49 protein-coding genes, 1 tRNA gene and 2 pseudogenes (1 of these 52 running past the window's edge) are annotated in these 57,671 nt (G+C 53.5%); 26 read left to right on the top strand and 26 right to left on the bottom strand.

Annotated elements, in window-relative coordinates:
• A complete protein-coding gene (locus J9253_RS16930; protein ID WP_210222067.1) occupies positions 1-1,149 on the bottom strand; it encodes a hypothetical protein in 1,149 nt (382 codons plus the stop codon).
• Between the two features lie 113 nt (positions 1,150-1,262).
• Between J9253_RS16930 and J9253_RS16925 the strand changes: the two genes are divergently transcribed.
• Both J9253_RS16925 and J9253_RS16920 read left to right on the top strand, forming a co-directional pair.
• A tRNA-Phe gene (locus tag J9253_RS16925) sits at positions 1,263-1,338 on the top strand.
• An 18-nt stretch (positions 1,339-1,356) separates the two neighbouring features.
• Positions 1,357-2,019 (top strand): glutathione S-transferase family protein, encoded by a 663-nt coding sequence (locus J9253_RS16920; protein ID WP_210222066.1) that lies wholly within the window; start codon positions 1,357-1,359, stop codon positions 2,017-2,019.
• On the opposite strand, the gene J9253_RS16915 is transcribed toward J9253_RS16920, so the two are convergent.
• Positions 2,016-2,345 (bottom strand): DUF1840 domain-containing protein, encoded by a 330-nt coding sequence (locus tag J9253_RS16915; protein ID WP_210222065.1) that lies wholly within the window; start codon positions 2,343-2,345, stop codon positions 2,016-2,018. The genes J9253_RS16920 and J9253_RS16915 overlap by 4 nt on opposite strands.
• 511 nt (positions 2,346-2,856) lie before the next feature.
• Between J9253_RS16915 and J9253_RS21360 the strand changes: the two are divergent.
• From J9253_RS21360 to lpdA, 8 genes and pseudogenes are all read left to right on the top strand, one after another.
• Positions 2,857-3,926 (top strand): annotated as a pseudogene (locus J9253_RS21360) (RNA-guided endonuclease InsQ/TnpB family protein); the annotation flags it as partial.
• 673 nt (positions 3,927-4,599) lie between these two features.
• Positions 4,600-4,938 (top strand): hypothetical protein, encoded by a 339-nt coding sequence (locus tag J9253_RS16900; protein ID WP_210222062.1) that lies wholly within the window; start codon positions 4,600-4,602, stop codon positions 4,936-4,938.
• A gap of 18 nt (positions 4,939-4,956) precedes the next feature.
• On the top strand, positions 4,957-5,616 hold the full coding sequence (locus J9253_RS16895) for a hypothetical protein (RefSeq protein ID WP_210222061.1): 660 nt from the start codon (positions 4,957-4,959) through the stop codon (positions 5,614-5,616).
• A 32-nt stretch (positions 5,617-5,648) separates the two neighbouring features.
• A complete protein-coding gene (locus tag J9253_RS16890; RefSeq protein WP_210222060.1) occupies positions 5,649-6,848 on the top strand; it encodes a HAMP domain-containing protein in 1,200 nt (399 codons plus the stop codon).
• A gap of 11 nt (positions 6,849-6,859) precedes the next feature.
• On the top strand, positions 6,860-7,378 hold the full coding sequence (locus J9253_RS16885) for a LysM peptidoglycan-binding domain-containing protein (RefSeq protein WP_210222059.1): 519 nt from the start codon (positions 6,860-6,862) through the stop codon (positions 7,376-7,378).
• A 519-nt stretch (positions 7,379-7,897) separates the two neighbouring features.
• Positions 7,898-10,597 carry a pyruvate dehydrogenase (acetyl-transferring), homodimeric type gene (aceE, locus tag J9253_RS16880; RefSeq protein WP_210222058.1) on the top strand — a complete coding sequence of 900 codons (2,700 nt, stop codon included), beginning with the start codon at positions 7,898-7,900 and terminating at the stop codon, positions 10,595-10,597.
• A 15-nt stretch (positions 10,598-10,612) separates the two neighbouring features.
• Positions 10,613-12,214, top strand: coding sequence for a dihydrolipoyllysine-residue acetyltransferase (locus tag J9253_RS16875; RefSeq protein WP_210222057.1), 1,602 nt, complete (start codon positions 10,613-10,615; stop codon positions 12,212-12,214).
• Positions 12,215-12,228: 14 nt separating this feature from the next.
• Complete coding sequence (gene lpdA / locus J9253_RS16870) at positions 12,229-13,665, top strand: dihydrolipoyl dehydrogenase (RefSeq protein ID WP_210222056.1); 1,437 nt, start codon at positions 12,229-12,231, stop codon at positions 13,663-13,665.
• Between the two features lie 249 nt (positions 13,666-13,914).
• Here the strand turns inward: lpdA and J9253_RS16865 are convergent, their stop codons facing one another.
• From J9253_RS16865 to J9253_RS16855, 3 genes are all read right to left on the bottom strand, one after another.
• The gene (locus J9253_RS16865; RefSeq protein ID WP_210222055.1) at positions 13,915-15,066 is read right to left on the bottom strand and encodes an RNA-guided endonuclease InsQ/TnpB family protein; all 1,152 of its coding nucleotides are present in this window, start codon (positions 15,064-15,066) and stop codon (positions 13,915-13,917) included.
• A 158-nt stretch (positions 15,067-15,224) separates the two neighbouring features.
• Positions 15,225-16,436, bottom strand: coding sequence for a transposase (locus J9253_RS16860; protein ID WP_210222054.1), 1,212 nt, complete (start codon positions 16,434-16,436; stop codon positions 15,225-15,227).
• Positions 16,437-16,623: 187 nt separating this feature from the next.
• Positions 16,624-20,085 (bottom strand): hypothetical protein, encoded by a 3,462-nt coding sequence (locus J9253_RS16855; RefSeq protein WP_210222053.1) that lies wholly within the window; start codon positions 20,083-20,085, stop codon positions 16,624-16,626.
• Positions 20,086-20,313: 228 nt separating this feature from the next.
• Between J9253_RS16855 and J9253_RS16850 the strand changes: the two genes are divergently transcribed.
• Positions 20,314-21,432 carry a transporter substrate-binding domain-containing protein gene (locus J9253_RS16850; protein WP_210222052.1) on the top strand — a complete coding sequence of 373 codons (1,119 nt, stop codon included), beginning with the start codon at positions 20,314-20,316 and terminating at the stop codon, positions 21,430-21,432.
• Between the two features lie 20 nt (positions 21,433-21,452).
• Here the strand turns inward: J9253_RS16850 and J9253_RS16845 are convergent, their stop codons facing one another.
• Both J9253_RS16845 and J9253_RS16840 read right to left on the bottom strand, forming a co-directional pair.
• On the bottom strand, positions 21,453-23,606 hold the full coding sequence (locus J9253_RS16845) for a RelA/SpoT family protein (protein WP_210222051.1): 2,154 nt from the start codon (positions 23,604-23,606) through the stop codon (positions 21,453-21,455).
• 39 nt (positions 23,607-23,645) lie between these two features.
• The gene (locus tag J9253_RS16840) at positions 23,646-24,329 is read right to left on the bottom strand and encodes an HAD family hydrolase (RefSeq protein ID WP_210222050.1); all 684 of its coding nucleotides are present in this window, start codon (positions 24,327-24,329) and stop codon (positions 23,646-23,648) included.
• An 83-nt stretch (positions 24,330-24,412) separates the two neighbouring features.
• Here J9253_RS16840 and J9253_RS16835 point away from each other — a divergent pair, with 83 nt between their 5' ends.
• The 4 genes from J9253_RS16835 (at position 24,413) to J9253_RS16820 (ending at position 31,391) form a co-directional block, all read left to right on the top strand.
• Positions 24,413-25,219: an esterase/lipase family protein gene (locus J9253_RS16835; RefSeq protein ID WP_210222049.1), complete on the top strand. Its 807-nt coding sequence runs from the start codon at positions 24,413-24,415 to the stop codon at positions 25,217-25,219.
• 100 nt (positions 25,220-25,319) lie between these two features.
• On the top strand, positions 25,320-26,438 hold the full coding sequence (locus J9253_RS16830) for a glycosyltransferase family 4 protein (RefSeq protein ID WP_210222048.1): 1,119 nt from the start codon (positions 25,320-25,322) through the stop codon (positions 26,436-26,438).
• Positions 26,431-27,939 (top strand): lipopolysaccharide biosynthesis protein, encoded by a 1,509-nt coding sequence (locus J9253_RS16825; protein ID WP_210222047.1) that lies wholly within the window; start codon positions 26,431-26,433, stop codon positions 27,937-27,939. Before J9253_RS16830 ends, J9253_RS16825 begins: the two co-directional genes overlap by 8 nt.
• Before the next feature lie 50 nt (positions 27,940-27,989).
• Positions 27,990-31,391 (top strand): polysaccharide biosynthesis tyrosine autokinase, encoded by a 3,402-nt coding sequence (locus tag J9253_RS16820; RefSeq protein WP_210222046.1) that lies wholly within the window; start codon positions 27,990-27,992, stop codon positions 31,389-31,391.
• 14 nt (positions 31,392-31,405) lie between these two features.
• On the opposite strand, the gene J9253_RS16815 is transcribed toward J9253_RS16820, so the two are convergent.
• The 7 genes from J9253_RS16815 to mog form a co-directional block, all read right to left on the bottom strand.
• Complete coding sequence (locus J9253_RS16815) at positions 31,406-32,659, bottom strand: O-antigen ligase family protein (protein ID WP_210222045.1); 1,254 nt, start codon at positions 32,657-32,659, stop codon at positions 31,406-31,408.
• A gap of 3 nt (positions 32,660-32,662) precedes the next feature.
• Positions 32,663-33,976 (bottom strand): hypothetical protein, encoded by a 1,314-nt coding sequence (locus tag J9253_RS16810; protein WP_210222044.1) that lies wholly within the window; start codon positions 33,974-33,976, stop codon positions 32,663-32,665.
• Positions 33,977-34,082: 106 nt separating this feature from the next.
• Positions 34,083-34,259: a hypothetical protein gene (locus J9253_RS16805; protein ID WP_210222043.1), complete on the bottom strand. Its 177-nt coding sequence runs from the start codon at positions 34,257-34,259 to the stop codon at positions 34,083-34,085.
• A complete protein-coding gene (locus J9253_RS16800; protein ID WP_210222042.1) occupies positions 34,237-35,190 on the bottom strand; it encodes a hypothetical protein in 954 nt (317 codons plus the stop codon). The genes J9253_RS16805 and J9253_RS16800 overlap by 23 nt, the downstream gene beginning before the upstream one ends.
• 12 nt (positions 35,191-35,202) lie before the next feature.
• Positions 35,203-36,405: an RtcB family protein gene (locus J9253_RS16795; RefSeq protein ID WP_028488550.1), complete on the bottom strand. Its 1,203-nt coding sequence runs from the start codon at positions 36,403-36,405 to the stop codon at positions 35,203-35,205.
• 237 nt (positions 36,406-36,642) lie between these two features.
• A complete protein-coding gene (locus J9253_RS16790; RefSeq protein ID WP_210222041.1) occupies positions 36,643-36,993 on the bottom strand; it encodes a NifB/NifX family molybdenum-iron cluster-binding protein in 351 nt (116 codons plus the stop codon).
• A gap of 68 nt (positions 36,994-37,061) precedes the next feature.
• Positions 37,062-37,610: a molybdopterin adenylyltransferase gene (gene mog, locus J9253_RS16785; protein ID WP_210222040.1), complete on the bottom strand. Its 549-nt coding sequence runs from the start codon at positions 37,608-37,610 to the stop codon at positions 37,062-37,064.
• A gap of 71 nt (positions 37,611-37,681) precedes the next feature.
• Between mog and J9253_RS16780 the strand changes: the two genes are divergently transcribed.
• On the top strand, positions 37,682-37,999 hold the full coding sequence (locus J9253_RS16780; RefSeq protein WP_210222039.1) for a DUF302 domain-containing protein: 318 nt from the start codon (positions 37,682-37,684) through the stop codon (positions 37,997-37,999).
• On the opposite strand, the gene tnpA is transcribed toward J9253_RS16780, so the two are convergent.
• Complete coding sequence (gene tnpA / locus J9253_RS16775) at positions 37,996-38,412, bottom strand: IS200/IS605 family transposase (protein ID WP_210222038.1); 417 nt, start codon at positions 38,410-38,412, stop codon at positions 37,996-37,998. The genes J9253_RS16780 and tnpA overlap by 4 nt on opposite strands.
• A gap of 21 nt (positions 38,413-38,433) precedes the next feature.
• Between tnpA and J9253_RS16770 the strand changes: the two genes are divergently transcribed.
• The 7 genes and pseudogenes from J9253_RS16770 to J9253_RS16740 all read left to right on the top strand — a co-directional run bounded on the left by J9253_RS16770 (position 38,434) and on the right by J9253_RS16740 (position 42,418).
• Positions 38,434-39,234, top strand: a complete 801-nt coding sequence (locus J9253_RS16770; RefSeq protein WP_210222037.1) for an RNA-guided endonuclease InsQ/TnpB family protein — start codon at positions 38,434-38,436, stop codon at positions 39,232-39,234.
• Between the two features lie 12 nt (positions 39,235-39,246).
• A pseudogene (locus J9253_RS16765) lies at positions 39,247-39,537 on the top strand (zinc ribbon domain-containing protein); the annotation flags it as partial.
• Positions 39,538-39,571: 34 nt separating this feature from the next.
• Entirely contained in the window at positions 39,572-39,742 is a 171-nt protein-coding gene (locus tag J9253_RS16760; protein ID WP_210222035.1) for a hypothetical protein, read from the top strand.
• A gap of 115 nt (positions 39,743-39,857) precedes the next feature.
• The gene (gene bufA1 / locus J9253_RS16755) at positions 39,858-40,163 is read left to right on the top strand and encodes a BufA1 family periplasmic bufferin-type metallophore (protein ID WP_210222034.1); all 306 of its coding nucleotides are present in this window, start codon (positions 39,858-39,860) and stop codon (positions 40,161-40,163) included.
• Between the two features lie 93 nt (positions 40,164-40,256).
• A complete protein-coding gene (locus J9253_RS16750) occupies positions 40,257-40,730 on the top strand; it encodes a DoxX family protein (RefSeq protein WP_210222033.1) in 474 nt (157 codons plus the stop codon).
• Positions 40,731-40,818: 88 nt separating this feature from the next.
• Positions 40,819-41,658 (top strand): MNIO family bufferin maturase, encoded by an 840-nt coding sequence (gene bufB / locus J9253_RS16745; RefSeq protein WP_210222032.1) that lies wholly within the window; start codon positions 40,819-40,821, stop codon positions 41,656-41,658.
• Positions 41,645-42,418 carry an HvfC/BufC family peptide modification chaperone gene (locus J9253_RS16740; RefSeq protein WP_210222031.1) on the top strand — a complete coding sequence of 258 codons (774 nt, stop codon included), beginning with the start codon at positions 41,645-41,647 and terminating at the stop codon, positions 42,416-42,418. Before bufB ends, J9253_RS16740 begins: the two co-directional genes overlap by 14 nt.
• Positions 42,419-42,508: 90 nt before the next feature.
• On the opposite strand, the gene J9253_RS16735 is transcribed toward J9253_RS16740, so the two are convergent.
• From J9253_RS16735 to J9253_RS16700, 8 genes are all read right to left on the bottom strand, one after another.
• Positions 42,509-43,225: an anti-sigma factor gene (locus J9253_RS16735; RefSeq protein ID WP_210222030.1), complete on the bottom strand. Its 717-nt coding sequence runs from the start codon at positions 43,223-43,225 to the stop codon at positions 42,509-42,511.
• A complete protein-coding gene (locus J9253_RS16730; protein ID WP_210222029.1) occupies positions 43,222-43,770 on the bottom strand; it encodes a sigma-70 family RNA polymerase sigma factor in 549 nt (182 codons plus the stop codon). Before J9253_RS16730 ends, J9253_RS16735 begins: the two co-directional genes overlap by 4 nt.
• 84 nt (positions 43,771-43,854) lie before the next feature.
• Positions 43,855-45,078, bottom strand: a complete 1,224-nt coding sequence (locus J9253_RS16725) for an RNA-guided endonuclease InsQ/TnpB family protein (RefSeq protein WP_210222028.1) — start codon at positions 45,076-45,078, stop codon at positions 43,855-43,857.
• Positions 45,075-45,698, bottom strand: coding sequence for an IS607 family transposase (locus tag J9253_RS16720; protein WP_210222027.1), 624 nt, complete (start codon positions 45,696-45,698; stop codon positions 45,075-45,077). The genes J9253_RS16725 and J9253_RS16720 overlap by 4 nt, the downstream gene beginning before the upstream one ends.
• A 104-nt stretch (positions 45,699-45,802) precedes the next feature.
• Positions 45,803-46,729: a LysR family transcriptional regulator gene (locus J9253_RS16715; protein WP_210222026.1), complete on the bottom strand. Its 927-nt coding sequence runs from the start codon at positions 46,727-46,729 to the stop codon at positions 45,803-45,805.
• Positions 46,730-46,837: 108 nt separating this feature from the next.
• A complete protein-coding gene (locus J9253_RS16710) occupies positions 46,838-47,377 on the bottom strand; it encodes a hypothetical protein (protein WP_210222025.1) in 540 nt (179 codons plus the stop codon).
• Complete coding sequence (locus tag J9253_RS16705; protein ID WP_210222024.1) at positions 47,365-48,552, bottom strand: class I SAM-dependent rRNA methyltransferase; 1,188 nt, start codon at positions 48,550-48,552, stop codon at positions 47,365-47,367. Before J9253_RS16705 ends, J9253_RS16710 begins: the two co-directional genes overlap by 13 nt.
• Positions 48,546-49,244, bottom strand: a complete 699-nt coding sequence (locus J9253_RS16700; protein ID WP_210222023.1) for an SDR family oxidoreductase — start codon at positions 49,242-49,244, stop codon at positions 48,546-48,548. Before J9253_RS16700 ends, J9253_RS16705 begins: the two co-directional genes overlap by 7 nt.
• A gap of 169 nt (positions 49,245-49,413) precedes the next feature.
• Here J9253_RS16700 and J9253_RS16695 point away from each other — a divergent pair, with 169 nt between their 5' ends.
• Entirely contained in the window at positions 49,414-50,625 is a 1,212-nt protein-coding gene (locus tag J9253_RS16695; RefSeq protein WP_210222022.1) for a YncE family protein, read from the top strand.
• A gap of 41 nt (positions 50,626-50,666) precedes the next feature.
• Positions 50,667-52,976 (top strand): PKD domain-containing protein, encoded by a 2,310-nt coding sequence (locus J9253_RS16690; RefSeq protein WP_210222021.1) that lies wholly within the window; start codon positions 50,667-50,669, stop codon positions 52,974-52,976.
• 76 nt (positions 52,977-53,052) lie between these two features.
• Here the strand turns inward: J9253_RS16690 and fusA are convergent, their stop codons facing one another.
• Positions 53,053-55,149: an elongation factor G gene (fusA, locus tag J9253_RS16685; RefSeq protein ID WP_210222020.1), complete on the bottom strand. Its 2,097-nt coding sequence runs from the start codon at positions 55,147-55,149 to the stop codon at positions 53,053-53,055.
• A 407-nt stretch (positions 55,150-55,556) separates the two neighbouring features.
• On the opposite strand from fusA, the gene J9253_RS16680 reads away from it, so the two are divergent.
• Positions 55,557-56,258: a response regulator transcription factor gene (locus J9253_RS16680; protein WP_210222019.1), complete on the top strand. Its 702-nt coding sequence runs from the start codon at positions 55,557-55,559 to the stop codon at positions 56,256-56,258.
• A gap of 2 nt (positions 56,259-56,260) precedes the next feature.
• On the opposite strand, the gene gspC is transcribed toward J9253_RS16680, so the two are convergent.
• Both gspC and J9253_RS16670 read right to left on the bottom strand, forming a co-directional pair.
• On the bottom strand, positions 56,261-57,256 hold the full coding sequence (gene gspC, locus J9253_RS16675) for a type II secretion system protein GspC (RefSeq protein WP_210222018.1): 996 nt from the start codon (positions 57,254-57,256) through the stop codon (positions 56,261-56,263).
• A 20-nt stretch (positions 57,257-57,276) separates the two neighbouring features.
• On the bottom strand, positions 57,277-57,671 hold the end of the coding sequence (locus J9253_RS16670) for an NAD-dependent epimerase (RefSeq protein ID WP_210222017.1). It continues 622 nt past the right edge of the window; the window shows 395 of its 1,017 coding nt (coding positions 623-1,017); its start codon lies off the right edge, out of view; the stop codon is at positions 57,277-57,279.

Genomic DNA, 57,671 nt, shown 5'->3' with positions numbered 1-57,671 from the left:
CTATGGCTTGCGGTATTTGCTATCAATGGCGGGGTTGTAGCTGAAAGCAGCTACATTGCGCTCTTCTACTGCCTGCGCCAGAATACTGGGGGAAAGTTCCCGCAACTCCTTGAGTAGCCAAGCGTAATCGCGGTTGGCGGGTGCTTCCCCCAGCAACAGGGTGGTTTCCAGCGCTTCAGTCGCAAACAGGATGCGGTACTGGGCGTACTGGTTATAGATCAGCGCCTGATTCCAGGCCAGGATCAAGCTATAGGTTTCTTCCTGCAAGTCGGTGTTGATCTGTTGGTATTGCTGCATGTAAGCCAGTTTGTCGTAGACACGCTTTTCTTCTTGCTGGAGCTGCTTCAAGTTAACGAGGATGCTGTTTTCCTGTTTGCGGGTGAGAAGTTCAATGAGTGTCTGGCGGTTCTGGTCGCTATAGGGGCGGAAAATGGTGTTGATGGATTGCCCCTTTTGGGGCGTGGGAAGCTTGGCGGCTTTGAGTAAATCATCGGCTGCACGCAGGTGCTTGCTGATGGCCTCTGCTTCCGCTAACTGGAATTCTCGGCTGTCGCCCAGCCCATCCTGAATACGTTTTTGCAGGCGCACGGCCTCCTCCGCAAACATTTTGCGGACATAGTGGTCTTCGCCAGTGTGGTAATGCAGCCAGAAGGCGCGGCGGCTACGGTCGATAGCCTGATAGGCTTGTTGTAATTGCTTGCGGCGTTCCCAGCGGATGTCGATGATGTCCTGGAGGAAACGGCGTTGGGCGGGTAGCCGTTCTGCAAGGTCGTTGATCTGCGCGAAAAACGTGTTGAGGTCTTGCAGTTGCTTGATCATTTCCTGACGTAGCCCGTACAGGTCCGGGTAGGTGGTACTTTCGTAAGTATCCAGATTGATTTCGGTTTGGGGTTGTTGTGCGTCTGCGGTGCTGTCTGGTGCAGTGCTGCTGTTTGTGGTGGGTGGCGTGGGCTGTTTGACCTCCTGTTTCCATAGGAAATTCAGGGCGGCAACCAGCATGACCCCGCTGAAAGCGATCAGGATCAGCAAACGGGTATCGTTTGGCAGGTTGAACTTGATGAGGAAACGGCTTAACCAGCGCACAAACAGGAACAAGCCTGTCGCCGTCGCTAACCAGAGAAGAAATAAAACTAGACCGTAGGAATCCATGTATTCAGGGGCGCTTGGGGTTGTTGTAAAGGGTTCGCTGGATTGTAGCAGAAAAAACCGAAACATTAGTTCTTGACAAAATAAAGGCAAAACGCTTTAATAGCGCCCTCTGTGGCCGGATAGCTCAGTTGGTAGAGCAGGGGATTGAAAATCCCCGTGTCGGCGGTTCGATTCCGTCTCCGGCCACCACTTCCTTGGTAATTTCCCATGTCCAAATCCCCAAAGCTGGAACTCGTCAGTTTCAAAATTTGCCCGTTTGTGCAGCGTTCAATCATTGCATTGAATCAGAAAGGCATCGCTTACACCCTTACACACATCAACCCACAAGAAACCCCGGACTGGTTCAAAGCCATGTCCCCGCTGGGCAAAGTGCCGGTATTGGTCGTGGATGGCACGCCTGTGTTTGAGTCGGCGGTGATTCTGGAATATCTGGATGAAGTTTATCCACCTGCCTTACACCCGGCTGACCCGCTGGAAAAGGCACGGCAACGGGCATGGGTAGAATTCTGCTCGGAATTGCTAGGGCGTCAGCACCGTATGTTGACGGCGCAAGATGAGGCCGGGTTTAACGAAGCACGCGAATCATTACAGCAAGGTTTGCAACGTCTGGATACGGTATTAGCCGAGCAAGCCCCCTATTTTGCCGGTGAGCAGTTCCATCTGGTCGACTGTGTGTATGCACCGCTGTTCATGCGTCTGGCCTTGCTGAAGCAAAGCTACGCGCTGGAGATAGCCTTGAGTACGCGAATGCAGGCATGGAGCGACGCGCTGTTGGCGCTGGATGCGGTGAAAACCTCCGTGGTGGAGGAATTCCCGATGGTATTCGCCAATTTCCTCAAGGCGCAGGATGGTTACATCCTCAAACGCTAGAAAAACGCGCTGTCTTTTTCCCACATGACGTTTTTCTGCTTGGCTGACGCGGCTTTCAGTAACTCGATCAGCGGGTAAGCGCGGACGTTGATACTGACCGCTTTTTCTTCTGCGTCTTGCCCTTGCGGTTTGTCTGGCTGGGCTTCCTGAGGTTTCTCTTCTGTGGTCTGCAAGGCCGCTTCCAGTTGCTGCAGAGCGGTGGCTACATCTTCGGCGCGGATAGCGCTGGGGATAGTGCCACTGTGTCCCATCATGCGGATGAGCGCTTTCGCATCCTTCTCAAACATTGAGACGCTGGCTCCGGCGGGGCTGGTAAATCGGATCATGGAGTTCTCCTTTCAGATTCGGTTGATGCTCATCATATACCGATTTCCCCAAACTGGCATGTTTGTCAGGTGCAATGACAGCCCTGTCATTTTCTGACAGGTTTGCGGGGCTATACACAATCATTCCACTCAAGTGAAAATTTTATTATCTTAATTTTATCAATGACTTAAAAATAATGTTCTTGGTTGGCACAGCCATTGCAAAATTGTTCTCAGTCAGAACAAGCGAAACGACAAAAAGTATTTATCAGCAAGCCCCAAGAGGTAGCGAGCAGGCATAAGCATCAATAACAATAAAGCGCCTGACCATACCTCGACTCTTCTAACCCCGCCCACAAAGCGGGGGTTTTTATCCGTCTTTCGCGTAAAACCTCGTCCTTCAGAGCGAGGATGCAGAGCGAGGGCAGCATCGCTGCGCCTCTTCCGTTTGTCGGCTGAAACCCGCATTTACGGTGGATTCAGGCGCACAAGGCAGAGATTTTAACCTATCCTTCATCTCATGCAACGACGCCAAGCCTTTAAATACGAACTGAAGCCCACCGGCGAGCAACAGCGCAACCTACGCCGCTACGCGGGATCGTGCCGTTTTGTTTACAACAAGGCGTTAGCGTTGCAACAAGCCAACCATGCAGCGGGTGAAAAGTTCATCGGTTACGTGGCCATGGCAGCCAAGCTGCCCGTTTGGAAACGCGAAGCGGGGCAGGCGTGGCTAAAAGATTCCCCCTCACAGGCGTTGCAGCACGCCCTGAAGGACTTGGACAAGGCCTACCAAAACTTCTTTGCCAAACGTGCCGATTTTCCTCGCTTCAAGCGCAAAGGCAGCGGCGACCGTTTCCGCTATCCCGACCCCAAACAAATCAAACTCGATCAGCGTAACAATCGCCTTTTCCTGCCCAAACTGGGCTGGATACGCTACCGTAACAGTCGCGAGGTGTTGGGTGAATTACGCAATGTCACCGTGTCCGGCAAGGGCGGTAAATGGTTTGTCAGCATCCAAACCCAACGGGAAGTGGAGCAGCCAACCCCCACCGCCACCACGAGCATCGGCATCGACTTGGGCATCGCCCGTTTTGCCACGTTCTCGGATGGCACATGGCTCGCCCCGCTCAACAGCTTCATTTCTTACACAAAGCGACGACCACGCTCAGCCAAAACCACGCGGTGGTGTTCGTCGAAGATTTGCAGGTAGGCAATATGTCAAAATCAGCGGCAGGCACGGCAGAAAACCCCGGCAAGAACGTAGCGGCAAAGTCGGGCTTAAACAAAGCCATCCTTGACCAAGGTTGGAGGGAATTCCGGCCGCAGTTAGATTACAAGACGGCATGGAAGGGCGGGATGCTGTTTGCGGTGCCGCCGCAGTACACCAGCCAAACCTGCCCCGGTTGCGGGCATGTGTCGGCGGATAACCGCCAGAGCCAAGCGGTGTTTGCGTGTGTGGAATGTGGCTACGAAAATAACGCCGATGTGGTCGGCGCGATCAATGTCAAAGAGCGGGGACACCGCTTGTTAGCCTGTGGAGATGGGGCATTACGCCTCTCGATGAAGCAGGAACTCGCCGAAGTCAGTCAGCTATCTAGCTGAATGCAGTAGGAATCCCCTTCCTTCAGGAAGGGGAGGATGTCAATGTATGCCCCGTTGAAGCAATTAATGCCGACCAGATAATGGCTGGCATCCAGTGCTTCGGCAAAGTCGTTTTTGCTGGGTTTGTAATGGCAAGGGCAGTAAGACTATTCCGCATAGCATGAGGTGCATTTTCATCGGCTTGTTCTCGGTGGCTGGTATTGCCTGAGTCTAGCACGCTGCCTGTGCTATTCGCGCTGTCACTTGTGTCACCCTTTGCCGCCATCTCTGTCGTTTTTTGACAACATTGCCGCTGTTACGGTTTGGCAGCTTGCCGATGAAAAACAACAAATTCTATATATTCAATGGCTTGAAATTATTCTCGGGTTTGGCACAGCCATTGCAATACTGTTCTCAGTCAGAACAAGCGAAACAACAACAAGTATTTATCAGCAAGCCCCAAGAGGCAGAGAGCAGGCTTAAACATTAATAACAATAAAATGCCTGACCATGCTTCGACTCCTCTAACCCCCGCCGTCAAAAGCGGGGGTATTTATTTTTCAAGGCATATCGTTGAAGGATGCCAACGACAAGCCTATAGTTTTTCCTGTGAAATTTTCAAACTTACGCTATATATAAGGACAATAACGATAATAAAGAAAACGCTTAGCTAAATACTTAACAAGGAAAAGCCATGAGTGTCACCATTCCAGAGGAAGAGACGTTAACCGGTGTCCTTAATATTCCCGGTGTGAACGGATTCACCCTGACCAATAAACTGGGTGAAGTCTTGCATTCCAGCATTGACGAGGAGGAAGTCAATGAATTTATTGCCTTTCTGACCGGAATGCTGCCCGCCATTGGTGAATCAGCACAGCTTGGCATCATTCAAGGCGCCATCTGCAAAAGCCCACAAACGGGCAATATCCTGATGATTTCCAAAGATAATTTATCGCTAGGCATAACCACCGAATCGCGTTCGCGTATGCATGAAATCAACCAGCAAGTCGATGCCCTATTACACTGGAATTAACCGAGGGATCTGATCCACATGATAGACAAGACGCTAGCAAACATCTGTGAACTGCAAGGCGTATACAACGGCTGTATTTACCATCAGCAAACCATCATGGCATCCACGTTTCCTAAGGATTCATCCGGCAGCTTATTGTCTGCCTTGCAAATGATTGAACAAGTATTTGATGTCGCGCATTCCATCAATAAAAACTATGAAGAAATTTACCTGTTGCAAGATGGCAGCATGTTAGCGGCTTATCGTATTAAGGAAGCGCATATTGTTTTATTACTGACCGATATAAAACTCAATCTGCCACTGACCCACTTGCGGGTTAAACTGCTGATCAGCAAATGGCTGGAAACCATTGATAGCCGCGCAACCTCAGTACTAACCGCCACGCCTGTTGCACCCTCTTTACTCGTCACAACTCCCGCCCCCGCTCCGCTGCTAGGAGATGAGCCGATAAACGCAGCGACGCAGCAAAAACTGGAGGCGTTGCAAAAACTGCTGATCCACCACCTAGGGCCTGCCGCCAACTGGTTATTTAGCGATGCACTCGCGACATGGAAACAGCAATATGCCCAAACCCAGACAAACTTGCCCCATTTGCTGGATGCCTTCCTGCCAGAGTTTGATGTGGATACAGATCGGCAACAATTTCAGCAACAGGCAAACCAGATCATCAACCCCTAACGCCACTCACCACCCAGGATAAGGATTCCGCCATGTCGTTACGTCTCAATAACATCCGTACCCAGATACTATTAGCCCTGTTGCTGGTTAGCCTGTTGCCTTTGCTGCTGATCGGCGGGTATGCCCTGCAATCCAGCACCAGTATGCTACACCAGCACGCTATCGAAAAAGGCGGCAGCAAGCTCTCGCTGGTGAACGAACAAATACAGATGTTCTTTCAAGGCGTGCAGGGGGATATGTTCTATTTGCGCGATTCCAACGATGTCGGACTGTATCTGGCCGCCCTGAAACAAGGTGATGAAGCCACCCGCAAACTCATGCTGGCCAATTTGAGCAACAGTTTTCGCCAGTTTTCCCAAAACCGACACATCTACGATCAGGTACGCTTGATCGACAACGACGGCATGGAAATCGTGCGCATCAGTCTCAACGGCGACACTGCCGCGATTATCCCCGAAGATAAATTGTTGAATAAAAAGAACCGCTATTTCGTCACCGAAAGCCTCAAGCAACCCAACGGCGGCGTGTATATTTCCCCACTGGATCTCAAGGAAAAATCACCCGGCGTGCTGGAAGACCCGCCACGTCCCAGTATCCGTTACGGCACATCCCTGTTCGATACCGACAAGAAACAGCAAGGCATGATCCTGCTGAACACACTGGGGACTGATGTGGTGGAGCTGGTGAAAAATGCCCAAAGTGCAAGCCAAACCTTGCTGTTTGTTTCCCCTGAAGGTTTTTACTTCTATCACCCCGATGCCACCAAAGCTTGGGGCGGCCCCACTGACCTCAAAACCGGCGCGAACCTGTTTACCGATTACCCGGAACTCAAAGACCGTTTGGGTGATGGCAGCAAGCCCAGTGAATTCCAGCTAGGCGAACGTTTCATCAGCACTTTCCCGGTCAAACTGAATAATGGCCAGCACACGATCGGCACCTTGATCAGCATCGCTGACAACGCTGTTGTGTTTGCGCCGGTTTGGTCTGCCTTCTGGAAATACTTGGGCATGGGTGCGCTGATTCTGCTGCTTTCTGGTTTGGTCGCTGTCCGACTCTCCCGGCATATCACCCGCCCGCTGGATGAGCTGACCGAGGTGGTCGAACGCCTTAGTCTGGGCGAAACCGATACGCCCGTGAACGTGCCCGCCTATGACAAAACTCAGGCGCTCAGTGCAGCGGTGGAACGTTTGCGCAAATCGCTCAATATACTCACCCGCCGCATCAGCAAGTAGGAGGAATACGCATGGAAATGCCACACACCGTCGCTGGCCTGCTAAGCGCTATGCTATTGCTCAGTGGGCAGGTTTACGCCGATAACAAACTGGATCAGGCAGCTTTACTGGAAGCCGCACAGGAGTTGATGGCTCCATCAGGGAACGATAAAGCGGCACAGGATACGCTGCTGGAAGCCACCAAAGTCCTGTTGGGTGGTGCGCCAGCCCCCACCCCGACCCCCACGCCGCCGAAAGCGGTTGTGGAAAACATCCCCAAAGCGCCTGCTCCAAAAGAACAGCCAGCAGTAGAACCACAGAAAACCCACGGTACACTCATTACCAAAAAAGCCGCCGATGGCACAACCACCACGTATTTCAAAGTAGCGGAAGGCTCTTCACTCTCGGCCATTGCCATCCAGATTTACGGGGATGCGCAGAAATATCACCAGATTTACGATGTCAATCAGGAAAAAATCGTCTCGCCTAACCAGATCCCGGCGGGAATTACCCTGTTGATCCCGGATACCCCACCGCTTGACGGTCACTAATAGCCTGCGGGAATCGCATCCACTTCCCGTGATAAACCATCTGTGCACATCAGCGAGTCAATCGGTTGCGCCTGCATCATTACAAACTGTTCTATTCAAACCAAAATATTGAATGTTAAAATTCAAGTCATTGAAAATAAAACAATAATTATTCAAGACATTGGTTTTCTGTGAGTCACCGCTCCTCCTCGCAAAAATGAAGCAAAGTCTGCTTTTCCATCCCGAATTATCCTGAATTCTTACCTAAAAATAGCGTAAATATCGTTGTTAAATTAATCAATTATGCTAAGGCTAAAACTAAAAATAAATTTGTTAATCACAAATAATTGATAATTAAGTTTATTTTTTTAAATCATGATCATTGAATAATTTAAACATAAAATTAACGCCTTTCTTTGCGAATCTATAGTAGTATCTCGCCCGAAAGGGATAGGCAGGGGGTGTGACATATCCCTTTCGGGTAGGCATAACACAAAAAATCTCACTGTAACTGCTAATACAATCGCTAGGAGAACACTAATGAGTACGGATTATCACGATCTTGACCCGCAAGAAACGGCGGAATGGCAAGAGGCCATCGATGTGGTGGTGGAACGCCTTGGTGCGGAACGCGCTCGCCACTTGTTACAAAAAACCATTGAGAAGGCCTTCGAGTCTGGCATTGAGCCACCCGACATGCAAACGCCTTACGTCAATACCATTCCAGTTGGCCAACAGCCTGTTTATCCAGGAAATTTAGAGCTGGAACGCCATATTTTGCGGGCATTGCGCTGGAATGCCACCGCGATGGTGGTACGCGCCAACCGTAAACCCGCCTCCCCCGGCGGTCACATTGCCTCCTTCCAATCTTCAGCGATTATGTATGAAGTGGGTTATAACCACTTCTGGAAAGGCCATGACCATCCGAATGGCAGCGATATGCTGTTTATTCAAGGACATACTGCCCCAGGTACGTATGCCCGCGCTTTTCTGGAAGGGCGTATTGGCGAAGATCAGTTGGAAAACTTCCGTATTGAAGCGGGCGGCAAGGGGATTTCTTCCTATCCGCACCCGTATTTGATGCCGAATTTCTGGCAGTTTTCCACCGTCTCGATGGGCTTAGGCCCAATCATGGCCATTTACCAAGCGCGTTTTTTAAAGTATTTAGAAAACAGAGAGTTGACGAAGAAAGCTGAAAATCATGCGGAAGGCCGTAAGGTTTGGGCGTTTCTGGGCGACGGTGAAATGGATGAGCCGCAGTCCCAAGGCGCGATTGCACTGGCTTCCCGTGAAAAACTCGACAATCTGGTGTTCGTGGTTAACTGCAACCTGCAACGCTTGGATGGCCCGGTACGCGGCAACAGCAAAATCGTGCAAGAACTGGAAGGCAACTTCCGGGGCGCGGGCTGGAATGTGATCAAGGTATTGTGGGGTTCAGGCTGGGATCGTTTGCTGGCTGATCCGCAATACGGTCAGTTGCTGCGCAAGTTGATGATGGAATGCATCGACGGCGAATACCAGAACTTCAAAAACAAAGGCGGCGCGTACATCCGCGAACGCTTCTTCGGCAAATACCCTGAGCTGAAATCGATGGTTGCCGACATGAGCGACGACCAGATTTACTACGACTTGATTCGCGGCGGTCACGATCAGGATAAAGTCTACGCGGCTTATCACAATGCGGTGCATTCTGTCGGTCGCCCTACTGTTATCCTCATGCATACCGTGAAAGGTTACGGCATGGGCGAAGCGGGCGAAGGCATGAATATCAGCCATCAGCAGAAAAAACTGAGTTCCGACCAGTTATTGAAACTGCGCGACCGTTTCAACATTCCGGTTTCCGAGCAACAAATCGAAAGTGCGGAATTCTACAAACCAGCAGCAGACTCGCCCGAAATGCAGTATCTGCACGAACGTCGCCAAGCCTTGGGGGGTTACTTACCCAACCGTCCGCATAATTTTGAGACGCTGGCCATTCCTGAGCTGTCGATGTTCGATGCACTCTTGAAAGACACCGGCGAACGCACCCTTTCCACCACGATGGCAATGGTTCGCGTCATGGTAGCCATTGCGCGTCACAAGGAATTGGGGCCGCGTTTGGTGCCAATCGTGCCGGACGAAGCGCGTACTTTCGGGATGGAAGGCATGTTCCGCCAAGTGGGTATTTACTCACCGGAAGGCCAGAAATACGAGCCGGAAGATGCCAACGACATTATGCCGTACAAGGAAACCCAAAAGGGTCAGTTGTTGGAAGAAGGCATTAACGAAGACGGCGCGATGTCGTCATGGATTGCGGCTTCTACCTCTTATGCCAACAACCATAAGATGATGATTCCGTTTTATATTTTCTACTCCATGTTCGGTTTCCAGCGCATTGGTGACTTGGCGTGGGCAGCGGGCGATATGTTGGCACGCGGCTTCTTGGTCGGCGGGACTTCAGGGCGTACCACGCTGAATGGCGAAGGCTTGCAGCATCAAGACGGGCACAGCCAATTGTTCGCGGGCTTTATTCCGAACTGCAAATCGTATGACCCGACCTTCGCGTATGAAGTGGCGGTGATTGCGCACGACGGCATGAAGCGCATGTATCAGGACGGTGAAAACGTGTTCTATTACATCACCACCCTGAACGAAAACTACACCATGCCCGCGCTACCGGAAGGTTCGGAAGCAGGCATTATCAAGGGCATGTACCCGTTCCGCACTGCCACAGGCAAAGCGGCGAACCGCGTGCAATTGCTGGGTTGTGGTTCAATCTTGCGGGAAGTGATTGCGGCGGCTGACTTGTTGCAAGCTGATTGGGGCGTAGACGCTGACATTTGGGCAACCCCAAGCCTCAACGAATTGGCACGGGATGGCGCGGCGTGTGCACGGTGGAATTTGCTGCATCCTGATCAGGAAGCACGCAAACCGTGGGTCACGCAATGCCTGGAAGGTCAGCAAGGGCCAGTGATTGCCTCGACCGATTACATCCGCACCTTTGCGGAACAAATCCGCGCGTATGTGCCGGGGGATTTCCATGTACTGGGAACAGACGGTTTCGGGCGTTCCGACAGCCGGGAGGCGTTGCGGGCGCATTTTGAAGTTGACCGTCATTACGTCACCGTCGCTGCCTTGAAAGCGCTGGCCGATCAGCAAAAATCCAGTAAAGCCAAAGGCAACATCACGCCGCAGACGGTGCTGGACGCGCTGGCAAAATACGGCATCGACCCTGAAAAACCCAACCCGCTGTACGCTTGATTTGGAGTGACCCTGATGAGTATCGAAATTCACGTTCCCGACATTGGCAATTTTTCCAACGTCGAAGTTATTGAAATCCTGGTCAACGTCGGCGATACCGTGGCGATTGACGATTCCTTGATTACGCTCGAATCCGACAAGGCGGCGATGGAAATCCCCGCGCCACGCGGTGGGGTGGTCAAAGCCATCAATATCGCGATAGGCGACAAGGTGTCCGAAGGCACGCTGATCCTCTTGCTGGAAGACGCGGGTGAAGCCAGCGTCAATGTCGCTTCCGCCCCGGCACAGCCGAAAGTGTCCGGCGGTGCAGCAGCTTCAGTACCCGTTACTGTTGTGACCCCCACGGGTCTGGAAGAAATCTGCGTGCCAGACATTGGCAACTTCCATGACGTGGATGTTATTGAGGTGTTGGTGCGCGAAGGCGATGTGGTCGACGCGGAAACCTCGTTGATTACCCTCGAATCTGACAAAGCCGCGATGGAAATTCCTTCTCCAAAAGCGGGCGTGGTCAAACAACTGAAAATTGCCGTGGGCGATAAAGTCTCCGAAGGCAGTTTGATTCTGGTTTTGGAAGTGGCAGGTGCATCCCCAGAGGCGGCTCCGGTAAATGCCGTAGCACCTGTTGCTTCCGCTTCACTTACCCCAGCGGCCAGCGCCCCGGCAGTGGATGCGGAAAGTTTCCGCCGCGCTCATGCCAGTCCATCGGTGCGGCGCATTGCGCGTGAATTAGGCATTGATCTGGTGAAAGTCGCCGGTACAGGCGCACACGGGCGTATTACCGAAGCCGATGTGCGCAATTTCGGCAAAGGTGGCCATGCAGCCGTGGCACAAGCGCCAGCGGCCGCCAAAGCTGCACCAGCCGCAGCACCTGCAAACAGCATGGGTATTCCGCTGATTACCCAGCCGGACTGGACGCAATTCGGCGCGGTCGAAACCATTCCAATGTCACGCATTGGCAAGCTTTCCGCCAAGCATTTACACCGTGCATGGCTGAACGTGCCGCAAGTCACCCATTTCGACGAAGCCGACATTACCGAACTGGAAGCGTACCGCAACAGTTTGAAAGACAAGGCAAAGTCGATGGGTTTCAACTTCACCCCGCTGGTCTTCATGCTGAAAGCGGTGGTGGCAGGTTTGAAGGAATACCCGAAATTCAACTCGGCGCTGGCGGATGATGGCGAAAACCTCATCCAACGCAAGTTCTACAACGTCGGCATTGCGGTCGATACGCCGGATGGCTTGGTTGTCCCGGTGATCAAAGACGTGGATCGTAAAGGCTTGTTTGAATTGGCGCGTGAATTGGGCGAAGTCTCCAAAAAAGCGCGTGAAGGCAAGCTCAAAGCGGCGGACATGCAGGGCGGTTGCTTCACCATTTCCAGCCTCGGCGGGATTGGCGGCACCAACTTCACCCCGATTGTCAATGCGCCGGAAGTCGGCATCCTCGGCTTAACCCGTGCGCAAGATCGCCTCAAGCGCGTGAATGGTGAAATCGTCGATCGGCTGATCCAACCACTGGCGGTGTCTTACGACCACCGCGTGATTGATGGCGCGTATGCGGCACGTTTCGTTAGCCATATCGCGTTTGTCTTGTCCGACGTGCGTAACCTCATTCTGTGAGCGGGAGTGGAATCATGAGTAACTTAAAAGCAGATCTTTCCTGCCAACTGTTGGTATTGGGTGCAGGCCCCGGCGGTTACACCGCTGCGTTTCGTGCAGCCGATTTGGGGTTGCAAACCGTGCTGGTGGAACGTTGGAGCACACTCGGGGGGGTGTGTTTGAACGTTGGCTGCATTCCGTCCAAAGCCTTGCTGCACGCGGCAAAAGTGCTGGACGAAGCGCACGATGTCGCGGATTGCGGCATTGAATTCGCCCCGCCAAAAGTCGATATCGACAAACTGCGCGGCTGGAAAGAAAAGATCGTCAACCGCTTAACTGGCGGTCTGTCGGGCTTGGCAAAACAGCGCAAAGTGCAAGTGGTCAACGGTGTCGGCACCTTCCTCGACCCTAACCACGTCGAAGTCATCGGCAACGACGGCAAGAAAACCGTGGTGCGCTTTGAAAAAGCCGTGATTGCAGCGGGTTCAGAAGCGGTGAAACTGCCCTTCATTCCCGACGATCCACGCGTGATCGACTCCACGGGGGCGCTGGAATTGGCGAGCGTACCGGAACACATGCTGGTCATCGGTGGCGGCATTATCGGGCTGGAAATGGCCACGGTTTACGCCGCATTAGGTTCAAAAATCACCGTGGTCGAAATGCTGCCAAACCTGATTACTGGCGCGGACAAAGACGTGGTGAAACCGTATTTCACCCGCATTAAAAAGCGTTACGACAACATCTGGTTAGAAACCCGCGTGACCAAAGTCGAAGCCACGGCGGCGGGCATGAAAGTCACCTTTGAAGGCAAGCAAGCCCCCGCCGAACCGCAACTGTATGACCGTGTATTGGTCGCGGTCGGGCGCACGCCGAATGGTAAGCGCATCGGTGCGGAAAAAGCCGGTGTGGCGGTGGATGAGCGTGGTTTTGTGCAAGTGGTGGATACGCAAATGCGTACTACCCAGCCGCACATTTTCGCGATTGGCGACATCATTGGGCAACCGATGCTGGCGCACAAAGCGGTTCACGAAGGCAAAACCGCTGCCGAAGTCGCGGCGGGTTTACCTAGCCACTTCGATGCACGGGTGATTCCATCCGTTGCCTACACTGACCCCGAAATTGCGTGGGTCGGTGTGACCGAAGAAGAAGCTAAAGCCAAAGGCATCAACTATGGCAAAGGCGTCTTCCCGTGGGCAGCCAGCGGACGAGCGCTATCCATCGGACGGGACGAAGGCATGACTAAGCTGATTTTCGATGCGGAAACCGAGCGTGTGATTGGCGCGGGCATCGTCGGCACGAACGCCGGTGATCTCATTGCCGAAGTCGCGCACGCGATTGAAATGGGGTCGAATGCCACGGATATTGGGCTGACGGTGCATCCGCATCCGACGCTTTCCGAAACGGTCGCCATGGCAGCGGAAATGTTTGAAGGCACGATTACCGATTTGATTGCGCCGAAGAAAAAACACTAAACTGAGATTGGTTTAGGTAAAGAAAAGGGCGAGGAAACTCGCCTTTTTCTATTTTGAGTCCGTATGATCTAGCATCGCTTTCACTTCACTGATGCTATATGCGGGGCTACGCATGTGCAAAACTGCATGGCAGTTTGGGCAGACTGGTCGTAAATCTTTGATAGGATTGACACCATACTGAGCTTTGATTTCTGAAAGGGGGCGTAAATGTTGACTTCCTCCCCTCCCTAAAGGAAGGGGATTCCTAATTCATCGAGAACAGGACAACGACACCGAAATGCCATCACCGCTAACATTCTCTCCAAAGGCTAACACCGCCAGTCCGGCGGCTAAAATGTTACGTGCTGCATTCACGTCACGGTCGTGGGTTGCGCCACATTCCGGGCATTCCCAAGACCGCACGTCCAGCGGCATGTTTGCTTTCACGAACCCGCAGCCGTTACAGCGTTTGCTGGAAGGGAAGAACCTGTCGATTTCGACATACGTCCTACCTGCCCAGTGGGCTTTGTACACCAGTTGGCGGGTAAATTCCCCCCAACTTGCATCGGCAATGTGCTTGGCTAATGTTGGGTGTTTAATCATGTTCTTCACAGCGAGGTTTTCAGCGCAAACGACTTGGTTCTCGTTAATCAGTTTGCGGGACAGCTTGTGCAAGTTGTCCGACCGGCAATCGGAGAGCTTCGCGTGAACACGGGCAACGTTGCGTTTGGCTTTCAGCCGATTCTTGCTGCCGAATTTCTTCTTGGCAAGACGGCGTTGATACTTCGCCAGTTTAGCCGCGTGTTGGGCAGTGTGGCGGGGATTGCCGGACTTGAAGCCATCGCTAGTGACGAACAAATCCTTGATGCCCACGTCAATGCCCACCTTTTTATCGGTGACGGGCAGCAGCATGGGGTCAAATTCACACAGGCAAGACACAAAGTAGCGTCCGGCCTGATCTTTAGAAAGGGTAATGGTGGTGGGATCAGAGGGAAGTGGTCGACTCCACTTAATGTTCAGCGGTGTAGCACACTTCGCCAGTTTCAGTTCACCATCACGGTAGCTGAAAGCGCGGTAAGTGAATTCAGCCGATTGGCGGTGTTTTTTGGATTTAAAGACAGGGTATTTCGCACGGCCTTCAAAGAAATTCTTAAACCCCGCTTGTTGGTTGCGCAAGCATTGTTGCAGCGGGACACTGGAAACGTCGTTCAGGAAAAGCAGGTCGGGCAGTTTTTTGATAGCGGTAAGCCGCGCATTGGCATCCAAGTAACTGACCTTTTCATTGGCCTGATAGTAAGCATCGGTACGGTAACGCAAGATGCTGTTGTACACGTAGCGCACACAACCAAACGTCTGAGCCAGCAACGTTTCTTGTTGTGGGTCTGGGTAGAATCGGAATTGGTAGGCGCGTTTTGCTAGCATAACTCACAGTATAGTTCATACCGTGTGATTTCTATGTGTTTAATCAAGCTCAACAGTGATGACTTCTCCCGCCAAAACCAAGCATGGGGTTAGGCAGCAGCCTTCCTGAACGTCTGCTTTAACGCCTTGATTGTAGGTGTTTTCCCGCTGTTAGCGGTTCATGTTTGCCCTTCATCGTCCTCATCGCCGTTGACGGCCTCCCTAATTCGCCACCAGAAGGCTTTTGGGGGAGAACGCAGTAATTGCCGTGCCAGTAGTGGTGCTAAAATCTGTCGCACGGTGTTCTCGGAAGGCAATTCACGGGAACGGGTGCGCAAGTACAAGACCTGCTGCTTCCAAAGCCCCTCGCGGTACTGGAAGGAAAACAGTTGCAGCAACCCCGTGGCAATGGAGGCACACAGCACAAAGGTTTCCATCGCCTGCCAGCAGGCTGCCACGGTGGGGAGGTGCTGTGCTTGGGGGGCTTTGAGATGCCGGTTGGCGGTAGGCCGCCGGGAATGGCGCGGCAGGTAACGGCTCCAGAAGTGGAAACGGAATGCCCCCAGAGTATTTTTCAAGGTGTCAAACAGGGTTTCAATCCGGGTACGTCGGCAGTACAGGGTGAGGATGGTTTCCGCGTCTAGTGCCAAATCCGAACACATCAGCAGGATCGGCCCACGGGCGGGGAAGTAAGCCACGTAGTTCTTTTTGGCACGGGTGATGACCTGCACCAGCGGCTGTTGCAGCGCCACCGACCAAACCGAGCGTGCCAGCCGGAACACCGGGGCGGTTGCAAAAAACGCATCCAGCACCAGCCACACCGGGCGGTCATTCATTTGGGCGAATGACAATGCCATCTGCACCACCCGCGTCCCCAGCTTGAGTGCCGGGTCATTGGCATCTTCCTCCCCCAAATGCCGGAAGCCCTGAGGGATCTGCAAACTCAGCGGCAGGCAGAAACAGGCAGACAAGGTTCCCACCAGTAAACCCACCGCACCCCAACACTGCCCCCGGAAATAGTCCGGTTTGCTTTGCGTCTCCGAGGTTTCCCGCAAAGAAACCACTCCCGGCATCCGTCCGCCATCCTTGACTACGTAGGTATGGGCGCCCAGCACCACCGAACGCCCCGCCACTTCCACCAGCGGCGCATGGGACAACACCCACCGGTGCCAGCTCGCCCGTAACCGCTCAGGATGGTAAGACCCCGCACGAAAAAAATGGGGCAACCGATGGTAGCCCCGTTCATCCGATAGCCAGTAGCGGCACATCGACGTGACCCCGCCCATCTCGGTGGCGGCCAGAAAGCTCAGGATGATGGCACAAAACAGCAGCCATGCTCGCTGGCGCGAGAATTCGCTTTTAAAGTGGTGAAGGCTCTGGGATAGATGCAACTAGCATGATGTCCCTTGGATAATAGGTCGCTGGTAACGCCTACTCTAAGGGATTTCGTGCTGCTGGGGGGAATGGGGAGACCTTACGACTGTTGAGCCATCACAGTACATACCATTGGCGGGGTGTCGTTAAGACGCTCCCACCAATTGTACGGCATTTCGCAAATCTTGCACTGTGCGTGTGGCGTTAGCCAGAATATGCCCCCAGCAAATCCGCCCCTATCGTGCCACGCAAGCTTTCCAGATACGCACCCGTGCGAATATGCGCCAGCTTCGTTTCGGCGTGCGCTAACCTTCCGGCAATATCCATGCGTTCCGCCACATCGCAGTGGGTTTCCTTGGCGAGGAAGGCTTGCAGGTAGGCGCAATGGCGTTCCCACAAGGCGGTATCACGCTGCTGCTTGGTTTCCAGACGCTGCTGATACCAGCTTGAGGCCAGCAAGGCTTCGCGGGTAAACAGGGCGCGAATTTCAGGATGATGCGCATCCTTACCCTCGTATTTGCCGGTTGCCATGATGTGCAGCAAGGCTTTGAGCGGCGGGCAAGCGTCTTCAATGCTGCCGTCATTCAGGTAGTTTTGTGCCACGCTTTGCTGCGCTTCGACGATATTGTTGATGCCATCCACGAACACGTCCATGCCTTGCGTTTCCGGCTTGAGGATGTCTTCGCCGAACACCACCGCCGGGTTGTCGAAGATTTTACCCATAAAGGTCGCCACAAAGCGGTCGGTAATCCGATACCCCAAACGGCTGGCGTGTACCCATTGCCCGTGATGCTCGAAATCTTCCAGCGGTTCCAGAAAACCGTTTTCGATCATGTATGTCGGGTCACGCTCGTGTTCGCGCAAGCGTGACCAGATTTCAGGGATCAGCAAACTGATGTCGTGATCGACCCGCAAATTCGCGCCGATATAACCTGCCGCGCTGGAAAACCCTGCATAACCGCTGATCATGAATGACACCAGCGCATTGTTCAGATCCGCCGTGGTGCGCAAGGCGTTAAAGGGGCCTTTGGTCAAAGCGCCTTCGCTGCCCGCACCTGTCGTCGATGGCGATTTGCCGGTCACGCTACAGATGAAATCCATGAACAGTTCCGGCAATTCCTGATAATGGATCGGGTTAAACACCGCCAGCGGGCGGATGCCCTTGCCCGGCGGATTGTTGCGTCGCCCGGTCAGCACTGCATCCACCGGCGTCATCAGCGGCTGTTCCAGCGGCACGCGCCGCAGGAAACGCGCCCCCATTTCCCCGATGTATTTACGCATGGGCTGCTGCAAATCAGGGCGGATTTGCAGGTAACGCGGGTTTTCGCTGGGTTTGCCATTCACCAGACGCGGGTTGGCGGAAGACACCACGTATTCGCCGGACTCGTGCGCCGCTTGCAGCAAATCGGCCATCGGCGCGGTGTATTTCTGGAACTCGACCACATCCTCAACGATGTCAGTGAGGTTATCGCCTTGCAATGGCTCGAAATTGGCAATGAAGTTGCCCGGTTGCGCCATGTCAAACTCGGTTTGCTTGTCGAAACCGCGATGAATCGCCTCATCCGGGCGCTGGAACAAGCGGTATTCGCAGTTTTTCACCAATTTGACGCTGGGGTTGGACGATTTCGGCGAACGGTTCGGCAACCTATCGGCACTCACCACCACCGAAGCACTGATGTCGTCTTCCATCTGCACCTTTTCGGTGGCGATGAAATCCTGACGGACCTTGTAAGTGCGCCAGTTACCGCCCTTGCCCAAGCCGACCCGCAGGTACGAGGCCACCAGTTCGCGCCCGTTGTGCTTGAGCGCATTGCCCGGCATCCCGTTGATCACGTCTACCGAGAAACGGTCGCGCCAAGCGTTGCCCCATTCCGGCTTGTACATGCGTTTGATGATGAAGGCTTGCGAAAAAATCCGCGCCGGAATCCGCGCCAGCCACGCATTGTAAGCCTCGGTATGGCTGGGCGAGGGCGTCAACAGCTTGATCACCGAGCCGAGGCTGCGCTCTTCGCTAAGGGGCTGACGGCTCGGGTCACGGTCTTCATCGGCAAATTCCGGCAGGAAACGGTTGCTGTAGTCATAGCCAAAAATCGCCGCGACCTGATCCATATCGGTCTCGAAATCCTGCACGAATACCGGGCCGTAAATCACCGCATCATTCAGCGATTTGGAAATTTCAGACTTGCCGCCGCCCGACACGGTACACGGTTTATGGCAGAACGTGCCTTCCGCATCCGTGCCGATAATGCGCCAACTCGGGGCAGAAGGGTGTTTCTGCATCTCGGTCTTGTAGCCGTTGGGCTGCATGTAAACCTTGCCGGGGCGCAATTTCAGGCTTTGCTCACCCTTGTCATTTTTCCAGCGAATGCTTTGGGTGCGCAAATCCATGCGGATGTCGAGCGGCAGGTAAATCAGGTCAGGGTATTGCTGGTCGATGGCGTAGCCTTCCGGCTGCACATTCATGCACGCGCCATAGGTTTCCACCATATTGTCGAAGGTGTAAATATCCGGGCGTTTGCGGGTGCGGCTGTCCGTACCGTATTCCTCACCGTGGTTGCGGCGCTGGAACGCGAGTGCGCCACCGGCGTGTTCTTCTTCGGCCAAGCCAAACAGGTTGGCGGAATAGCTGATCTGGGTTTTGACTTCTTTCTTGCAATAACCGTAATAGTTGTCGGCGAGGATGGTGACAATCACCCCACGGGTATCGCGGGCAGTGACCTTGAACGCGCTGCCGTCATTGTACAGTTCGCCTTCTTCCTTCCAGCTCATGCCGTCTTGACGTTGGCGTTCGGTGGCTTGGTCATAGTGCGGCAAACCCAGCGCTTTTTTGGTCAAGCGGGTCAGGTGCGGGGCAAGGATCACGCAGCCGGTGTGGCCTGTCCAGTGTTCCACATCCAGCGCGGCGTCGTGTTTGGGCAGGTTGGGGTTGCCTGCATTGCCGAAAATGCTTTCGACGAAATCGAGGTTGCTGACCAGATTGCCGGGCGCGAAAAAGCGGATTTCCATGCTCTTTTCAGCTTCAACACCGGGAATAGCCGGGCATACGGTCGGGCGCAGCAGCAGGGACACGAACAGGCGGGCTTTTTGTGCTTCGTTCGCGGTGAACGGTAGCGCCAGCAATTCATCCGGCGGGTTTAGTGCGTGCGCCAACATCCGCGCATAGGCGAGTTTCGGCACGGCTTTTTTGTCACCGGGAACCGGCAAGCCGCCTTCAGCAATGTGGAACGAGCCTTTGGTGGTGCGGCGGTCATTCGCCGGGTTGTGCAAAATGCCCTGCTTCAGGCGGTAGCTGGACACGATGTCGGATTTGAAAACGTCGCCGTCAGATGGCAAGGAAAGTTCCCGCGCCACGCCGTAACGGTCGAGCACAATGCTGTTGCAAGGCAGGCGTACCTTGCCATCATCGCCGCACTCTTGCAGATAACTGTCGAGGAAAGCCTGAATGCGTTGGTCAATCGGGCATTGGTAATTCATCAACAGGCGATTTTTTTCGCGGTAACTGGCAAGCAGGTCAGCGGCAATGGAAAGGAATTCGTCATCACCAGAATGGGCGGCAGGTTGCCCGGTGGAAGACAGTTTGAGGTTAATGTAAAGCTGGAGGCGGCTGCGTTCAGCCTCGGTGTCAAGGCGTGACTTGCCCAGACCCAGGGATTGTTCCATGTTCATGTGGGGCGATTCTCTTTGGTGTGCTAACGGTGGTTATCAGGCGCAGATTACCGACAAGCGGCGGGAAATGCCATATCCCCCGGATAGAGTGAATATTAGCAAGTGATTATTAAGCAAGGGATTTGGCGCTGTATGCGCGTGGACGAATGGTGTGAATCTATAGGGAGCAAGTGTTATACTTCGCACCCCTAACAGCTTGCCCCTAAACACTCAAACGATCATTCAACTATGCCAAAAATTCCACAGCAATACCTTGTCGTTCTCTTATCGATTGTATTCGTGTTTTTACCGTTACGGTCTAGTGCTGAGGAAACCTTACAAGTCGGTATTAAGCTATCTGAACCATGGGTCATGTACGATAATGATGTGCCTCTTGGCGAACGCCGCCCCACAGGTTTTAGTATTGATTTATGGCAGGCTCTCGCCAAAAAACTCGATGTAAAAACGGAGTGGGTCTATTTTGATACGACTAAAGCCTTGGTAGATGCTGCCGCTAACGATCAGGTCGATGCAGCTATTTCAGCTATTACGGTCACTGCTCAGCGTGAAACAGAGGTGGATTTCTCAAACTCCATGTATGAACTCGGTTTGCAAATCATGGTGTCACCTGAGCTTCAACGGTCAAACCCTTTTACGGTTATGTTACGTGAAATGGGTAAGTTATTTTCTTGGCAATCGACGCTGTTTTTTTTGCTGATGCTCTTGGTAACGGCGAACCTGCGTTTATGGACGGACCGTTACCAAACAACACAGCCTTGTTTTCCTGCTGGCTATCTGGCGGGTATCCGGGAAACACTGTGGTGGAGCGTGACCATGCTGTTGACGTGGGAAACACCGCACAGCCGTGGTTTGGCGCGTATCATTGACCTGATGTGGCATTTTATTGGATTGATTTTACTGAGTATTTTGACAGCAGTAGTGACCAGTGCACTGACCGCTCAAGCCGTGAGTGGCACTATTCGCTCAGTCAAAGACTTGCCAGGCAAACGGGTGGTCGCGGTAGCGACAGATTCCCCCCGTATATGGTTAGAACAAAACGGTATTAATGTTAAACCCGTAGACAGTATTGAAGCAGGTATTAAGCAAGTACAGGCAGGAGAAGCCGATGCATTAGTGCATGATGGTCCGCGTTTAAAATACTTGGCTAATCAAATTAACCAAAAAACGGGGCGTAAAGCACTCGCTGTCGTACCTGCTTCCTTTAATCCACAAAATTATGGCATCGCGTTTCCTAATGGTAGCGAGTTACGTGAATCGGTCAATCGCGCACTGTTAACGTTACGTGAGTCACAAGAAGGGAACATGAGTTTCCATGAGGAGCTGCGGGCGAAATGGATTAAGGATTAATGGCGGCGTCATCTCAACCCTCACACCTTACGCTGCGCATCAATCACTGACGACAACTGCAACAGCTTTTCCAGCACATCGCCGAGTTGCTCCACATCGCGGATTTCCAGGGTGAAGTCCATCACTGCGAAACACGGGTCGTTGGTTTCACGGGTATGCAGGCTGTGGATATTGACCTTTTCCTTCGCCAACAAACTGGCAATGTCGCCTAATACCCCGGACTTGTTGTAGGTGGAAACCGTGATGTCGGCTACATAGGCAGACGTATGCGAACCCCAGTCCACGTCGATAATGCGCTCTTCGCGTTCCTTACGCAGGTTGGCGAGGTCGGGGCAGTTCGCCCGGTGCACAATGACGCCGCGCCCTTGTGACAGGTAGCCAACAATCGGATCGCCGTTCATCGGGTGGCAACACGTCGCTATCTGGCTGTAGATCTTGCTGACACCGCGCACTTCAATTTCGCCATTCAATACTTCGGTGTTGCGGGTCTTGCGCAGCTTGAATTCAGGCTCATGGGTGTTTAACAGGAAGTTGCGCACTTGTGCCGAGGAAATGTCATCGCGCCCAATCGCAATCAGCAAATCACGTTCACTGGTACGGCCGAACTGTTTGGCAAGTTCAGCGTAATCCAGCTTGTCAAGATTCAGCAGGTGACGCTCTTTCTGGAGAATGCGTTCGCCATCCTTGATATTTTGCTCGTGGTTTTGCTGGCTGAACCATTGGCGCACTTTCTGCCGGGTGCTGAGAGCTTTGATGAAACCCAGCTCTGGCTTCATCCAGTCCTGACGCGGGTGCTCTTTATTGCTGGTCAGTACTTCCACCTGATCGCCATTATTGAGCACGTAGTTAAGCGGCACGATGCTGCCGTTGACTTTGGCTCCCCGGCAACGATGCCCGACGCTGGTATGCACATGGTAGGCAAAATCCACTGGCGTTGAGCCTTTCGGCATGTCAATAATCTTACCCTTGGGGGTCACCACGAATACCCGGTCACTGAATACTTCGGTGCGGAAGTCTTCCAGCAAGTCACTGTCGCTGTCGTGGGAATCCAGCAGACTGCGCATCGAGTTGATCGCCTCACCCATCGCCTGATCTTGCTTGCCACCTTCCTTGTAATGCCAGTGGGCAGCCACCCCCAACTCGGCAAAACGGTGCATCTCGCGGGTACGAATTTGCACTTCGACGTATTTACCGCCGGGGCCAACGATTACCGTGTGGATCGACTGATAACCGTTCGGCTTTTTGTTGACAATGTAATTGTCGTATTCATCGGGGTGCCACCACCATTCCTCGTGCACGACACCCAGCGTGTGGTAACAGGTGTTGGTATCGTCCACGATGATGCGCACTGCCCGCAAATCGTAGAGTTCATCCACTTCGACATTCTTGCGGCTTTTCTTTTTCCAGATGCTGTAAAGGTGTTTGGGGCGTCCGTAGACTTCGCCCTTGATGCCATGCTTATCCAGCAACTCCTTGAGGACATGGATGAAATCAGCAATGTATTGCTCACGCTCAATACGCTTGCCCTCCAACGATTTGGCAATGTCTTTGTAGGCTTCAGGTTGCAGGAAGCGGAAAGACAGGTCTTCCAGTTCCCACTTGATCTGGCTGATCCCCAGACGGCTCGCCAATGGTGCATACAAATCCATGCTCTGGCGTGCCACACAGCGATGCAGGTCGGAAATCTCTTCACGCGCCAGCAGGCGCAGGTATTGCAAGCTCCACGCCAGCTTGATCAATACGGCACGGATGTCCTTGATCATCGCCATCAACATGCGCCGCAACTGTTCGCCCTGTTCCTTGCGTGAGGCACTTGGGTCAGTATTTTCCACACAATCACGGAAACGTTGCAGGTTGCGGATGTCTTCGCACAACAAACGGGTAGGCTCACCGTACTGGTATTCCACCTCCTCCAGTGTCAGCGTTTGCTGGAAACGGCTGTCACACAACAACGCCGCCATGATGGTGGTTTGATCAACATCCAAATGACGCAGGATCTCAGCCACATCCAGACTACAGGGCTGTAAGTGATCAGTAGGCGGGGGCATCAGAAAAAGACTGTCAATAATCTGCCCTAACAGGTAGAAATCCCGCTCGTTATCGGATACCCAAAAACGGTCAATCCATGCTTGACGGGTACGCGACTCGGTGTCGCTGGTTCGGCTATGTCGCATGTTAGTAATGCATCCTCTTTGCCAAATAATAGTTATTATTTATAGTTTTGTAATGACAGTCTCCAATTGCGCAAGATTCTCAATCACCGCATCCGGTTCCTGTCCGCCTGGCCAAGCCTGACCTTCGGGATTAAACCACACGGTGCGCAAGCCTGCACTGGCTGCCCCTTGAATGTCCCTCACCGGGTCGTCGCCTACATAGACGGCCTGATGCGGTGCAATGCCCACCTGTGCCAGTGCCTGATGAAAAATCGCCGGGTGTGGTTTCGCGACCCCTGCTTCCGCAGCACTGTGAACAAACTGGAACAAATGCCCCACCCCGATGTGGTGGACACTGGCATTACCATTGCTGATAACCCCTAGCGAAAAGCGTGCCGATAGTGCCTCCAACACTGCCAGCGCACCTTCAAAAAATGTCACTTCATTACGCGCCAGCCAGAATACTGCAAAGCCCTGTTCCACTAATGCGGGTGGATAATCGTGCTCTGCGGCCAGCAAGGCCAACCAATCCTGACGTAACCGGGTAAGATTATAGTGCAATTCAGGGTATTGCTGCATGTAGTTCATACGTTTTTTCACCAGTTGCTCTGGAGAGTACCTCTGAGTGATACGCGGATAATGGGCTTGCAGCCACGCATAGAAACGCTGTTCGGCACGTTCAATCACAGGCTTGCACGCCCACAGGGTGTCGTCTAGGTCAAAAGCAATACAACGTATAGTCATGAGAAAACTCTAGTCTTGCGGTAGAATTGAGGGATAATATTAGAATCAGCTAACACACGATAACGATTAAGCGGGAGGGTTACATGAAAATCCGTCATTGGATAGTACTGGCAGCAGGCCTGTTGTTATTCCCAACAGCTTTGTGGGCGCAAACAGTCGTACTGGTACACGGCTTCCAGTCCAGCGGTATGGATTGGCGCAAGCAAGGCGTCACCCCGGTGCTGCAACAGTATGGCTGGGTCGATGGTGGCAATGTCGTGCTCACCTCACAAGGCGTTTACAACCCCACCAACCCCAAGGAACGGTCAGAACGCATTTTCTATACGGTGGAATTGCCACGCCGCACCCCCATCAGGCTACAAGCCGAATGGCTGGAACGCGACCTGCAATACATTTACGCCCAACGTCAGGAACCTTTGACGCTGGTAGGGCATTCGGCAGGTGGGTTGGTCGCCCGCGACTGGCTGGTGAGTGCCAACAGCGTACCCGTGGATACCTTGATCACGATTGCCACCCCGCATGTGGGCACACCCAGCGCTACGATTGCCAGCCTTGCCACTGATACCCCAATGGGCTTTTTTGCCGAAATGATGGGCATGGGCAAGTGGAGTGCTGACGCAGAAAATTTGTACGATGACATGCGCCCGGAAAAACCGGGGCGCTTCCTGTATTGGCTGAATCACCAGCCACACCCGGCGATCCGCTACGTCTCGGTGATACGCGACAACCAGCTACGCCCAGACAAGTTTGATTTTGTAGTGCCGACTTACAGTCAGGACATGAACAATACCTTCGCCCTGCACGGCAAGTCTGAGCGTTGGACGGATAAAGGTTCGCACTTCCTCGGCATCCCGGATGGGTACGTGCTGGCAAGGATTTTAGCACGCTAAAGCCGGTCTTCCCGCGTCTGCTACCACTGTTCGTACCGGCTATCAACAGGACAGCGATGGGGTGATAGCGTGCACTTATGTTAAGCCTTGAGTCTGTTGCATGAGTGCCACCACTATCCTGTCCGCCTATTACCGGCATAAGCAAGGCGGCTTTACCACCCGCCTTTACCGCGCTTACCGCGCTCTCGATGCAGCCGGTTATCGGGTCATTTACGTCGCCACCGAAAAGCTGCCGGTTGAGGGTGAACACATCCAGCCGGTCATTTTACCGATGCGCTCCAAGCCCTCCTCGCTGTGGTATTGGCCGGAATTCTACCTGCGAGCCATGCGCGAATTACGCCGCCTGACCCGTGAACATCAGGTGCAACAGCATGTGATGTTTTCGTTTTTCTACGCCACCCTGTCGATCCTTGCCAGTTGGGGGCTGGGTGTAAAAACCCTGACCTTCGTGCGCGGCGATGACATTTTCGATGCAGCCAAAAAGCGTTTTGCCCGCCCGCGCATCTGGGCACACAGCCTGCTGGAAAAACTGGGGATGCGCTATTCGCATCAGGTGATTACCACCAGCGACACCATGAAAGCCAGCATTAACCAGCGCTCCGGCGGTCAGGAAAAAACCGCCAGTCTGCCCAACAATATTGTGACCCAGCCGCTCGACATTCACCTGCCGAATATCCGCGCTGACACGGTGCGCATCGCCACGGTATCAGTGCTGAACCCGCGTAAAAACCTGATGCTGGTGTTACGGGCGCTCAGCCAATTACCCCCCGACCAACGCTGGGAATACTTACTGATTGGCAGCGACAACAGCGGCAAACACTATCTGGAAGAACTACAAGCTTTTACCGCTGAAGCCGGGCTAAGCGACCGAGTACATTTCCTCGGCTGGCGCGATGATGTCGCCACCCTCCTGCAAAGCTGCCACCTGCTGGTGCTACCCACCTTGCACGAAGGCTCCCCGAATGCCCTGCTGGAAGCGATGGGTTACGGCCTGCCTTGCCTTGCCAGCCATATCCCGGAAATCCGCGAAATCTTGCCTGACCGCGAACTGCTGTTCGACCCGCACCACCCAGCGGAACTGACCCACAAACTGGAACGTTTCCTCCAGCTACCGGGCTATGCCGGGGTAATCAAGGTGAAAACGGCACAATGCAAGGCACGTTACACCTTCGATTGGGATCAGCGCATGGTGGCCTTGGTCGACGCAGCCAATGGCTAAGGCAATCACCAAGGGGTATGCCAGTTCCACCGTGATCCGCTTGCTGGCGATTGGCCTCAATGCGGTGGGGGCACTGCTGCTGTTGCCATTTGTGCTCAAGGCACTGGGGGCAAACGATTTTGGTATCTGGGCGATGGCGACCTCCATCACCGGCTACCTATTGCTGCTGGATTTTGGCATTGCACTGGCCTGCACCCGTTACCTGTCGGTGAATGCTGAAGATCAGGCGGGCTGGCGACGCACGTTCAGCAGTTCATTCGCGCTATCACTAGGCTTGGCAGCCCTGTTGTTACTGGTAGCCGGGCTGGTACAAGTGGGCGTTTACAGCGGGCTATTGCCTGCATCCTACCAGCCCATGCCGAATGTCATCAGCCTGTTGCTGGTGGAAGTCGCGCTATCCATCCCCTTGCGCCTCTACCAAAGCATTTTGCGGGCGGAAGTGCGTTATGTAGAAATCGGCCTGTTTGAAATTGTGCGCATCGTACTGCGCTTGCTCGGTATCCCGCTGATCTTGTGGGCAGGCGGCGGGCTAATGAGTATTTTGGTGTATGCCTCCGCCGTCAATGTGCTGTTTTTTGCACTCATGCTGATCAATGTTTACCGGCGTGACCGCACCCTGTACATCGACTGGCAAACGGTGGACTGGGCGCATGTGCGCGAACTGTTTAACTTCAGCAAATACGCCGCTGTCACGCAGGTCGCAGAATTTTTCAAATACCGCACCGATAATGTGTTGGTGGGAATACTGTTAGGGGTCAGCGCGGTTGCCCCTTATGCCATTATGGTGGTGGTCGTCGATATGCTCACCCAAATCCTGATGCGTTTCCAGAGTTACTGGGACACTATCATCATGCGCCATGCCGGGGAACGCCGCCTCGCCAGTGCCTTGGATACCACCCTGAAATCACTGAAAATCGGCGTGTCGCTGGCCTTGCTGGCCACCTTTGATACTTGGTTGCTAGGAACGCATTTCCTGAGCCTGTGGGTCGGTGAAACCTACGCCCATCTGGCGCTACCGCTAACCCTGTTTACCCTGATTTTGCCCGGTCTGGCAGTGCAGTTGGCAACCTCACCTTACTTCAATGCACTGGGAAAACAACGCAGTAATGCGGGGCTGGCCTTGCTGGAAATCCTGATCAAACTGGTCTTGCTATTACCGCTCACCAAGCTGTTTGCAGCGGATGGCGTCATCTACGCCAGTGTATTAGCAGCATTTGGTGCTGCCGTGCTGCGCTTACGCGTCATGGCAGGTATCGTGCAGTGCCCGCCCTTGCATCTGGCACGCATCGTCACTTGCAAATTAGTGCCGGTGCTGGCGTTGCTGGGCGTATTGTGGAGCCTCACCCTGTTGCTGGAATTGGCAGGTATGCCGCCACTGTTCACCGCAGCACTGATTTTAGCATTGCAGCTCATCTGTTTATTATTTTCTATCAAAAAACCTGCTTATACGCATCATCCAGCACTTCGCGCCATTTGTCCAAGCCCGCGTAGCACTAGCTGACAGCATTCCCTATTGTCAAGGCTACCGAAATCATCAGAAACGAGCATACCTTGAAAATCGCATTCATTGCCATCAAAGGGATTGACCGCATTGGCGGTGTCGAAACCTATACGGTAGAGCTGGGAAAAAGGCTGGTGGACGCAGGGCATCAGGTCATTGTGTACACGGCGAAAACCCCGGCACACCCTGTCCCGTTTTACTATCAGGGGATGCGGGTTATTCCGTTATCCACCATTCACCATAAATATTTTGAAAAAATGGTGCTGGTTATCCATGCTAGCCTGCACCAGTTCTCGGTAAAGGGTATTGACGTGGTGCACTACCATGCCGTCGGCCCCAGCCTGTTTTCGTTCCTGCCGCGCCTAATCGGGCGTTACACCGTTTTCCAGAGCCACGGGCATGAATGGGAACGCAGTTCGTGGAACGGGCTGGCACGGCTGTTTTTCCATGTGTCGGAAAAGCTCACCTTCTGGTTTGCCAATGACGCTACGGCGGTTTCCCGTACTCTCCAGCAGTATTACCAGCAAAAGTATGGCAAAAACGTTACCTACATCCCGACTGGCATTACGCCGCGCTTACACCCGGCGGTACTCAACAAAATTGCCCGTTACGGCGTCACCCCTGGCAGTTACATCCTCTACGTCGGGCGCTTGTCGCTAGAAAAGCGGGTACATGACCTGATTCAGGCATACCAGCAACTGCAACAGCCGCGTGTCAAACTGGTCATCGTCGGTAGCGCCCGCGCCCAAGACCCTTACGCCGCCGAACTGAAAGCACTGGCATCCGGCAATCCCGACATTCTGTTCACGGGCGCGGTGTATGGCGAGGAACTGGCGGAGTGGTACGACAACGCTTACGTGTACGTGCTGCCCTCGCAGATGGAAGGTTTGCCCATCACCCTGCTGGAAGCCATGAGCCTGGGGCGTTGCTGCATTGCCAGCGATATTGACGCCAATACGGAAGCACTGGACGGCAAAGGCATCCTGTTCCCAACAGGCGATACCGCCGCATTACGCGACCGTCTGCAAGAGGCGCTTGATGACCCGGCACGGGTGCAACAGATCGGCACAACCCTGTATCAGCACGTCCTCAACCATTACACCTGGACACTGGTCACTGACCAGTTCATCCGGTTTTACCAAAAAGCACTTCCCGCAGCAGTTAATAAAGGCACTGTCACCATCATGAAAGGCAACGGCACATCCATCCCCCATTACCCTGCCAACACCGTTGAATCAGCCCGTAATGCCCCACATTTGGTACTGGCAGACCCAGCACCGGGACGTGATTACACCGCGTATGCGACGCCACCCAAAATCCCGCTGTCACATTATTGGAGCACCTTGCGCCAGAATACCGGGCCGATCCTGCTGACAACCGCGCTGATCAGTGCCCTGATGCTGGGGTTGGCATGGCTGACCAACCCGACCTACACCGCCAAAAGCAGTGTCAAGATCGAAACCACCTCGCCCAAACTGTTGGAATACGATGTGGATACGGCTCGCCCGCCGTCCTACATTGACGAAAACATTTTCTATAACACCCAGTACAAAATGCTGCGTAGCCGCGATCTGGCCACCGAAGTCATCGACAAGCTGGGCATCCGCGACACCCTGCTGCAAGAACGCGGCTTCAAAGACCCCGCTTACTGGCTGATTGACCCTGTAAAAGCCATCGTAGCAGACATCCGCAAACTATTACCCGGCAGTGAACGAGCCGCTTGGGATACCCCGGAAATAACCGCTGAGGAACTTTTTCTGGAACACCTAACCATCAACCCGGTCAGGAATTCACGCATCATTGACATCCATTTCACCTCAACCAACCCGATCATGGCGCGAAATGTCGTACAAGGTATGACCGATACTTTCGTGGACTTGCAACAACGTGGCAAGCAGGCAGCAGCGGAGCAAGCCACCCAATTCCTTGACAAGCAAATCAATGAAGCACGCGACAAACTGCAAACCAGTGAAGCCGCCCTGATCCGTTACGCCCGTAATAAAAACATCGTCGACACCAACTCAGATGAACCCATCATTGCCAAAAATCTGGAGGCACTCAGCAGCGCTCACATGGCAGCCAAGGAAAAGCGCATTCAAACCCAAAGTTTGTACCACAGCAAAGGTAAAGTGGCAGGCTCCTTGAATGTGGACGATAGCCCACTGATTCAGGAACACAAAAAGGAACTGGGTAAACTACAAAGCACCTATTTGGCGAACCTTGAGCTATTCAAACCCAATTACCCAGCCATGCTCTCCCTGCAAGAACAAATTAACAGCCGTGAAGCCCTGATTGCCAAGGAAAGCACCCATATCCGTTCAGACACAGCCATCAACCTCAAAGCCTCCTATGAAGCCGCGATGTCAGAAGAGCGCAAGCTGGACGGCGAGATCAAACTACTGGAAAAACAATTGCTGCAATTCCGCGATGACAGCATCGGCTATGCCAACCTCAAGCGCGACGTGGAAACCGGGCGCAGCCTCTACGACGGTTTGTTACAACGCGTTAAAGAAATCAATGTCGTGGAAACAGCCCAAACCGGCAGCATTTCTGTCGTCGACAAAGCCATTTTACCCTCACGCAAAGATGGCCCCAGCTACGCCAAATACCTGTTACTTGGTTTGCTGTCCGGCCTGTTCCTCAGCGCATTGGCCGTCATGCTACGCGAAACTTTACAACCCAAAATACGCCTGACCGAAGACTTGCAGGAAATCGGCGGCAAATACCAAGTGCTGCACTCCCTGCCTTACAGCAAAGCACTCTTGAACCGCAGTCAAGCCGAATTGCTCAAGCAACAGCCCGACCAGATTTGGGTAGATGCACTGCGCTACCTGAAAACCTCGCTGGTACTCGCCAACAACGGACGCTTCCCGCAAATCCTGCACATCACCAGCCCCCTGCCGGGTGAAGGCAAAAGCACCACCGCCGTCAATCTGGCGCTGATGCTCGCCAACACCGGCAACAAGGTCTTACTGATTGATGCGGATTTGCGTAAACCTACCATCCATAAGCACCTAGAACTCGATAACAGCTACGGCCTGACCCATTACCTGACCGGCACTGCCCGCGAAAGCCCGCTGACACGGGTCAAAGGTTCACGCCTACTGTTTGTCATTTGTGCAGGCCCTGCCGTACCCGATCCGGTAGAAGCGCTGTCAGGAGCGCACATGCAAACCTTGCTGGATAAATCGCGGGAAGTGTTTGACTACGTGATTGTGGATGCCCCACCGATCCTCGGTATGGCCGACTCCCTGCTGCTCGCCAACCGCTCAGATGGAACCCTGCTGATTGTGGCCAACAACCGCTCCAGTAAACAGGACGTGCGCACCGCCATTGACTGTCTGGAAAAGAGCCATGGTAAAATATTGGGACTGGTACAAAACATGGTTCCCAACAAAGCTAACAGCACCAGCAACTACTCTGACGGGCGCAGCATGATCGTTCACGCCTAACCCAGAGCTGCCTTTTACCTCGCAGACACTGCTGTCCCAGAAGCAGCGGTGTTTTGCCGGTACAGCTCATACAACATCACCGCAATCACCATATCCATGAACAGGTCGTTACTCAGAATCCCCGCATTATGAAAAAGGGAGTTCACAAAAGCGCCCAGTATAAACACCGCCCGATACCAACTGCCCGCGATCAACCGATACACGTAGTAGACCAGCAAAAACACCCCGGCAAACCCGAAGGTATGCACCAGATTGAGAATGGAATTGTGTACCGGCACGATAAAGTGCGCTTTCTCACTGGGATCATAATTGAACAGGTTCTGATCATTCACGAAATATTGCACCGCGTACTCAACCGTATCGAAATTAAAACCATAGCCAAACGGCTGGCGCAAGAACAGTTCAGTGCCGTATTTATACAAGGTACTACGCCCGGCTGCCGAAGCATCATCCAGACTGATCATCCGGGAATCGATCCCCGCCTTGTCCGCCAGCAACACAAAGGCAAGCCCACCCAACAACACCAACAAACCCGTCGCCGGAATCACCCGCGCCGGAAATAGAAACAGGTAAATCAACGCAGGCATCAGCAAAGCCGCCCCCATTGCCGAACGGGTTTCCGACGCAAAAATCCCCCCCGCCAGAATCAACCCCACCACCACAGCCACCATCTGGAAACGCGGGTTATAACGGTTCTGAAGCACCAGATACAGGTTAAGCATTAACGCCCCCAGCAGCATATAAGTTTGTGGAATCGCATACAAACTCAAACCGGGCGGACGCAGCAAGGCTTCGGTAATCTGCGACTGGATTTCATCGCTGAGCTCCTTGTTCTGAATACCCGCCAAAGCACCTTGCACTTGCCACGCAAACTGCACATCCAACGCCTGCATAATCCCCACCAGCGCCGAAGGCAACGCAATCCCTACCACCAGATACCCCAGCGTGCGGAAACCGAATTGCTCCACCACAAAAAAGCTCACCAAAATCATCAAATACGACTGCAACAGCTTCAGCTCGCCATTGGCAATATTACCGGGGGTAACGTTATTCGCGAGTGACACCACCAAGCCCAGCATCGCCAGCAACAGATAGACCTTGCTGGCCAACCCTATCCGAAACAGCGTCGTATAATCACGCATCACCACCAGCCCACCCGCCAATAGAATCAGGAACGACCTAACCGGCAAGCCCGCCACATACACATTGTTCAGGTAGGCCAAAAAAATGAAATGCAGGGCAAACACCCCCAAAATAACAGTACGCATCGCTTATGGCTCTTGTTCTAGGTCAATCAGGTTAAGGTAGGCCGTGCCCGGTTCGGGTTCCGGGTCGTAGCTGGCATGGGCATGGTAATCCGACACGAAAAACACATAACGCCCGGAAGGGGAGCTAGCAGCACGGGCTTCGCGCTTGTAGGTGGTCACTTCACCGTCGCGGGTAACACCCCAGCGGCGGGCAGTTTGCTTGCTATCGGCGTGGCGAGGGCCGCGCCCTTGCCGGGAATTGCCGACATAACGGGCAGGCGTTTTGCCATCGAGAGAAACCTGATACAAGCGGCCATCCTGATGGCGTGACATCAACACCCAACCCGGCTTGCCCGCGATACGCGCCACATGCCCGGAAGCACTGGCACGGGCATCCGGTTCCGCTTCTTCCTTGGTATCAGGCCAAATGCGCTGGCTGTGGGCATCGGCCAGTTTCACCTTGAACAAACCACGCCAGTTGCCGTAGACCAGCCAAGGGATGCCTTCACGGTCGAGGGCAATGTCGCTGTGTTTCACATCATCCAGCAATACCCGTGGGCTGGCTGTCGCGGTTTCAGCAAACGGAACCACCAGCATGGTTTCTTGCGGCGCGTGTTGTGCAAACAGCACGTATTCGCCGGTAGGGTCAACACTTGCCCAATCAAAGCTATCATCCCCCACGCTAGCGGCAACCTTGCGCCACGGCAAAGCGCGTTTATCTGCTACTTCATAGGGCTGGATATACATCCCGGAACCGTCCTGTGCCGCGCCTGCCAGCACCAGACGTTTGCCATCGTCGGAAAAATTCCCCTCACCCATCCCAAAGGTAATCCACGCAAAGTCCGGGAAATGCGCCCATTCCTGCACACGGGTTTTATAGGTGCTGAAGTCAATGCTGGCACGCATCAGACGATTGCCATCGGTAAACCAGTACACATTGTCGGCTTGCCTATCCCACAACAATTGGCGTTGCTGAAGGTCGGCCTCCTGTTCGGCAGTCGGTACCCAGCCAACCAAACGCTTGTCGGACAAGCGCCACAAAGCGGCATAAGGGTGGTTTTGTCCCGCCGACCCCAAAGCATGGGTTTCGGTGCGGTTCGCGGGGGAAGTGCGGCTGTAAAAGTGTTGGGCGTGTAACAGGGTAATATTGTCTTCGCCATCAGGGTGAGGGCATTGCTGCTGCATTTCCGCAGCACTGCCACCCAGCCGCCACACGTTGAAATCGGTATCAGGGTCTAGCGTAAAACCCGCCAAGGGAGGTGCAGCCGCATTCCCGGCAGAACACAGGAGCAGATTAACAAGCAGCAGGAACACCAACAGGCCAGAAAACTTTATCATGGAAGGATTTTTCTTGATTTTTCACGCCTGTATAACGCAGCCCACCCGTATTCGCTATTTTTTTTCGACCAAACGCTAACACTTTACGATAGCCGGATTTGATTCGCTAAGCCGCCAACGCATCGGGGCCGGAAAATCCGACCCCTGCTTTATTCACCAGCTTGCGTAATTGACGTTTGTCTTCCTGCCGCTTGGCAGAATGGCTTTTTTCGTGGACACCCCCCCGATGGATAAACAAGTGGTGCGCGACGGGATTGCGGCTACGCCGCTGCTTTTTTGCCATGAGGTTTCTCCTGTGTTGGCAGTTTGAACCATTGCGCCTTACCGTGCCGTTGCAGGTAATGCAGATAGCGGACAGGTTTGAGGAAGTCCGGCGCTTCGCTGGTTTTGACGAAGCAAAATTTTTTCGGTAAATCGGTGTACAAATAACGCGGCGGCTTGCCGTATTCGTAATAGCGCTCAATGCCCTTGAGGCGATTGCCAGTGTCGTAGCTGTGGTAAAACACTTCACGAATCCCCAGTTCACGCCGGATAAAACACAGTGCTGCGGTCAAAATCGCCTCATCCCATACCTTGGAGTAAGGGCGTAACACTTCACGGTATTGCTGCATCTTGTCAGCACCGTACTGCCAATCCTGATCACTATTTGCCGCATTCTTTACCCAATCGGACTGGATTTCCTCGATCAACGCCTGATTGCTGGCAAAATCAAGGTCGATCCGCGCCCATGCCAGTGTTTCCAAACGGCCATCCTTACGTACTGGATGACCGTGGTAAGAAAACGGGGCAACACCTCCATCCGTATGGATCAGCGTTTTGAAAGGTTGCTGGTGGTCATTGGCAAAATTGAGTTGCAGCACCAAGTCGTAACCGGGGCGGCAAATCTGTTTCCAGTGACGGTCGTCCTTGTCATCAGTACCCCATTCGTCCAGCGTCAGGATGAAATTCAGTGGCTTGTGGGTACGGTATTCCGCAGCAACGGCTTCCAGATGCCAGGGTTCCAGCACGCCGTTGCCTGCCAATGCCAAAGCTTCCGCGACAATGGGTTTGGTCAACAGTTTGGCGTAAGGGGAGCGACGCAATGCGCCAATCCCCATGCCGTTGCCGATGTAGTCCTTAAGCAATTGCAGGGCGTAGCTTTCCGGCGCGTAGTGGAACACCGTGCGGCTGCCGCTTAAGCATTCGCGAATCATGTCAACTTGGGTTTTTTCCATGATGCACCGCCTTTAACCTTTCACGCAAATGACTTGACGCAGTGTATGTACGACCTCGACCAGATCGCTTTGGTTCTGCATCACCACGTCGATGTCTTTGTACGCGCCGGGAATTTCATCGACCACGCCTTTGTCCTTGCGGCATTCGATACCCTTGGTCTGCGCTTCCAGATCGAGGGTGTTGAAACGCCGTTTAGCCTCGGTGCGGCTCATGCGTCGCCCCGCACCGTGCGAGCACGAGCAGAACGATTGCGCATTACCCAAGCCGCGCACGATGTAGGATTTCGCGCCCATGCTGCCGGGAATAATGCCGAGCTGCCCCAGTTGTGCACTGATGGCACCCTTGCGAGTCAGGTAGACTTCCGCACCGAAGTGCTCTTCCTTTTGCACGTAGTTGTGGTGGCAGTTGATCGCTTCGCGGGTGGTAGTGAATGCGGGCAAAGCTTTGCTACGTTGCAAGGCATCCAGCACCAAGCGCATCATTTCGCGGCGGTTGACCGTGGCGTAATCCTGCGCCCAGCCGACCGCTTCCACGTAATCGTCGAAATGCTGCGTGCCTTCGGTGAAGTAGGCTAAATCCTTGTCAGGGAGTTGACCCAATTCGCGACCCACATCCTTTTTGGCCTTTTCGATGAAATAGCGCCCGATGGCGTTACCTACCCCGCGACTGCCAGAATGCAGCATGACCCACACGTCGTCGCTTTCGTCGAGGCACAGCTCAATGAAATGGTTGCCGCCGCCGAGTGTGCCGAGTTGCTTACCCCATTGGCGGTGAAAGTTTTTCAACATTTTCACCAGACCGGGGTGCTTGTCGGTAATCACATCCAGATGCTTCCCCATGTTATTGAGGGTAGAACCGTTGAGGGTGGGGCGCACGTGTTCATCAAAACCCGTGGGTACGCGCTGTTCAATCGCGCTGCGGATGTTGTACAAGTTATCGGGCAAGTCGTGGGCTTTGAGTGACAAACGCACCGCATTCATCCCACAACCAATATCGACCCCCACCGCCGCCGGAATAATCGCGCCGCGTGTGGGAATCACTGAACCCACGGTCGCACCAATGCCGTGATGCACGTCTGGCATCGCCGCAATGTGGCTGTGGATGAAGGGCAGTTGCGACAAATTCCCCAATTGTGTCAGCGAGCCGCTGTCCACATCGTCGGTGAAAATCTTGACCGGAACTTTGCCCTTGTTGAGCATAAAACTGATAGGCATAAAAAAACCCCGTTGGTTTTTACGCCATCCGGGGTTTTCGACATGCTGTACACAAAGCACCGCATTCCCATACCGGATGACTGACATCAGTCCCCCGGCACAAGTGCGGGAGACACTAAATGATTAAATTCCTTTGTGTATATCCGTTCAGCATGGGTGTCTCCGTAGTTAAGGTTGATAATGGTTGGAAAGTGTAGCGGTAATAGCGTCAATGTCAATAGACAATTTGACGAACGTTTATAAACCCGTCGGTGCAGGCTTGCTCGCCCAAGGCGTCACCGTCGCCAATAACTGCTGTACTGCCACCAAGGGGTCTGTTTCATCAGTGGTTTTTACCCGCACGCCGTATTGCTTCATCTGATTGATGAAACTTTTTCCGCAAGGTCCGGTGATCAAATAATCCAGCACCAACAGCGGGTGATCACCGCGTTTGTCCCAGGCGTGGATCGACATATCCATCGACAACTCAATCGGCTCGACCGCTTGGAGGGGTTCCCCGCCAACCGATTCATACACCAAAAAACTCCGCGCTTTGCTGGCGTGCCCGGTAATGGTACGCAAATTCTGACTGGTAACGCCGATTTTCATGCTAGGACTCTCTTAATAATGCAGGGGATTTGTACAATGGTACACGGATGTTACCCGCACAGACCAGCTTAACGCGGTTTCGCATGAGCCGGGCGGAACGCCTTGCATTGCGACGGGTCAGCTTCCAGATACGCCGCTTCAATCAAATCAAGGCAATACGGAATTGCTGGGAATACCGCTTGCAAGCAGTCATCAATTGCGGAAGGCTTGCCCGGTAAATTAACAATCAAACTGCGTCCCCGGATGCCAGCGGTCTGGCGCGACAGGATAGCCGTCGGCACAAACTTCAGCGAAGCCGTGCGCATCAACTCGCCAAACCCAGGCATCAGCTTGCTGCATACCGCTTCGGTTGCTTCCGGCGTCACATCACGCAAGGCGGGGCCTGTGCCGCCTGTCGTGACAATCAGGCTGCAACCTTGCACATCACTCAGTTCACGCAACGCAGCCTCAATACCGGGCTGTTCATCGGGAATCACACGGGCAACCGCTTCCCACGGGCTGGTCAGCACCCGGTTGAACCATTCGCTGATGGCGGGGCCACCCTTGTCTTCGTATTCGCCCCGGCTGGCGCGGTCGGAAATCGTCAAAATGCCAATGCGTGCAACAGCCTGTGTCATGTCGTCAATCCTTTATCAATCTTTGAAAAACACCCTATTGTAAGGCAAATCGTCTCCACAACCGAAGCGGAATGGCTAATCCAAGGGGCGCTTGCATCCAAACGAGTGCAAGCAGCGTATATCCCATACTGGCGACTGATTGGCAGGAGCTGGTGAAAGAGCGTGGTTTGAACGTCTTCGCCCGCATTGACCATGCTGCGGGGGCTGCCAAAATCGGCAAAACCCTCCGCCCCACCGAACTGCTGACTTTTGGCAATCCGCAAGGCGGCACACCCTTCATGGAATGTGCGCAAACGGTTGCCATTGATCAGGTTGCGCGGCAAACCCCGTCCTTCAGGTCGGGGAGGATAGCGCGGGTGGCGAAGCCGCCCTATGTTCGGAGTGTTTAGTGTGGTGTCTGCTGCTGCTCAATGTATTGGCGAATGAGAGAAATAGGGGCACCGCCACAGCTACCCGCAAAATAACTGGGCGACCATAAAGCACCGCGCCAGAGTTTCTTATGGAGGTTAGGGTAATTTTTCTTGCGTATCACTCGGCTAGAAACCCCCTTTAAACTATTGACCAAAGCCGAGACTGCCACTTTTGGCGGATAGTTTACCAGTAGGTGAACATGGTCATCCTCGCCATCGAATTCCAGCAATTCCGCTTCAAAGTCGGTACACACGCTGGAAAAAATACCACGCAAGTCATCCAGTATGGCTTTGGTAAATACATCTCTGCGGTATTTTGTCACAAATACCAAGTGAACATGTATTCTAAAAACACAATGTCTTCCATGCCTAATGTCGTTGTCATTACTCATAGACCAAACTATAATATGAGGATGCAACGACTACAAGCCTTCAAATACGAACTCATGCCCAATAGTGAAACACAGCGTCAACTACGCCGTTTTGCTGGGTCATGCCGCTTCGTGTACAACAAGGCATTAGCGTTGCAGCAAGCCAATCATGAAGCGGGTGAAAAATTCATCGGTTACGTGGCAATGGCAAAACACCTTGATTTCCCCCGCTTCAAGCGTAAAGGCAGCGGTGACAGTTTCCGTTACCCCGACCCCAAACAAATCAAGCTCGACCCAGACAATAGCCGAATTTTTCTGCCAAAACTCGGCTGGATACGCTACCGCAATAGCCGCGATGTGTTGGGAGAACTACGCAATGTCACGGTTTCCAGCAAAGGCGGCAAATGGTTTGTCAGCATCCAAACCCAGCGCGAAGTGGAATTGCCAGCCACACCCGCAACCACTGCTATCGGTATTGACCTTGGGATAGCGCATTTTGCGACGCTCTCCGACGGCCAGTACATCGAACCACGCAACAGCTTCAAGAACAAACAAGCGAAACTCGCCAAATACCAACGGCGCATGGCGCACAAACAAAAGTTCAGCAGCAACTGGAAAAAAGCCAAAGCCAACGTTCAAAAAATTCACACGCAAATCGCCAACGCCCGCCGCGATTTCCTGCACAAGGCGACGACCACGCTCAGCCAAAACCACGCGTTCGTGTTCATCGAAGATTTGCAGGTACGGAATATGTCGAAGTCAGCGGCTGGTACAGTAGAAAACCCCGGCAAGAAGGTTTCCCAGAAATCCGGCTTAAACAAAGCCATTCTCGACCAAGGCTAGGGTGAATTTCGACGGCAACTCGACTACAAAATGGCATGGAAGGGCGGCATGTTGTTCGCTGTACCGCCGCATTATACCAGTCAAGAGTGCCCAGAATGTCATCATGTAGCGGCGGATAATCGTCAGACGCAAGCACGGTTTGTGTGCGTGCAATGCCACTATGAAAATCATGCCGATCATGTCGGCGCGATCAATATCAAAGAGCGGGGATACCGCTTGTTAGCCTGTGGAGATGCGGCCTTAAGCCGCTCTGTGAAGCAGGAACCCACCGAAGTCAGTCAGCTATCTAGCGGAATGCAGTAGGAATCCCCTTCCTTCAGGGAGGGGAGGATGTCAATTGCCCCTCAAAGCACTGGTTTGGGAAGACGCCGACTCACAAGTCTGGCTGGGTTACAACGACCCCACTTTCATCGCCGAACGGCATGAGGTGACGGATTGCCCAGTGGTTGAAAAATTGGCGAAAACACTGACTGGCCTTGCCAATGAGGTGATTGACAAAAAACCGTAAGAAATCGTTATTGGTTTGCATCCAAACCAACACAAGCCCCGTATAAGCACTACCTGTCACAAAACGGACAGGCAATCTAAAAAATCTGTTTTAAACGTATTGAAGGAGTTATCCCATGAATATCAACAAACCAGTAATGGCTGCGGCACTGATGGCTTTAGGCATGGCTGCAACGTCCGGCACACTGTTCGCTGCTGACATGGCGGCTGACGGAGCCAAAGCGGCGGATGCCAAAGTCGAAATGGAACATTGCGGTGGCCTGGTTAAGGCTGGCATGAATGATTGCGGCGCAAATGGACATGCGTGCGCGGGTCAGGCCAAAGCTGATAGCGATCCGAAAGAGTTCATCGCACTGCCTAAAGGAACGTGTGAAAAAATTGCAGGCGGCATTGTGTTGTCAGAAGACAAAAAAGCCATGTAAGTAACCTTTCCCCCCTCCATAACGCAGCCCCTCCCTTCGGGGAGGCGGCCTGTCAGCCCCCTTAACGGCAATCGCCAACATAAGGAATTTCTGATGAAAAACCCAATAACACTGCCTAGTTTCCTAATGGGTGAATGCTGGCCTTTGGACAGTTTTCTGAAACCCTTGACCCTGTTGGGTTTTCGCCTGTATGTGGCATGGGCATTTTTTGCCTCCGGCCTGACCAAGATCCAGAGTTGGTCGAGTACGCTTTACCTGTTTCAGGATGAATACCACGTCCCGCTGTTGTCACCTGAACTGGCTGCCTATCTGGGGACAGCGGCGGAACTGGTCTTGCCGGTACTGCTAATCGTGGGTTTACTATCACGCCCGGCAGCGTTGGCACTCTTCGTATTCAACATCGTGGCGGTCGTCTCCTATCCTTACCTGTGGACGATAGATGGCGCAGGTGGCTTCTGGCAGCATGTCGTGTGGGGTGCAATGATCTGGATCGTGTTTGTATTCGGGCCGGGTAAGTTGTCGCTGGATTACCCTCTGAGCCAATATTTGCGGCAGCGGTACGGCTAGAGTTGCCCGCTTCTGACCGGTATGCATCCAAACCCGGACAAGCTCCGTATAAGCACTATCTGTTTCAGCGTAGGGAAAATCTTAGCCCATGAACCTAAACACAACGATCAACCACCCCGTCAGCGGCTGCGGGGTGGGCTTGCGCCCCCAGCACATTGACCAGATTACGGATACCAAGCCCGCCATTCCTTGGCTGGAAATTCTCACCGACAATTACCTGTTACCCGGCAGTGTGCAGCAGGATTACCTGTTTGAAATCGCCGAACATTACCCGCTGACCTTTCACGGTGTTGGCATGTCGCTAGGCTCAACTGACCCGCTGAATAGCGAATACTTTAAGCGCGTCAAAGCCTTGGTTGAGCGCGTGAACCCGGCATGGGTTTCCGACCACCTGTGTTGGACATCGGTACACGGGCTGGTAACGCACGACCTGATCCCCTTGCCTTACACCGAGGAAACCATCCGCCATGCCGCCAGTCGTATCCGTCAGGCGCAAGACATGCTGGGGCGCAGGCTGGTCATCGAAAACGTTTCCAGTTACCTGCAATACCAGCAGTCAACCATGAGTGAATGGGATTTCCTGTGCGCCGTGGCGGAAGAAGCCGATTGCCATATCCTGCTCGACGTGAACAACATTTACGTGAGTGCCTGCAACCATGATTTTGCCCCGCTGGATTACTTGAACGCGATTCCTGTAGAACGGGTGCAAGAAATCCACCTCGCGGGCTATGAAGATCGGGGTACACACTTGCTGGATACCCACGGCTACCCGGTCAGCGATGCGGTATGGGAATTGTATGCGCAAGCCATCCAGCGGCTGGGTGCAATCCCCACCCTGATTGAATGGGACAACAACGTGCCGGAACTCGGCACTCTACTGACCGAAGCCCGTAAAGCAGCAGAGGTACAAGCCCATGCCCTTGCCTGAACTTCAATACCGTTTCATCAACGCCATCTTTGACCGTGACCAACGGGATGCCGCAGCAGCACTGGTAAAAGCCCACGGCGCACTCGATGCAGTGCAACGGGTGGGTATTTACCGCAACAGTGTCCACGGCATTTTGCTGCAATACCTCCGTTCACTGTATCCGGTGTGCCAGCAATTGCTCGGCGATGACTTTTTTGAAGCTGCCAGCGACAGGTATATTGACCAATCACCCCCAACCCGTCCGTTTCTCGCCGAATACGCTGACGAGTTTGCCGATTTCCTGCACCACCACCCAGCATTAAGCACCATGCCGTGGATAGCCGAGATAGCACGGCTGGAATGGGCGCGGCATCAGGCATGGAATGCGGTTAACCAGCCCCCCTCGGATTTTGCCCAACTGGCGCTGCTGGATGCCGGGCAACAGGAACGCCTGACGCTGCACACCCCAGATTCCGCCCACCTGTTGCAATCGCCTTACGCCATCCATCCCATTTGGCTCGCACACCAACCCGAAGACCACCCCGATAAATTGCCACTGGAACGCCTTCAGATTCAGCAAGCAAGCACTGTCTTGATATGGCGGACAGGGCGGCGTTTACAACAAGTTGTGCTGGATAAACAGGCGTGGGATTTTCTTGCGGCAGTACAGCAGCGGGCAACACTGCCCGAATTGGCCGAGCGTTTTCAGGAACAGCTAGTGACCTTGCTGATGAATGCTGTGCAACGGGGCTGGATACTGTCTTTCAGGTCGGGGATATAGGAGATGGAAGCAGCAAATGGAATGCCAGCGCTTGGAACGTTTTATAGCCGACACCCGTCAGGTACTGGTCTAACGGGCCTGATCAGCCACCTACAAAGCAGCCAGTTCACCACTGAACATCACCTTACCCTTCGGAACAAGGCTGGCAGGCTCATCCATGCGTTCCATACTGATCGCAAACTCACTAACATTCGCCATGTCCTTCCACATTTTGCGGTCGATAGGCATCCGGTGGTCACCACCTTGCGCCAGTGTCCCCATGCGTATGAGCGGCAGATTTTTATCCTTGGGAATGCACCAGACCGTGGGAACCATGCCCTTGTCAGCAGGCAGCGCCCCGGCGGGCATATCGAAAGAAATCTCCATCGTGTCATGGCTGACCATCGCCACCATCATTTTGTCTTGCTGTACCGGGGATTTCAGCATTGCCATGTAAGCCGCCGGTTGGCTATTGATGTTCAGCAACAACACCGTCATGACAGACGCAGCAATGGAAGCAAACGCAGCCACTGACCACGGCAGGTAATTCTTAAGGTTTGCCAGCCAAGAAGATCGGGAAACCTTGGCCTGCTGATCTAACTTGAGTTCCTTGCTGATATTATCCCAGACCTTTGCCGAGGGTTTTTCAGCGGGCAGCAGCACTAGCAACGGGGAAAATTGTTGCTGGTAAGCGTTGGTAACAGCCCGCAGGTACAGGTGTTGTTGCTGCAACTTCTCGAAACGCAAGCGTGCTTTACCCTGCAACGTTCCCAATGCGTAAGACATGGCAAGGTGCTCAAAAATATCCGGGTTTTGGTAACGATTCATTGTAAGCATCCCTTGAGTTGTTCGAGTCCACGACGTATCCACGCTTTCACCGTTCCTAATGGTTTGACCAAGTTGCGGGCCAGTTCATCATGGGTTTGCCCGTGGTAGAAGGCTTGCAGGAGGCATTCACGCTGTTCAGGCTTGAGTGTTTCCAGACAGTGCCATAGGCGCTGGGCATCCTCACCCCATTGGTGCAAGGCATCGGGGCCAGGCTCCAGCGAAGCAAATTCCAAGGTTTCGTATGCCACCTCGCCACTGGATTCCGGGCGGCTGTTGGCTTGACGAAGCTTATCCAGCGCCTGATTGCGCACAATGGTGGTCATCCAGGTCATGGCGCTGGCCTTGTTGGCAGAAAAGGTCGCGGCATGGTTCCAGATCTTAATGAAACCTTCCTGCAACACGTCTTCTGCCAAGGCTTCATCACGCAACAAACGTTTGCACACCGCAAACAGGCGCGGGGACGTGGCCGCGTACAGTTGCCGGAATGCTGCTGCATCTTCCCGTCCGCTGCGGATCAGCAGTTCATTCAGTGAATGCGGCTCCATGATATTCCTTTGGTTTTACCTTAAGTACGTTGCGCGGCAAGATTTGGATTCAAAAACAATCATTGTAGTGGAAAGTGCCAGCCGTTACTTTGAACTTATACAAACCTGAACATCGTCAAATTTGCAGTCAAATTCCTGCTTCACTGGGGCTGGTTTCGCCTTTGGCTTACGCCCAAGACCAGAGCCATCCCCTCCACAGGCAGACACCGTGTAACTCACGGCGTAGTTGGCTAAGTTAATAGCCGCGTTCACATCCCGATCGTGGCTTACGCCACAGGTCGGACAATCCCACTGCCGGACTGACAGGGGCAGCTTTTCCACCTTTTCACCGCAGGCAGAACAGGTCTTGCTGCTGGCAAAGAACCTGCCTGCAACTACCACGACACCACCGCGCCTATCGGCTTTGTATTCCAACTGGCGGCGAAACTCAAAAAAGCCCATATCACTGATTGCCCGAGATAGATGGCGATTTTTCACCATGCCAAACACGTTCAGCTCTTCGATGCCAAGGGTGTGGAAACGGCGGGTCAAATCCGTCGTGAGTTGGTGCAAAGCGTTCTTGCGGATATTGGCAATACGCGCATGGAGTTTTGCCAGTTTGCGCTTGGCTTTAGCGCGGTTGGTACTGCCGTTGACCTTGCGGGATAGGCTGCGCGAGAGCCGTTGCAGTCGGGAAAGCAAGGCTTTATACGGCTTCGCACCCGTCACCACTTCCCCCGTTGACAGTGTTGCCAGTGCGGATACGCCCAAATCCACGCCCACTACGCCTTGGTTTTCGGCGGGTGGCACGTGACTGGAATCGGTATCCACCGTGATGCTGGCGAACCACTGGTCAGCGGTGCGGGAAACCGTGGCAGAGAGGATTTTGCCGGAAAAGCGTAACGTTTCCCGCATCCGCACTGACCCAAGGTGGGGGATGCGGATGCGGGAAGTGTCAACGGAAAATTGGTCGTTGGTCAGGGTGAAGCTGTCATGGCTTTTGCCTTTCTTTTTGAATTGCGGGTACTTGGCGTGACCTGCAAAGAAGTTCTTGAAGGCTACGCCCAGTTGGATGATCGCCATTTGTGGGGCGTTTTTGGTGACTTCCAGCATCCACGGGAATTGCTCGCGTTTGATGGCATTGAGTTGTTTGCGGAGTGAAAACTGCGAGGGTTTGGGGAGGTCGTTATCGTCTTTCCATGCAGCGTATTGGGTTTGCCATTCCGCTAACGCCCAGTTGTAGGTAAACCGTGCAGTGCCTGCGGCTTTAGCAAAGTAAGTGGCTTGTTTGTTGTTAGGGTCAAGGCGAATTTTGTGGCTGATGATCATGTGCGGGAATCTTCCACGGCTTGCTTTACACCGTCCAGCAGTTTTTTGTTTTTGCGGGAACGCGAGCCGTATAAACGGGCAGAAAATACCGTGATGATTTCCAGCACGTCGCTTGCCAAGTCTTCTTCAAACGTGGTGTCTTCTCCCTTATTGATGATGATCACCTCAACTTGCTTGGCTTCGCAGATGGAAAACACCAGTTCTGCACCAAACCGCAGCAGGCGGTCTTTGTGGGTAATCACCAAACGCCCAACATGACCTGCAATAATCTCATTTAGCAGGCGTTTCAAGCCTTTTTTGTCGTAGTTCATGCCTGAACCCAAGTCAGACACCAACTCAAACGTCCAGCCCTGTTGAGCGCAATACAGTTCCAGCACTTGCTTTTGACGTTCCAGGTCGTCCTTTTGGTCGTGGCTGGATACACGGGCGTAGGCAAGCGTCTTGCGCTCTGATGAGGGCAGGAGGGCTGCTGTCGGGTCAACTTGGGAAAGGCGGTAACGGCGTTGGTTGCCCGCCGTCCTTTCTGGCATCAATTTGCCGGACGCTTCCCAGCGGCGCAGCGTCATTGGGCTGACACCTAACCATTCTGCCGCTTCACCGATGGATAGTAACTTGTCCATGTTGTGTATATTAGTATAATTATGTATAAGTTTCAAGTGAACTGTAACTTACCCCAAACACAAAAAGACACCCCGGCGGATGCCTTTTTGAACACAAAACACCGTCAGACTTTTGCCAGCTTGCCCCGCGCCATGACGCCGCCAACGGCTGATTCCAGTTGGTTGCGCATCCACTGGTGCGCCGCATCGCCTTGATGACGCTTGTGCCACAGCATGAACATGAAGACCGACGGCATATTGAACGGCGGGGTAATGGATGAAAACCCCGACAATGCCCCCATGCGTAACATACCCGGCGCAATCGCCAGCAAGTCACTGCCGCGCATGAAACTCGCCATATCCGAAAAGTTGGGGACACGAATTGCCACTTGCTGCTCCAGTTCCCGCGAAATCGGCGCTGCCAACGGTACAACGCGCTGCCCGTCAATCAGGTTGAGACCAACGTAGCGGGCATTACGGAAATCAGCCAAGGTACGCGGCGCTTCGCGGGCGCTGCTATCGAAGAAACAGCGGGACTGATCAATGAATAAACGCTTGTAGAGAATATCTCCACCTTCGGGCGCTACCGGGGAAAGCAGCAAATCCGCCTTGCCAGTCCGCAGCAAATCCAGTGATGGGTATTCTGAAATAATGGTACGCAAGGAAAATTCCTTGGTTTCACCCGCAACCAGCCGATACAACTCCGGTAAAATCAGGTCACGCTGGAAATCATTGGTTCCCACGGTGAAATGCACCGCCGCTTGCTTGGGTTTGAACACTTGCTCGGCGGTTAATTGCTGCATGTCCGACAACACCAGCCGCATCCGCTCGCCGAGGCTTTCGGCAAGGGCGGTAGCGACAATTTCCTGCCCACCGGTACGCACAAACAAGGGGTCATGAAAGATAGAACGCAGCTTGGTAAGGCAATTACCAATCACTGTTTTGGTAATACCCAGTTTATCTGCGGCATTGGCGATGGATCCCTGTTCCAGTACGGTCAGGAAAACATGCATCGAATGGCCATCCAAGGCGAGGTAGTTATCATTTTTCATACTAATGATGTTAGCAGTTTGTTTTTATTTGTAAAAATATATAAAAAGAATTTCGTGATTAGTTTTTTTGTGGTCAATAACCAACAGATCAAAAAACAACACCATTCATCACCAAAATGCCAGAATCAACAGCACCAGACCAACAAACACTAACAATAAAACAAATAATAGTGATACCACGCCCAATACCAGCGACAGCGGGTTCACCAAGGTGCCAATGCTGATATACGAGCCAACCAACTCACGTGCTTCACTCGCCATCGAACCAATGCTCCACAAACTTTTCGCGGAACGCAGAAACCCCAGCTTTTGCACCTGACCGGCACGAATACCTTGCACCGTTTCCTGAATTTCACCTTGGGCATCTGTCATCATACGCTCGGCGATGTTCGGCAAATCCTTGATCTCCTCCAGCGCCCACCAAAAACGTAGCAGGATCAGGAGTGGCAATAACACCACACCCGCCACCATCAGCGCACTGCTCAGCGAAAAGCCTTTGAGGAAAAACAGCCAGACAAAAATCCACACATCCAGCCCCAACCCCAGCAAAGCAGCAAAGCGCACCTTGTCGGACACGCTATCCACTAACGGTAACAAATGGTCAAAAATGACCAGCAAACGGGCTTGTTTGGTGTCTACTTCTGACATACCAGACCTTTAAGGTAATAGCCTTCGGGAAACGCTAGCCGTGTCGGGTGGTCAGTGGCCTGATCCAGCTTGTGCAAGATACGCGCATCACACTCGGCATCCACCGCCGCATCCGCGACAATTTTCTGGAACAGCCCGCTTTCCATCAGACCCGAACAGGAAAAGGTGAACAGCAAACCACCCGGTTTGAGCAGCTTGAAACCCAGCAGGTTAATGTCTTTGTAACCCCGCGCAGCCTTATCCAGTTGCTTGCGGTTTTCAGCAAATTTGGGCGGGTCGAGCACCACGATGTCAAACTGACGACCTTCATTACGGTATTCGCGCAGCAGTTTGAACACATCACCACAAATATTATCCATTTGTTCCGGCTGAAAACCGTTCAGGGCAGCGGCTTGCGCCGCCAGATCAAGCGCGGGCTGGGAAGCGTCAATATTGGTGGCCTGTAACGCCCCACCGTGCAAGGCTGCAATCGAGAAACCGCCGGTATAGGAAAAGCAGTTCAATACCGTCTTGCCTTGCGCGTATTGTTGCAAAGCACTGCGATTGTCGCGCTGGTCGAGGTAAAAGCCAGTCTTGTGACCGTTAATGACATCGACGCGGTAATGGCGACCTTCTTCCATAATATCGAGGGAGGCCGGTGGCATTTCACCCTTGAGTAACCCGCTGGTGGTTTCCAGCCCCTCTTTTTTGCGCACTTCCACATCGGAACGCTCGTAAATACCCCGACAAGGAATAGTGGCGGCTAGCGCATCCACCAGAGTGTGTTTCCAGTATTCTGCACCTGTGGTGAGGCATTGCATCACCAGCCATTCACCGAACACATCCACCACCACACCGGGCAGGCCGTCAGATTCCGCATTGATCAGCCGGTAGCCGGAATTCTGCTGCGGAATGCCGAGTTGCTGGCGGTATGCCAAGGCTTGCTGAATGCGGCTGATGAAAAAGTCGCGGTCGATCAGCGCTGCTGCAAACGTCCACAAGCGTACCTGAATTTGCGAAACGGGTGACCATGCCCCCATCCCCAGCAAGTCGCCGTTGGCAGCACGCAGCTCGACCGTTTCGCCCGACTGCGGATTGCCTTTGACGTGCTGGACAGCCCCGGAAAACACCCACGGGTGATGGGAGCGGACATTTTTATCGCGCCCCTGCTTGAGGACGACTTGCCCGCTTACCACGGGATAATGCTGCCGTCGATGTCGAGTAAGTTGCCTGAATCAGCAAGCGTGACGTTCGCCAGATTGCGCTTCAACGACGTCACCGATTCTTCCGTAGACAATTCGCCGTTCGGCCCGCCCATGTCGGTGCGTACCCAGCCGGGGTGCAAGGCAACCACAGTAATGCCCTTTCGCGCCAGATCGTGCGCCGCACTTTTGTTGACCATATTGAGCGCGGCTTTGCTGGAGCGGTACAAATAGCTGCCGCCGGAGGTATTGTCCGCCACGCTGCCCATCTTGCTGCTCATATTGGCGATGATCTTGTGTTCACTCAGCGCCACGTTATCGGCGAAATCCTGCATCATCAGCATTGGGGTAATCACGTTAATGTGCAGCACATCCAGCCATTCCTGCGTCTGGCAGTGCCCGAAACCTTGCGTACCCCAGTTGCCGGAAACTCCGGCGCTGTTGAACAGAATGTCGATGGGCTGGTCTTTGAGTTGGGCTGCCAAGGAAGCACGTTGGGCATCGCTGGCGACATCCAGTAGGTGAATGCTGACCTTGCCACCGGATTGCGCCACCAGCTTGTTCAGGTCATGGGCATTTTCCGGGGAACGGCAACAGGCCAGCACGTTCCAGCCGTCGGCGGCGTACTGGCGGGTCAATTCCAGACCGATGCCGCGATTGGCACCTGTGATCAGAATAGTGGGCATGGGGATCTCCTCGGTTTTAATCGTTGGCAAAGTATAGCAGTGTCGTTGCAGCCTGTGGTATGCCCTGATCATGGAAGGCCAATTTATCATTTTAATTTATTCTACTAATTGGTATATAATATAAATTGATAAAAATTTTCCCAATGACTAATAACAACAGGGGTTCTCCATGAATACGGGTAAAATTCTGCCAATTTTTCTAATGTCCAGCGTACTGGTCGCTTGCGGGGGTGGAACAGGCGCTTCGCTTTCCGGGGTAACGACTGGAACCAATGCATCCACGAGTACTTCCACCAGCACCACAACCACTGGTAGCGGCTCCACCACTACGGACAGCACCAGTACCACCACAGGCAGTGGCGCATCGGAGAGCACCAACGGTACAACCACCGACAGCACGGCCAACAGCAACACTTTGTCACTGACCCGCAATGCAGTCGATGCTGAATACAGCGATGCGCTGGAACGTTTGATCACGGTCAGCTCTTCACCCGACAACGCGCTGAATATCATCAACCCGACAACCGGCGAGCAACAGGCAGTGCCGCTGAACCTTGCCCCCACCAGCTTGGCGATCAGCCCGGATGGCAAAACGGCGGTGGTCGGGCATAGCAGTGGCGTTACCCACATCAACCTGCAAACTGCCAGCGTACTGGACTTCTACGACAACATTGGTTTTAGCGTGTTTGACATTGCCCTGAGCGGCAATGGCATGGCGTATGCTACCCCTGCCAGCAATGCATTGTGGGGCGTCCTCAAAGCCATTAATCTGGGGACAGGCGAAGTAAAATCGAGCCTGTCCGTGGTGCAAATGGGCGGCTCTTACCTGCAACTCGCCCCCAACCAGAATGTGCTGTATATCTATGACAAAAGTACACTACCTGTCGATTTGATTAAGGCCGACACGGCTTCCCCACCCGCTGGATTATACGACTCCCCCTACAACGGCGAGTATGATATTGGCGGCAGCAGCGGCAAGGGCTTATGGCTAACAGAAGATGGCGGCTACATCCTGACCGCAGGCGAAACCCTGTTCAGCACAGCTACCACGCAAGATCAGGACATGCTGTACCAACGCAGCCTGTCGGACGACGACAATGACCCCAACACCCGGCTGCTTCACGCTGACAATTCGCAGGAAGCTGCAAAGTTCGTGGTGATTCTGGACAAGGGCATTACCGGCACTGGCTCGGAGTACAGCCTAAAAACCTACGCCATGCCAACGCTCAATCTGGTGGATGAAAAGCCCGTCAGCGACCTGAAACCGACCAGCACCAGTGACGACCCGGTGATTCCACAGTTCGTGTTTTTCAACAGCGATGGCACAAAACGTTACGCAGTACTGAAACAGGGTACTGGCACTTATTTAATAAATTTCTAATTATTAATCAATAGTATACATTGAAAATAGGGGGCTATCTCATGAAAACCAATCAACTTTTGCCTGTACTCGTGGCAGGCACACTTTTGAGCGCGTGCGGTGGCGGCACAACCACCTCCAGCACCACAACGGGGGGCACGACCACCACCAGCCTTACCAACAATGGCGTCAACACCACCCTGGCAGATGCCAGCAGCGTCTACACCGGCAGCCGCATTCTGGCTTTGCTCAACACCACCAACAGCATGGATTTTGTCAATCTGGTGCTGGGTACGGAAAACATCAACGACAATATCACCGCACCACGTCCAGCGAATAATGCCACGCCCAGCAAGACCAGCCTTGCCAGCGCGGTGCAAGCTAGCCTGTTGCAACCGCAACGAATTTTATCTGCCCTCGCTGCCCAACAAATTGCCGCACAACATTATCAGGCACGCTCGGTCAACATCAATGACACCTGCCCCGGCGGCGGTACCGCTGCCGTCACCGGGGAAGTCAGCGACACCACGTTCACCGGCACGCTGCAAGTCATTTACAGCCAGTGCAAGAGCGAAAATGTCGTCACCAATGGCACCGCCATGCTGGTAATCCATGCGTTCAACGTGCCGACGCTGCAAGCGACTTCCTACACCGTCAGTATGAAAGGCTTGGGTATCCGTGTGGATGATGTGCCCTATACCACGACCGGCACCTTGCGCACCGACCTCAACCTTGCCACCGGACAAAGCACCTTGCTGGTCAACCAGTACCAGCGCAACCTGAGCACCGGCAAACAACAATTGGCCGAAAATATCACCATGCTGGTGGAAAACAGTGGTTATACCAACATCAGCGGCAAGTTCTGCGAAGGCGTGCAAGGTTGCGTCAATGCCACCACCGTCAAGCCCTTCCTGTTTGCCGCCGATGGCGTGCCACTTGAAGGCGAAATCCTCCTGAACGGTGCCGCCAGCAGCAAAGTGCAAGTGATTGCGCAAGGTTATGACACCTCCACTCCACCGCAACGTAACTTGCAGGTCAATCTGGATACCGACGGTGATGGCGTGTACGAATCACCTTCCGTGCGCAATGAATCGGTGCTGAAAAACTTTTCCATCACGCCCAATGTTGCCCCGCAAGCCGTCATCGCTGCGTTGCCTGTTTCCACCACGCTAGGCGCGACACTGACACTGGATGCGAGCCAAACCACTGACCTGGAAGGCGATTTCCTCACTTACCAGTGGACGCTGGAAGCTGCCCCGCAAGGCAGTAACGCTACTTTGACGGCGGCTGACAGCGTGACGGCCAGTTTCACACCCGCCCAGCAAGGCACGTACACCTTCAGCCTGAAAGCGACCGATGCTTTCGGTAACACCAACCTCGCGACCCGCGACCTCACGGTGATGAATACCGCTAATCCCTTGAGTAGCAATGCGGTGGATGCCGCTTACAGCGATACGCTGGATCAACTGATAACGGTCAGCAGCCTACCCGGTAATACCCTCAATATCACCAACCCCACCAGCGGCAGACAGCAAAGTGTAACCTTGCAACTGCCGCCGACCAGCCTTGCCATCAGCCCCGACGGCAAAACTGCTGTGGTCGGGCATGATGGAGCCATCACCCAAGTGGATCTGGAAACGGCTGAAATCCTGAACTTCTACGGCAATATCGGCTTCAAGGTCTTTGATATTGCGCTGGGCAGTGACAGCAAGGCTTACCTGACCCCGCCAGCCAGTATGCAATGGAGCTATTTGTATGTGGTTGACCTCACCACCGGCGTGGTACAGGAAGACCTGAGCACTACCACCAGCAAACGTTTGTTTGGCGGTACGCACCTGCAAGTCATCCCCGCTTTGCAAGCGGTTTACACGCTGGATACCACCGGCTCTCCCAGCAACAACCTGAACCGCTACGACACCAGCACCACGCAACCCGTGTGGCTGTATGACTCGCCTTACCAAGGCCAGTACGATTTGGGCGGAACAGCCAGTAATGTCTGGGCAACGGATGATGGCATGTACCTGCTCAGCGCGGGCGGAACCCTGTTCCAAACCGCCAACCAGCAAGCAGCCGACATGCGCTACCAACGTACCCTGTCAGATGATGATGGCAAGGTGGAAACCTATCTGGTACACGCCGACCATTCCCAGAAAGCCGCCAAGTTTGTCGCGATTGAAAAGGCCACTGCTTACCGCCTGAAAACCTACACTACGCCCTTGCTGAACCGCGAAACCAGCGTGTCACTGCAAGGCATGAGCATTGATGGCAGCAGTGAGGTGGTCAAGCCGGTGTTTGTGTTCTTCAATGCCAACGGTACCGAGCGTTATGCCGTGCTGGAACAGGGTGGCAAGAGCTATTTGATGGCGTTTTAACCCCAATATTCGCACCCCATAAAAAAACCCCCGCCAGTCACCCGGCGGGGGTTTTTCATGCCGAAGGCGGAGAGTCTTACTTCTCAGCTTCCAGTGCTTTCTTACGCTCTTGCGCTTCCTTGATAACCTGTTCAGAAACAGATTTAGGGCAAGCGGCGTAATGTGAGAATTCCATCGAGAACTGGCCACGACCGGAAGTCATGGTACGCAAGTCGCCAATGTAACCAAACATTTCGCTCAACGGCACGTCAGCTTTGATACGTGCACCGATGGGAGCAGTATCCTGATTTTTGATCATCGCACGGCGACGGTTCAAGTCACCGATAACATCACCTACGTGGGAATCTGGTGCGAATACGTCAACTTTCATGATCGGCTCAAGGATTTGCGGGCCAGCTTTTGGCATGGTTTGACGGTAGCCGCCTTTCGCCGCAATTTCAAACGCGATGGCAGAGGAGTCAACCGCATGGAAACCCCCTTCGCGCAAGGTGACTTTCACGTCAACCACAGGGTAGCCAGCCAATGGGCCTTTTACCATGCTATCGCGGAAGCCTTTGTCGATCGCAGGCCAGAATTCACGTGGTACGGAACCACCCACAACCACAGATTCAAACGCATAACCTGCGCCGACTTCGTTTGGTTCGATGGTGTAGTCGATTTTACCGTATTGACCAGAACCACCCGACTGCTTCTTGTGGGTATAGCTGTCTTCAACGCGGCTGGTGATGGATTCACGGTAAGCAACTTGTGGTTTACCAATGTTCACTTCCACACCATGAGTACGCAGCAGGATGTCGACCTTGATGTCCAGATGCAACTCGCCCATGCCTTTGAGGATGGTTTCGCCAGTTTCTTGGTCAGTTTCGATGCGGAAAGACGGGTCTTCTTTCGCCATCTTGTTGAGAGCAACACCCATTTTTTCTGCACCGGCTTTGTTCTTTGGTGAGATAGCCAAAGAGATAACCGGATCAGGGAATACCATCGGTTCGAGAGTAGCCGGATTCTTCACATCAGACAGGGTATGACCGGTTTGTACGTTCTTCAGACCAACCAGCGCGATAATGTCACCTGCTTGGGCGAAGTCGATAGCGTTGGCTTCATCCGCGTGCATTTCCACCATGCGGCCTACCCGTTCGGTTTTGCCGGTGAAGGTATTGAGGATGGTGTCGCCGGTTTTCATGGTACCGGAATAGATACGGGTAAAGGTCAGTGCACCGTATTTGTCATCCATGATCTTGAACGCCAGCGCACGCAGTGGGCGGTTAGCATCAACAATCGCGAATTCGCCAGTCGGGTTGCCTTCGAGGTCAACTTCAGGCTGTGGTTTAACTTCAACCGGGCTAGGCAGGTAATCAACCACGCCGTCGAGTACGTTTTGTACGCCTTTGTTCTTGAAGGCGGAGCCAGCAAACGTCGGGAAGAAGTCCAGCGCGATGGTACCTTTACGGATGCAACGCTTGATGTCTTCAAGGGAAGGTTCCTCACCACCGAGGTACATTTCCATCATGTCGTCGTCTTGCTCAACCGCTGTTTCGATCAGCTTTTCACGCCATTCTTCGATCTTGTCAGCCATGTCCGCTGGTGGATCCTGAATTTCGTAGCTCATCGGGTCGCCGGAATTGTCCCAGACCCAAGCTTTACGAGTCAGCAGGTCAACGATGCCACAGAACCCGTCTTCAACACCGATGGGCAATACCATGACCAGTGGGCGTGCGCCCAGTACGTCTTCTACCTGCTTCACAACGCGGTAGAAATCAGCACCCAGACGGTCAAGTTTGTTAACGAAGATGACACGAGCAACGCCGGAATCGTTGGCATAACGCCAGTTGGTTTCAGACTGAGGCTCAACACCGCCGGAACCACAGAATACGCCAATACCGCCATCCAGTACTTTCAGTGAACGGTACACTTCAATGGTGAAGTCAACGTGCCCTGGAGTATCAATAACGTTAAAACGATGGTCTTTCCAGAAACAGGTCGTTGCCGCAGACTGGATAGTGATCCCGCGTTCTGCTTCCTGCACCATGAAGTCGGTGGTCGCCGCACCGTCATGTACTTCACCGATCTTGTGGATTTTGCCGGTCAGCTTCAGGATACGTTCTGTGGTAGTAGTCTTGCCCGCGTCAACGTGGGCAAAAATGCCAATATTTCGGTAAAGTGTTAAATCAGTCATTTGTCCAAATCTCAAAGAAGAAACGCAGGAACTGCGGATAAGGAGGCGATTGTAAAGCATCTTGGAGCATGGAGTAAGAGCAAATTCAAGCGTAAATTGCAGAAAGCCATGATTTTTCTATGACAGGCTGGGGGCAGAGATGCCTTGCAAGGCACTCCTGCACACAATCTGCAAACTTTTTCCGAGGTATCTCCACAATATCGGAATAAAACCTGCACACACTGGCAGTAGCATACGTTCCTGACACTACTCACCGAATCGGGTACTGACACGATGACAACAATAATCTTCACTTACGGTCAGTTTCCCGATGGGCTTGAAAGTATTAGCCCAGAGACTCCTGAACCCCGACCGGCGGTACGACACCCGTCAGTTGGGGTTTATTATTTTCTGTTAGTATCAGCACCATGAACAAACATATCCTCATTGCAGACGACGACCCTCATATCCGCGATGTGATCGGCTTTGCGCTGGAAAAAGCGGGAATGCAGGTCACGCAAACCGAAGACGGGCGACAGGCACTCGACACGTTCCGCCAGCACCCCACCGACCTGATGGTGCTCGACATTAATATGCCGGAGCTCGACGGGCTGGAAGTCTGCCGCGAAATTCGCAAGTTTTCCGAAGTGCCGATTTTGTTCCTGTCTTCGCGTGATGATGAAATTGACCGTATCTTGGGGCTAGAAATCGGCGGCGATGATTACGTCACCAAACCCTTCAGCCCGCGTGAACTGGTGGCACGCATCAACGTCATCCTCAAACGCACCCAGCAACAGCACAGCAAGCCTGCGGCTGAATTACCGCAAGGAACCTTGTGCCACGGCAAGCTCAGCATCCAGCCCGAACAGCACACTGCCTGTTGGGATAGCATCGCCTTAAGCCTGACCGCCACCGAATTTGCCATGTTGCAACTGTTCGCCCGCCAACCCACCCGCGTATTCAGCCGCGACAGCATTATGGGCAATGCCTATGACAGCAATGTGTATGTCAGCGACCGCACCATCGACAGTCATATCCGCCATATTCGCCAGAAATTTGCCGACGCAGGCTGTGAAAATGTGATTGAAACCGTGCACGGGGTCGGCTATAAACTCGCGGCTTGCCAATAGGCTTACTGGAAACTGATCGGCAGCGACACTTCCTGACCGTTGCGGGTGATATTCAGGTTGATTTGCGAAGCAGTTCCCGCTTCCTGCAACATGCGCATCGCAATCGCAGGGTTTTCCAGTTGTGTACCATTCACAGCAGTCACAATATCACCGGCCTGTAGGCCCAACTGGTTGAACATGGCGACATTGCTGCCAGGGCTTAACTGAAACCCCAGAAACTTGCCATCACGCTCATAAGGTTGTGGGCTAGCCACTTCCATCAGGCGCATATTGTTATTGAGTACGGACTGACGGAAATCGCCCAAATCATTAGCCGAAGCCGCCGGTATCGCGGGCTGTTCCGGTGCTGGCTGCTCCATCTCTGGCTGTGGTGGTGGCACTGCACCTTCACTGGGGGTAAACATATCGGGCGGCGGCATCATCTCGGGTGGCGCAGAATACTCAGTCATGGGCATATCGGCTGGCGCACTATCCAGCCCCGCAGCAAAAGCCATGCCGCCACCGCTGCTTTCCGGTTTAGGCAACATCAGCTTTTCCAGCAAGCCATTGCGCCGCAACAACACATGGTCTGCCAGCACCTGTTCCAGCGTCGCCCCAGAAGCACCGATCTTGTCACCGATCGCATAGGTTTTTTGCTGGCCTGCATCTTCGATCACCGCAAAGCCTTTGTTCCGGGAAGGAGCGTACACCCCTTGCAGTTTCAGGGCGAGTTGCGTCTGCTGAATATTGGTAGGGGCAGGTTTGCTGCCATCGGCCTGATATTGCCCAAATAAATGGTAGCTTGCTAGCTTGTCCCCCAAGCTGTTGGCTGGCGAGGCGGCACTGCCAACGCTGCTTGACGCGGAATCGTTAAGCAAGGGGCGGGGTTCCGCCGGGAACAACATCCACGTCAGGCGTGCCAGCAAAAAGCCGAACACAATCACCAACCCGAAACTGACATAATCCGGGGCGCGACCCAGCAAGCGCTCAAACAGGCGTGAATGTTGCGTACCTTGCATTTGAAACCTCGTTAACAGCGTTAAACTTGATAGTATTCACGATACCACTGAACGAAGCGGCGTGTCCCCTCATCGACCGACATACTGGGGCGATAATCCACATCTTGTACCAGTGCATCCACATCAGCGTAAGTGTCTGGCACATCACCGGGTTGTAGTGGCAACAGGTTAAGCTCGGCTTTTTTCCCCAGTGCTTCTTCAATGGCGCGGATGTAATCCATCAACTCAACCGGATTCTGATTGCCGATATTATAGACGCGCCACGGCGCTTTACTCGTGCCGGGGTCGGGTGTCATCCCGCTCCACTCAGGGTTCGGGCGGGCGGTGTGGTCAAGCGTGCGGATTACCCCTTCCACAATGTCGTCAATGTAGGTGAAATCACGGCGGTGTTTGCCGTAGTTAAACACATCAATCG

This window comes from Thiothrix litoralis (assembly GCF_017901135.1).
Lineage (GTDB): Bacteria > Pseudomonadota > Gammaproteobacteria > Thiotrichales > Thiotrichaceae > Thiothrix > Thiothrix litoralis.
Note: the sequence above shows the minus strand (reverse complement) of the source record. Positions and strands in the feature narration are given on the sequence as shown.

Coding starts and splice junctions, on each gene's coding strand:
- J9253_RS16930 (WP_210222067.1), bottom strand. CDS start 1,149: ATGGATTCCTACGGTCTAGTTTTATTTCTTCTCTGGTTAGCGACGGCG.
- J9253_RS16920 (WP_210222066.1), top strand. CDS start 1,357: ATGTCCAAATCCCCAAAGCTGGAACTCGTCAGTTTCAAAATTTGCCCG.
- J9253_RS16915 (WP_210222065.1), bottom strand. CDS start 2,345: ATGATCCGATTTACCAGCCCCGCCGGAGCCAGCGTCTCAATGTTTGAG.
- J9253_RS16900 (WP_210222062.1), top strand. CDS start 4,600: ATGAGTGTCACCATTCCAGAGGAAGAGACGTTAACCGGTGTCCTTAAT.
- J9253_RS16895 (WP_210222061.1), top strand. CDS start 4,957: ATGATAGACAAGACGCTAGCAAACATCTGTGAACTGCAAGGCGTATAC.
- J9253_RS16890 (WP_210222060.1), top strand. CDS start 5,649: ATGTCGTTACGTCTCAATAACATCCGTACCCAGATACTATTAGCCCTG.
- J9253_RS16885 (WP_210222059.1), top strand. CDS start 6,860: ATGGAAATGCCACACACCGTCGCTGGCCTGCTAAGCGCTATGCTATTG.
- aceE (WP_210222058.1), top strand. CDS start 7,898: ATGAGTACGGATTATCACGATCTTGACCCGCAAGAAACGGCGGAATGG.
- J9253_RS16875 (WP_210222057.1), top strand. CDS start 10,613: ATGAGTATCGAAATTCACGTTCCCGACATTGGCAATTTTTCCAACGTC.
- lpdA (WP_210222056.1), top strand. CDS start 12,229: ATGAGTAACTTAAAAGCAGATCTTTCCTGCCAACTGTTGGTATTGGGT.
- J9253_RS16865 (WP_210222055.1), bottom strand. CDS start 15,066: ATGCTAGCAAAACGCGCCTACCAATTCCGATTCTACCCAGACCCACAA.
- J9253_RS16855 (WP_210222053.1), bottom strand. CDS start 20,085: ATGAACATGGAACAATCCCTGGGTCTGGGCAAGTCACGCCTTGACACC.
- J9253_RS16850 (WP_210222052.1), top strand. CDS start 20,314: ATGCCAAAAATTCCACAGCAATACCTTGTCGTTCTCTTATCGATTGTA.
- J9253_RS16845 (WP_210222051.1), bottom strand. CDS start 23,606: ATGCGACATAGCCGAACCAGCGACACCGAGTCGCGTACCCGTCAAGCA.
- J9253_RS16840 (WP_210222050.1), bottom strand. CDS start 24,329: ATGACTATACGTTGTATTGCTTTTGACCTAGACGACACCCTGTGGGCG.
- J9253_RS16835 (WP_210222049.1), top strand. CDS start 24,413: ATGAAAATCCGTCATTGGATAGTACTGGCAGCAGGCCTGTTGTTATTC.
- J9253_RS16830 (WP_210222048.1), top strand. CDS start 25,320: ATGAGTGCCACCACTATCCTGTCCGCCTATTACCGGCATAAGCAAGGC.
- J9253_RS16825 (WP_210222047.1), top strand. CDS start 26,431: ATGGCTAAGGCAATCACCAAGGGGTATGCCAGTTCCACCGTGATCCGC.
- J9253_RS16815 (WP_210222045.1), bottom strand. CDS start 32,659: ATGCGTACTGTTATTTTGGGGGTGTTTGCCCTGCATTTCATTTTTTTG.
- J9253_RS16810 (WP_210222044.1), bottom strand. CDS start 33,976: ATGATAAAGTTTTCTGGCCTGTTGGTGTTCCTGCTGCTTGTTAATCTG.
- J9253_RS16805 (WP_210222043.1), bottom strand. CDS start 34,259: ATGGCAAAAAAGCAGCGGCGTAGCCGCAATCCCGTCGCGCACCACTTG.
- J9253_RS16800 (WP_210222042.1), bottom strand. CDS start 35,190: ATGGAAAAAACCCAAGTTGACATGATTCGCGAATGCTTAAGCGGCAGC.
- J9253_RS16795 (WP_028488550.1), bottom strand. CDS start 36,405: ATGCCTATCAGTTTTATGCTCAACAAGGGCAAAGTTCCGGTCAAGATT.
- J9253_RS16790 (WP_210222041.1), bottom strand. CDS start 36,993: ATGAAAATCGGCGTTACCAGTCAGAATTTGCGTACCATTACCGGGCAC.
- mog (WP_210222040.1), bottom strand. CDS start 37,610: ATGACACAGGCTGTTGCACGCATTGGCATTTTGACGATTTCCGACCGC.
- J9253_RS16780 (WP_210222039.1), top strand. CDS start 37,682: ATGGCTAATCCAAGGGGCGCTTGCATCCAAACGAGTGCAAGCAGCGTA.
- tnpA (WP_210222038.1), bottom strand. CDS start 38,412: ATGAGTAATGACAACGACATTAGGCATGGAAGACATTGTGTTTTTAGA.
- J9253_RS16770 (WP_210222037.1), top strand. CDS start 38,434: ATGCAACGACTACAAGCCTTCAAATACGAACTCATGCCCAATAGTGAA.
- bufA1 (WP_210222034.1), top strand. CDS start 39,858: ATGAATATCAACAAACCAGTAATGGCTGCGGCACTGATGGCTTTAGGC.
- J9253_RS16750 (WP_210222033.1), top strand. CDS start 40,257: ATGAAAAACCCAATAACACTGCCTAGTTTCCTAATGGGTGAATGCTGG.
- bufB (WP_210222032.1), top strand. CDS start 40,819: ATGAACCTAAACACAACGATCAACCACCCCGTCAGCGGCTGCGGGGTG.
- J9253_RS16740 (WP_210222031.1), top strand. CDS start 41,645: ATGCCCTTGCCTGAACTTCAATACCGTTTCATCAACGCCATCTTTGAC.
- J9253_RS16735 (WP_210222030.1), bottom strand. CDS start 43,225: ATGAATCGTTACCAAAACCCGGATATTTTTGAGCACCTTGCCATGTCT.
- J9253_RS16730 (WP_210222029.1), bottom strand. CDS start 43,770: ATGGAGCCGCATTCACTGAATGAACTGCTGATCCGCAGCGGACGGGAA.
- J9253_RS16725 (WP_210222028.1), bottom strand. CDS start 45,078: ATGATCATCAGCCACAAAATTCGCCTTGACCCTAACAACAAACAAGCC.
- J9253_RS16720 (WP_210222027.1), bottom strand. CDS start 45,698: ATGGACAAGTTACTATCCATCGGTGAAGCGGCAGAATGGTTAGGTGTC.
- J9253_RS16715 (WP_210222026.1), bottom strand. CDS start 46,729: ATGAAAAATGATAACTACCTCGCCTTGGATGGCCATTCGATGCATGTT.
- J9253_RS16710 (WP_210222025.1), bottom strand. CDS start 47,377: ATGTCAGAAGTAGACACCAAACAAGCCCGTTTGCTGGTCATTTTTGAC.
- J9253_RS16700 (WP_210222023.1), bottom strand. CDS start 49,244: ATGCCCACTATTCTGATCACAGGTGCCAATCGCGGCATCGGTCTGGAA.
- J9253_RS16695 (WP_210222022.1), top strand. CDS start 49,414: ATGAATACGGGTAAAATTCTGCCAATTTTTCTAATGTCCAGCGTACTG.
- J9253_RS16690 (WP_210222021.1), top strand. CDS start 50,667: ATGAAAACCAATCAACTTTTGCCTGTACTCGTGGCAGGCACACTTTTG.
- fusA (WP_210222020.1), bottom strand. CDS start 55,149: ATGACTGATTTAACACTTTACCGAAATATTGGCATTTTTGCCCACGTT.
- J9253_RS16680 (WP_210222019.1), top strand. CDS start 55,557: ATGAACAAACATATCCTCATTGCAGACGACGACCCTCATATCCGCGAT.
- gspC (WP_210222018.1), bottom strand. CDS start 57,256: ATGCAAGGTACGCAACATTCACGCCTGTTTGAGCGCTTGCTGGGTCGC.